This is a genomic window from Streptococcus sp. SG2, assembly GCF_030439925.1.
Lineage (GTDB): Bacteria > Bacillota > Bacilli > Lactobacillales > Streptococcaceae > Streptococcus > Streptococcus gordonii.
Genome location: NZ_JAQFJD010000002.1, coordinates 57,672 through 114,931, shown reverse-complemented (window position 1 = coordinate 114,931; position 57,260 = coordinate 57,672). Strand labels below are relative to the sequence as shown.

Here is a 57,260-nt window from a genome sequence, read left to right as displayed (position 1 = left end):
GTATTTTTCAATTTAAAAAAGCTTTTGCCAACCGCAAGCTTTTGTCTTGGTTCCAACTGATTTTTACTAGTCTTTTCTTAATTTCTTTGACCTTGATTCCTATGGCATTGCAGACAGCTGCCAAAGAGAGCTATCCATTAGATACCTTTATCGATCAAGTTTTTCAGCCTTTAGATGAGTCTGCTATGAAAGAGCTTAGCAATCATGTTCAGATCAAAGACGGCCAACTAACTTATGATAGTCATTTTGGTGTACAAAAAAATAAAGACGGCCAGGTTATTATCGGACATCACAAGGATACCAAACCAGGGGACAAGTTAACGCTTTATTTTGACAAGGATCATCTCCTGATCAGTAAAAGCAAGAAAGAATTGGCTGCCATTCGTTACCAGGCTATCAATCAGGAAGCTTTAAAGGATAAGAAAAGCTTGAGCGAGGCCATCTCCAAAGATTGGTTCCAACAAAACCGTTTGATTATAAGTCTCTTTTTACTCTTGGTATCCGGCCTGCTCTTAACCTTTAACTTCTTCATTGTGACCTTTGGAGCCAGTCTCTTCCTTTATCTGACTAAAAAATCTAAACTCTTTTCATTTAAAAAGTTCAAGGAATGTTATCATTTCACTCTAAACTGTCTTGGGCTTCCGACTCTCATTGCTGTCTTCTTTGGCATATTAGGTCAGCCTTTGACAACCATGATTATGATTCAAAATATTCTCTTTGTATTATTCCTTGTTATCACCTTTTATCGTACGCATTTCCGTGATGAAAATTAGGAGGTCATCATGCCTGTTACTATTAAAGATGTTGCCAAACTAGCTGAGGTTTCGCCCTCAACTGTAACCCGTGTTATCCAGAACAAGTCTACGATTAGTGATGAGACAAAAAAACGGGTTCGCAAGGCTATGAAAGAACTGAATTACCATCCAAATCTAAATGCCCGCAGTCTGGTCAGCAGTTATACTCAGGTCATCGGCCTCGTCTTACCAGATGATTCAGATGCTTTCTATCAAAATCCATTTTTTCCATCTGTTCTGAGAGGGATCTCACAAGTAGCTTCTCAGCACCAATACGCTATTCAGATTGCTACCGGTAAAGATGAGAAAGAACGGATGACAGCCATTTCTCAAATGGTACACGGCCGTCGGGTGGATGGACTTATTTTCCTTTACGCCGAAGAAAACGATCCTCTGGTTCGGATGGCCTACGAAGAGCAATTCCCCTTCCTTATCCTAGGAAAATCTCTTTCTCCTTTTATTCCTTTGGTCGACAATGATAATATCCAAGCGGGGTTCGATGCAACTGAATATTTCATAAAAAAAGGTTGCCGCCATATTGCTTTTATCGGAGGAACTAAAAAGCTCTTTGTAACCCAAGACCGTTATACCGGCTACGAAAATGCCTTAAAAGAGCATCAGCTGGAATTAGATCCTCAGAGCACTGCCTTTGTCACAGAATTTTTGGAAGAAAAAGGTTACCAGTTTACCAAGCGTTTGCTAGCAAAAAATCCAAATATTGATGCCATCATCACTACAGATAGCTTACTGGCATCTGGTGTTTGTGATTTTCTCTCTTCACAAAACTTAACTATCCCAGTCCTTTCTTTTGATTCGGTGGAGCCAAAGTTAGACTTGGCTGCCTATGTTGATATTAATACCCTAGAACTGGGTAGAGTGTCCTTCCAAACCATCCTACAGATCATCAATGATACCAAGGAAAATCGGAAAATCTGTTATCGTCAGCTGATTTCTCATAAAATTATCGAACGGTAAATTAGTATTCTCATCGGAACGTAAACCGAAATACTAAAAACACGAAAATGAGACCTCAATCCCAGATAAAAAATAACAACCGTAGTTACATTCAAGTTAAACTACGGTTGTCCTTCTCTTTGGCCTTACATTTTTATGTTTGTCAATTATTTATACTAACTATTTAATTAATTTTACTAATAGCCTCTGATAGTGCACGCGCTTTGAGAGCTATCTTATCTTGTATAAAGGAGATTTATGTCTTTTAGAACCTTTCAAGCTTATTTAGATAACACACGACTGATTAATCTTCAGTTACCCATCATTTATGATGCCAAGGACCTGTCCTTCACTTTGGAAACTGACGACCAGGTGATTCCTCTGACTATTCAAACTTGCAAATCTTCTACTGAACATTGCCTTTACAGCCTGACTTTAGAAGAAGATATCGATTTGGAACAGCATTATCTCGTCTACGACCAGGACCGTAATAAAACTGTTCTAGCATTCCGACATATTGTCCAAGAACCGATTTTTGACCAAACTTTTGACTACAATCAAGATGATCTTGGTGCAACTTATACCTCGAAGGCTACTTCTTTTGCCTTTTGGGCTCCTATCTCCGAACAAGTCCTTATCAAGTTGAAAAAAGATGGCAAAGAAACTGTCTGGCCTCTCCTTCGTCAGGAAAAAGGCGTTTGGAAAACAACGATTCCTGGTGATTGGGAGAGAGCTAGCTACACCTATCTCCACAAGGTCAATGGTCAGTGGCTGGAAGTACATGATCCTTATGCCCTCTCTTCTGAAGCCAATTCTGGTGCTAGCTTTATTATTGATCCAAAGAAACTACTCAATACAAGTGGAGTTAAGCGGGCCAAAACCCAGCTAAGCCCAACCAAGGCCGTCATTTACGAGATGAGTGTTCGCGACTTCTCTAGCCAAGAGGCTGCTGGTTTTAAAGAACCGAGCACATTCCGAGCGCTGACAGAGTCTCCCAAGCTAGGCAAACGTAAAATTGGTATGCAGCATTTGCTAGATCTGGGAATCACCCATATCCAGCTCATGCCTGTTTATGATTTTGGTAGTGTAGATGAGAAACACCCTGAACAAGTCTACAACTGGGGCTATGATCCGGTCCAGTATAACGTTCCAGAAGGTAGCTTTGCCAGTGACCCTGAGGACCCTTATGCACGCATTCTAGAATTGCAGGAAACTATCGCAGCCTACCATGAGGCGGATATGAGTTTGATTATGGACGTCGTATACAATCACGTTTATGATGCGGATAGCTTTGCTTTTGAAAAGATAGTTCCTGGTTATTTCTATCGCTTGAATGAACAAAAACAACGAACCGACGGAACTTTCTGTGGTAACGATGTTGCTAGTGAAAGAGCCATGGTCCGTCGCTTCATCAAGCATTCGGTCAAGCAATGGGTGAATCTCTATGGCTTTGACGGTTTCCGTTTTGACCTCATGGGTATCTTAGATATCCAAACTATGAATGAGCTAGCAGAAGAGCTAAAAGCGAGCTACCCAAATGTCTATCTCTACGGAGAAGGCTGGAAAATGGCGACTGGTTTGGAATCAGACCTCCTGGCCCACCAGTATAATGCGGCAGAATTGACTGATTATGGCTTTTTCAGCGATAATTTCCGTGATACCATCAAAGAAACCATCTTAAACAAACAAAGACTGACTGGATCCGAATGGACTTCCAGCATGGCTAATATCCTAACAGCTAATGTCGGCTTAGAAACAGCAAACCATTTCCAAAGTCCTCAACAGGCCATTAACTACACTGAGTGTCATGACAATGCGACTGTCTTTGACTACTTTAAAATGGAAGATTCAAACATCAGTCTAAAAGAACGCTTGGCTAGTGCTCGCTTGGCCTTACACTTGGTCTTGCTTGCTCAGGGGGTCCCTTTCCTCCATAGTGGTCAAGAATTCTTCCGCCACAAAGACTTGCTAGATAATAGCTACAACATCCCAGATACTATTAATCGTCTGGACTGGCAAAGCTTACTCAACTACGAAGAAGATGTTGACTTCATTCGTGAATTAATCAGCTTCCGAAAAGAACACCCTCTACTCAGTCTCGAAAGTCGAGAAGAAATCTTGGAAGCTTGCCAAGTTGAGTGGCTCAATGATTCACTGGTCAAGTATCAGATATCACAGCAAGATGAACAAATGACCATCTTGATCAACTTTGGTTCAAAAGATCAGACCTACCAAAACGAACTAGGTCAGGAAGTCTTTCTATCCTACCCAGCCATTAGTAGCCACAAGGCTATCGCTCCCTTGGCTGACAACTATGTCATTCCTGCTAAGCAAGTCTTGGTCTTGAAATAAATAAAAAGCACGCCTCTAGTAAGTGTACTGACCCCAAAAAGTTAGACAGATAAAATCTAACTTTTGGGGTGCAGTTCAATAAGAGACGTGCTTTGACTTTTCTGATATGAGCTAGTTTAAAGCTGATAGAGTTCTGCGATCTTGTCACCAACACGGCTGATATCATTTTGCAGACCACGAAGCTCAAAAGTATCTAGCAGAGGAAAGCCAAAACGTTGAGAATATTGCTTGGCCGTTAAACAATACTGATTGTTGAAATTACGGTTGCCACTGCCTACGATACCGAAACATTTTTTATAGTTTTCTTCAAATTCAATAAAGGCCGCTAAATCATTGGTTAAAATCTCAACATCACCAGAGTCAACTCCATTTCCACCCTCTAAATAAGTAGGCAAGAAGGCTACAAACTGATTGTCCATAGCAAAGAAATCTTGGCCCTCTTTGACCAAATCCTTAATATTGACCTGTTCTACTTCAAGATCCGCGTGGCCTTCTTGCAAATAGGCCGTCAGACGCTTGATAAAGCTTGCTGTATTCCCACTTAAACTAATATAAACTAAGGAAACCTTTGCCATTCTATCCTCCTAAAACTAAAAATAACATCTATCCTTTTCTTAAAATTGTAAGACGATAAATGTTATTTGTCAAATTTTAAATAGGCTCCTTTTTCACTTCCAAGTCCTTCTGCTGACGCCAGGTATAAAAGAGGACAATAGCTAAAAAGAGGATATTCAGTAAGAGTCCGACTATGGTTACAGCCTTAGGGATCATCATGACTGATTCACGAATCGCTGGATCACTAAAATAATGATAGAGTGGCTGAGAAGACAGATAATCATAAGCCATAACAAGAATGCTAAAGACCGAGTAGACAGAGTATAGGATGTTGGCTAGAAGTAGCTTCTTCTTGATCAGCAATACAAGTACTGTCGCCAATAAAAGAAGACCCACAAATAGAATCAGAACCTGACTCATACTATGATTCAAATCAAAAACCGCATCATAAAACCGATTATACTGCTGGGCTACCTCACCTTTTAGCTGCATAACTTCTGCGGGATTCTCTAGTCTTTTTCCTGCAAGAAGGTCCCAGAGACTAAGCAGTCCACCAAAGACAGAGATCAACCAACACACGTACAAATAAATTGCTTTCTTTTTCATATTAACCCTCTATTTATTTTTCTAAAATAATAGAATCCGAAGGCTATCGAAAGGGGAAACTGAATGAAGTTTAGAGATTGCATTTTCAGGAGACAGACATACTCTCAAAAAAGTTTGTGTAATGCTAAAAAGTTTTTCTTGCCTTCGGATTTCTATACATTCATTATAAATAACTTTAAAAAAAAGATGCGCTAAAGCTTCTAAAATGCCCCTGATTCTTCTTGAAAAGCCTCTTTTTCAAAAAATCACAGCCTCCTAGCTTGAAAAGAAAGGCTTTGTGATAGAATAAGGCTATGAAACAAGATTACCAAGAGATTCAATGGCTCTTTTTTGATATAGGTTCAACTCTAGTCGATGAAGACAAAGCTTATGAAGCTAGAATAAAAACCGCCATTACTGGAAAAGATATTTCTTATCAGGAATTCTATGATAAGATGCTCAGCTATTTTAAGGAAAATAAAAAAGGTGACTTAGAAGCACTCAGCTTCTATGGACTTGAACGCCCAGCTTGGAGAACGGACTTAGAGACTCTCTATCCGCAAACCAAGGAAATATTAGAGCAGCTGGGGCAAGAGTATAAATTGGGAATTATCGCTAATCAATTACCTGGCCTAGAACAGCGCTTGAAGGATTTCAGAATTTTAGACTACTTTGACGCTATCTTTTCTTCTGCGGAATTTGAGCTGGCCAAGCCCGACCCCGCTATTTTCAGGCTGGCCTTACAAAAGACTAACTGCTTGCCTCATCAAGCTATTATGATTGGTGACCGCTTGGATAATGATATCGTTCCTGCCAAAAGAATAGGGATGAAAACCATCTGGATCAAACAAGGCTTCAGTCGTTTAGCTCAAGTCAAAAATCTTGAAGAAAGAGCTGACTGGACTGTCGAAAAACTGACTGATTTACTTCCCATCCTCTTGTCCTAGCTAGCCTTGTCTTTTGAAACGTTCTATTGTATAATATAGTCATTTTAAACAGGAGGTCTTCTTATGAAAAAACTCACACCTGGTATGCACATTCGGGTCGTCAGCCCCTCGGCTTCAATCGAACACATCGGTGGCTTTGAAGCCAATCTAGCCGCCAAGGAGCGCTTGGAAAAGCTAGGATTTACCGTGTCTTTTTCGGAGCATTATCTGGAAAATGATATGTTAGGCTCTGCCTCCATCGAAAGCCGAGTGGCAGACATCCATGCTGCCTTCGCAGATGAGTCCGTTGATGCCATTCTGGCTACTATCGGCGGTTTCAACTGCAATGAGCTTTTGCCCTATCTGGACTTTGAGTTGATTGCTAGAAATCCTAAGATTTTCTGCGGCTACTCAGACACAACAGCCTTGCTCAACGCTATCTATAGTAAGACCGGCATGAAAACCTACATGGGACCGTCCTACTCCAGCTTTAAAATGGATGCTCTTCAGGACTATCAGACCGAGAGCTGGCTCAAGGCTGTCAGCCAGACTTCTTATGAATTGACTCCTAGTGAAAAATGGGGCAGTAATGCTTGGTATCTGCCAGATGCGCCACTGACCTTCCATGAGACAGAGTGGAAAGTCTACAACCATGGAAAAGCCCAAGCCACTGTTATTGGTGGCAATCTCTCCACCTTCTCACTCCTACGTGGTACGCCCTATGCTCCGACAGATGAAAACTATGTCCTCTTTGTTGAAGAGGCGGAGGAAGATGATTATGTGGAATTTGACCGCAATCTAGCAGCCCTCCTTCAGGCCTATCCTAACCCACAGGCCCTTCTCATCGGCCGCTTTCCAAAAGAATGCCAGATGACAGAGGAGCTGCTCCTTTATATCTTGGATAAACATCCGATTCTCAAACAAATTCCCGTCCTCTATGACTTGGACTTTGCCCATACTCAGCCACTTTTTACCATTACCATTGGCGCTCAAGTAACGGTAGATACGGAGACGATGTCTATCAGAATTGATGAATAGCAAGAACTCCTCATTCCAACTGGAATGAGGAGTTCTCTATTTCTATTTGAAACTTTTATAGTTGGCCTTAATGTCCACCAGGCCCGCCACCCTGATTACCTCCTGGGGCGCCACCTCCACCAGGGCCATCAGCTGTGATTTCAGATCGAGTTTCACCATTGACTGTAATGGTTCCACCAGTGTATGTAGCGGTTCCGTCAAAGTCAAAGGCAGAGACTGTAGAAGTAATGTCTAGATTGCCTCCTGTCATAATGATATCACCGTTAGAGTCAAGAGCATCAGTGTCACCTTGTCCCACTTCTACCTTGATGTCACCTCCCGTAATCTTGATAAGGATCTCTGCTCCTGTTACCTTACTAGAAGCATTGATACCATCATCAGAGGCAGAAAGATCTAATTTCCCTCCATTAATAGTCACATTGGTTCCTTCGAGTGCTTCAACACTTGACTCAACTGTAATCGTACCGCCGTCAATCACTGCTGCATTAGAAGCGTGCATTCCGTCGTCACCAGCATTAATGGTAATCGTACCGGACTGGATATAAAGATTTCCAAGTGTCGTATCTTCATCATTGTCAGCATGAAGAGCATCTTCAGTTGCCGTCAGATTCAAGGTCGCATCCTTGATATTCAACGAGTCATTGGCAGAAAGAGCATTTTTATAGCCTTTGACGGTATAGGTCCCACCTGTGATACGTAGATCATCGTTAGACTCAACTGCATTGCCGTAGTTGCCTTCAATCGTCAAACTACCAGAACCATTGAAGGTCAAGTCATCCTTACTGTAAATGGCTGCATCGTAGTCTGTATTTGTGTGGTTAGCAGAGTCAGCGATACTGTTTTTGCTTCCTTCAGCAAGGGTGATGAAGGTCTTATCCGCACTTTCTACCACAATCGCTGCGTCAGTCCCTTTCATAGTCACACCATTCAAGACGATTTGGACCTTGTCTTGGTCTCCTGCTTTCACCACGATTTGGACATTTTCGCTACTTCCAGACAAGACATAGGTACCAGCAGCTGTGATTGTTACAGTTGACCCAGATACTTTCGCACCGTCTCCAGACACCTTAGCTGTTGAGCCACTTAGACTCACCTTTGTAGCACTAGATTCGTCATATGAGGCGTCTTGGTCCCGATCAGTGAAATAACTCGTTGAAGCTGTTGAGGCTTTGCTTGAGGACGTTTTACTAGTGGTTGAACTAGTAGTTGTGCTAGTGCTAGCAGCGCTGGACTTACTAATCAAGCTACAGGCTCCCAAGCTGGCTGTCAACAGAACCAGTGGGACCATCAGCTTTACTTTTCGAAATATTGTTTTTTTACTTGTTTTCATGATAGGCCTCTTTCTATTTCTTTTATAATTCATTTTCTTTTGTGATGAATCGACTGATAGCAATCTCTAGATTTCCATTGCGGGTCCGCAGAGCATCCATCAACTCTTTCTCTGTCATTTTGCCGTTGAGTTGGATGATATACTTGAGTTTAAACAAGCTACCCATGTCTGATGTTTTCACTGAGGCTAATTCCAGATGATTGGTCGCTTTATCAAAAATATCATCAAAGATAGATTCATAATCTAAACTTTCAGGAATAACAATGGTCAACTGGCGGATAGAATGTTTCATTTGTCCAAAGTTGATGGTTTCAAGAAGGACAATCGCTACAGACATAATCAAGGTAAAGGCTCCTGCAAAGACTAGGTAACCCATACCAATCGCAATCCCGATAGTCATAGCTAGGAATATCGATACCAACTCCTTGGCGCCACCTGGAGCCGAACGGAAACGAATCAAGCTGAAGGCCCCCATGACGGCAACCCCAGCACCCAGACTACCATTTACCAAGAAGATGACAACGGCAATCAAGGCCGGCAATAGGGCTAGACTCATAACAAAGGACTTGCTGTAGACCGTTTTATACTGGTAGACCTTAGCCACAACCAAACCCAAGACTAAGGCAACTCCAATGGCTTCTAGCATGGTCAATGGCTTTACAGCCGTACTGGTAAAAACGTCATTAAATAATTGATTTAGCATGGTGTACAACTCCTTTGTAGTCTGTGGTTTTCTTATAGGCAACGCCATATTTCGAGAAGGATTTTGGAAAGACCTGATGATGGTCCAAAATCTCACTCAACCAGAGAGGATAAGCTCCTGGAACCTTGATTTCCATGATGACATAGCCTTCTGGTAAGAGCTTGTCCCCATGCTTGCCATCTAATAAACTTAAATCCTCTGATCGATAAGTCAAATCATAGTCAATGGTAATCCGAACATTTGGATCTTCTATGCCTTTCATGGAATAACGATTATAGTAGATATACATCATGGGCTGAACCTTTTGATAACGAGCCATCAGCCAGTCAATCTCCTCGCGGATCTGTGAATCATCTGTCTGACCTCGATTACCCGCTAGATAGGCCTCCGCCGCCAGCAAGTCTGTTGAAATCCGGCGCTTATAGACGATTTTTCGCACTTTCTTTTTGATTTCCAAGAAAACCTGGCTTTCTTCTGTTGGTGTTTCATCGTAAGTCCGTACCCGCAATTTTTCTTTAAAATAAGGTTTTTCTAGAGATTCACGAATCATTTGGAAGGTAGGAGTATCGTAGTAAAGATTGCTGATGGTTGAATATGCATGGTCGTCTTCTACCATATGTTCCTCAAACTCCGTCAGCAAATTTGCTAGAACCTCCTTTGAAATAACGTATTTTGTTTCAAATCGCTGGAATTTATCTTTAAATGTTTTTTTAGCCATAGGACATCTCCCTTTCTAGCTGCTTGATTATTTACTTGGTTATTTTAAGTAGCAAAGCTTAAAAGAAATCTAAAAAAAACTTAAAGAAAACAAAACATCTCCCTTTTCAGGAGATGTTGCTTAGATAAAAAGGAAAAGAAAGACAGATCTCTCTTTTCCTCTTAGGATTCAGTCAAAAGACTAGACTCTTTCTTTGTTATCTGTTCGATAGACCAAGACTCCAGCAGCCATAAATAGCACTAAGACAAACATCAAGAAGCCGACTTGTCCCCCAATCTGTCCCCCCATAGAAATGGTTTGACGAAGACCAGATACCGAGTAACTCATCGGTAGCCAAGGATTGATGGCTTGGAAAATCTTATTGGTCAGCTCAAGCGGATAGGTCCCTGCACTAGAAGCCAGCTGCAAGAGCAAGAGAATCAACGAAGCAAAGGCTCCGAGTTTGCTATCCCATGTTACCAAGGCAGTCACAAGAGCCATGAAGGTCATGCTGGTTAAGATAATCAAACCAAGAGTTGCCAATTCATGGTTGGCAGATAATCCTATCAAATGGACAGCAGCGTAAACCAACACCCCAGCTACAACTGAAATTACACCATTTACTTCTAGACGTGCTTTGAACCATTCCCATTTGGTCTTTGGTTCTTTTCCTGAAGGAAGTGTGCTAAAGATGATATTGGTTGAAATAGCAGCTACAAAGAGGGCTACAGAAATCATATAAGGAGCCATCCCTATTCCGTTTTTCTCAACCTTATCTCGGTCTGTCTTGTGAAGGCTGAGTGGATCTGCTAGAATCTTGGCATTATCCTCCTTAGTTGTGACTGTTGATAGCTTATCACCTGCTTCTGTCAGACCACTAGCCAAGCTCTCGCTCCCACTGGTTAAGGATGATAGTTTATCCGTCAACAGACTGCTACCATCGACCAGTTTTCCTGATCCATTAGCCAATTGACTTGCTCCGTCTACTAATTTCCCGAAATTAGCTGTCAGTTCAGGGGATTTAGAGGCCAATTGACTTGCTCCAGCTGATAGAGTTGCTGAATTTGTTAGTAAGTTAGAATTGTTAGCAGCTAAACCACTAGCTCCTTCCGAAAGTTTATTGACGGCATTTGTATAATCCGTCACTCCTTGAGCCAATTGACCGGCGCCACTTGATAATTTTTCATTTAAGCTATCTACACCAGAAGCAATTTGACTGGCTCCTCCACTAGCTGTTTCAAGCCCAGCGCTAACCGTTGACAAGCCACTATAGAGACCATTGATCATGTTGGCTGCTTGTGGCAATACCTGATTAGAGACAGCCCCCAGTTGAGCCAACTGTGTTTGGCTAGCAGTCTTTCCTGCTTCCAGGCTGGTCTTCATGGTCATCACTTCTGATAAAATAGCCTGAGCAGATTGATCACTACCCGCTTGACTACCACTAACCGCCGCATCAATCTCCGCCTTGGCCTCTTCAGAAAGACTCTGATATGCACTTGTTCCTTGGACATTGGCTAGGGCAGCTGTTTTAACAGCTTGATTGTCATTGATGATATTTTGAGCAGACGCTGCTATATTCGTCAAGGATGCCTCAATATTTTCTGTTGAAGCTGAAGTTCCTGAGAGAGACGCCTGAATGCTTGCATTTAACTGGTTCAGAGCAGCTGTCAGATTGCTGACGTTTTCCTGATTGCTAGTAAGACTCATATCTACCGATTCCTTTAGAGTAGTCAAACCAGTATTGAGCTTAGACGCTCCGCTAGCCAAAGCTTGGACACCAGCACTTGATTGAGTGAGTTGTTGGACACCTCCTACTAGATCAGCTGAACGCTCCGAAAGCTGATTGGCACCCGATGCAATAGTAGCTACCCCATTTGCATAAGTTGTTAACCCTTCTGACAAGCGATTAACTCCTGTTGATACTTGTGCAACAGCTCCTGTATAGGTTTCTAAACCTGAGTTTAATTGACCTGCTCCATCTGCTAAACTGATAGTGGCTTGATTCAGAGTTTTTAAGTTATCCGTAATGGTCTGGCTACCCGCACCCAACTGCTGGCTACCCAAAGCTAGTTGCTGAGCGCCATCTGAGGCCTTATCCATTCCCGTCTTTAGCTCTCCCATATTTTTAAATAAAGCACTTGTATAAGTATTGGTTACGTTTTGCGCTACCGTCTGCTTTAAAGAAGTCATGGCGGAGTCACTCATCTTACCAGCAATGAAACTCCGACCACTAGAGATCTGATAATCGATTTTCATTTGCTTAGGTTCGCCACTTAGGACGCTGGCCGCCCGCTCTGACAAATCACTCGGCAGAGTGACTACCATATAGTAGTCACCCTTCTTCAAACCATTTTTGGCATCCTCTTTACTGACAAAGTGGAAGTCCAGATTTTTATTCTCCTTGAGGCTGGAAACAAGATCCTCACCAATCGCTAGGGTCTTCCCTGAACTTGTCACAGCCTTATCCTGATTAACAACTGCCACCGGCAAGTTCTCTACCTGTCCGTAAGGATCCCACATAGAGCTTAAGAAAATTACATTGTACAAGGCTGGAATCAGAGAAACACCTAACATTACAATGATAAAGCTTGGTTTTTTTAAAATAGCTTTCCACTCTTTTAACATATTTACCTCCAAAAAATTATACATACTGTCTAAATTTTGATATACTAGATTATACACCAATCCAAAATTATTACAAGCTAAAGAATTCGAAAATTAGACATACTGTACAAATTTGTTCGAAAGGATGAAAAAAATGGAAAGTAATAAAAGAAAGAAAACCAAGATGACCATTGAACAAGCTATGGTCCAACTACTGAAAGAAAAAAGCTTTGAATATATTTCAACTGTTGAGCTTGCCAAAACTGCAGGTATCAGCCGGAGCAGTTTTTATACTCATTATAAGGATAAGTACGACTTGATCGAACGTTATCAGCAAGGGCTCTTTCAAAAACTTGAAACGATTTTTGAGGAATACTACAATGACCGACAGCAAGCCATCTTAAAGGTCCTCGACTTCCTGGAAAGCGAACCTCTTTTCTCAGCCCTCCTGTCGGAAAATGGAACAAAGGAAATCCAAACCTTTTTAAGACACAAGTTTCAAATGATGCTTCACCAAGAGTTGCAAGAACGCTTCAACAATAAGGAATTCAGTCAGATTGAAAAAGAATACAATTCCGTATATCTGACCAACGCCTTGTTTGGCGTCGTGCAAATGTGGATTGCTAGAGGAAAAAAAGAAAGCCCGCAGCAAATGACGGACTTCCTTCTTAAAATGCTAGGATAAGGAATTTCTTATTCGGCCAAAGACAGACTAAAGATCTCCATGCTTCTGGTGTTCGTCCATGCTTTCATCGCACTCGATAGTAGCACGAACTATACCAAAAGATTTGACCAGCTGGTGAATAGCCTGTCTGGTCTCTTGGCTTTTCTTCGACTCTTTTAAGCAAATATGAATCATGGCGTATTTATCAATACCGTCCGTCGTCCAAACATTGAGCTGGGCAATAGCTTGAACATTGTCTAGGCTCCTCAGTTCTTGATAGAGCTGACCCAGATCGATATCGCTTGGAACATGGTCCAGAAAGATCTTGATATTATCCCAAAACTTAGGCAGAGCTTGACTGAGGATAAAGACAGCAATCAACAGAGATAGCAAGGGATCTAGGAAATACCAATCCGTAAATCGTAAGACGATAGACACTAAAATAACCGCTAGCCAACCCAGAATATCCTCTAGAAAATGCAGACTGAGAATAGACTCATTGTGACTATGGCCGTGGCTGACCACCTTGCTGGCTGCCAAGTTAACCAAAATAGCCACAATTCCTAGGACCAGCATCCCGTTATAATCGACAGGTTCTGGGGCGAAGATCTTGGGAACATTTTCCCAGAGGACCAAGAGCGAACCTGTAATCAAAATAATGGAAGTCAAAATGGCACCCAGCAGACTATAGCGCTTATAGCCCAATGTATAACGACTGTCTTCTTTTTTATTGGAAATCTTTTCTAAAAGCGTTGACAGGCCAATTGCCAGTGCATCCCCTGTATCATGGACAGCGTCAGCCAAGACAGCACTGGAATTGAAGGCCAAACCGAAAATAACTTCAATAATGGCAAAAGACAAATTCAAAAGAAAAGCAATCATCATTTTTTGACTTGATTTCATGGCAACCCCCTGTTACATCTGACATTTTTATAGTATAATATATTCAAAAGCAAACACTTTGTTCGATTCTATTATCCATCTTTTTAGAAAAGGAAACAAGAAGCAAATCACTAGCTTTGTCAGATAAGAGACAAAAGACTGATTTTGTTCGGAAATACTATGGACAGACGAGTAAAAAAATCACGCGCGGCCATTTATCAGGCCTTTCTCAGCCTCTTGCATCGTAAGAGCTATGAAGCCATCACTGTTCAAGAAATCATCGACCTGGCCGATGTCGGACGGTCGACTTTTTATGCTCATTTCGAGACCAAAGAAGCCCTGCTAGAGGAGCTCTGTCAAGAACTATTCCAGCACACCTTTCTTGAGCGTCCTGATGGAAAGGACCTATTTGAAGCGACTGCCCATATTTTCTATCATTTTCGGAAAAATCAGGATCGAATCGCTACACTGCTTCTAGCAAAAAACACCTACTTTATCAATCGCCTGAAAATTGAACTGGAACATTACCTCTTCCCTCTAATTCAGGAAAAAGGCTTGATGAACAAGGCCCGTCTGCCACAAGATTTTTTGAAAAATCACGTAACAGCTACCTTTGTCGAGACTGTATCCTGGTGGTTGCAACAAAGAAATCCCATCGATGAGGCCACCATCAGCCAATATTTTTTAGACTTGATGAAGTAAGAACTGTGTATTAAACACTTAGAAAACTATCGTTTGAGGAGAATTTTATGAAAAAACATTCTGCATTTTTTGTCCCAGGCATTATCATGGTTGGGCTTGTTTTACGGACACCTTTTGCCGTTTTGCCGATTGTCCTATCGGATATCGCTGATGGCCTCCACGTTTCACTCAGCTCACTCGGGCTCTTGACCAGTTTACCTCTAGTCATGTTTGCCCTTTGTTCCTCTTTCTCCCCTCGCTTGGCACAAAAATTCGGGCTTGAAAAACTCTTTACAATGGTCCTAATCATCTTGACAATCGGATCTCTTATTCGGATCATTAATCTCCCCTTCCTTTATGTAGGAACTATTATCCTAGGGGCAGCCATTGCTTTACTAAACGTTTTGCTTCCTAGCATCATTCAAGCCAATCAGCCAGAACGCATCGGTCTTTTAACGACCTTTTATATTTCTGCTATGAGTCTATCGATTACAGTAGCTTCTGCTCTGGTTGTTCCTATTGTTAGTGCCACCTCTTGGCAAGGATTGATTTTGGCCTTAACTGCCATTTGTTTCGCAGCATTCTTGGTATGGCTCCCTAATACGAAACACAATCACTTCCTAGCAAGAAAAGGCAAAAATCATCCAATCGGTACCCTGCTGAAAAACAAAAAAGTCTTGGCACTCATCGTATTTTGTGGCTTGCAGTCCCTACTCTTTTACACAGCAGTGACCTGGCTACCAACCTTGGCCTTGCAAGCTGGTCTATCAAAAGATGCAACGGGTATCCTCGCTTCGATCTTCTCTTTGATTAGCCTGCCATTTTCTATGACAATTCCAAGTCTCACAGCTCGTTTATCGGCTCGTGGACGACTAATTATGATTTCTTGTGTTGCAGCTTCTGGACTTATTGGTGTCTCTATGCTCCTAATTCCGACCAGCAATTTCTTTTACTGGTTGATCCTCAATCTCCTTCTTGGAGCTGCAGTCAGCGCCCTATTTCCTTACCTTATGGTAACCTTCTCTCTTAAGACCAGCACTCCTGAACAAACAGCTCAATTATCTGGTTTGGCTCAAACAGGTGGTTATATCCTTGCAGCATTAGGACCTAGCCTTTTTGGTTTCAGCTTTGACCTCTTCCAATCTTGGACACCTGCCATTATCGGTCTTTTGATTCTAACGTTGATTATGACTGCTTCTCTTTTCTATATTGAGAAATTCGATAAGATTTTGTAACATCTAAAACCGCTTAGCGAACCTAGGCGGTTTTACAATTCGTAGACTAAGTTACCAGCCAACACTTATCTCTCAACGCTCCAAACAACTTTTTTACATTCTGATAAATATTTATATCTGTTACAAAAACATTACATAGACAAACAAAGAGCAAACAAGCCAAACCCTTGATAGCGATGTCTTTTCTCTGTTTTTCCTATGTATTTTACGTAACGAAACTATTAAGCGGGTATGATAATTCAATGTCATATCCATTTTTTTATTGCGTCAAAAGCTTGAATCATATACTATGTAAGTAGAAGGAGGGATATGATGAAAAAATCAACAATTTATTTATCTCTAATTACACTAGTTTCACTCTTCTTTTTGGCTGCCTGCGGAAATTCTGCAGACAAGAATACAAAAGAAAGCTCAAGCTCAAGCGTATCTTCTTCATCTAAGGCCAGCTCTTCAAGCAAAGAAGAAAGCTCAGCATCCTCTGAAAGCGGCAAAGCTAAAGTTAAGGTTAACGGAGGCCAAAACGGTGGTAGCGTTAACGTAGAAACTGATGACGCTAAAGTAGAAGCTGACGGCGATGGCTCAGCTACTGTTGAAGCTGGCAATGAAAATGCTAATAGCAATGGAAATGTTAACGTAAACGAAGACGGCGTTCATGTACAAGGTGGCGGTGTCGATGTTAAAGTTGGAAGCGACGGAACAGTTAACGTCCAAACTCCATAATCATAAAGCTATTTCGAACATTATAATATCAAAAAAGCCAAGCACTGCTTGGTTTTTTTGATTGTTCATTTTATACTCCGAGCCAAAAGACTTACAAAGCATTAAAGAAACTTGAAAACACTTAATCTCTGTGCTATACTCTTTTTAGACAAACAGGGAGGGACTAGTATGTACCAAGAACAACGCTTGGCTGAAATCTTAGAGCTCTTGGCTGAGAAAAAACAGCTATCAGCCAAGGATATGATTGAGCATTTTCAGGTTTCTAAAGATACCATCCGACGAGATTTTTCGATTTTGAGCGAGCGTAAGCTTGTGCAACGCACTCATGGAGGTATTATCCCGCTGGACACTAGCCGGCAAATCCCTTCCTTTAACGACCGTCTCAAGCAGCTGAGCCAAGAAAAAAAGGATATAGCGCGAAAAGCGCACGACTTTCTCAAGCCGGGGCAGATTGCCTTCTTTGATGTCTCAACCATCGTTCTCCATCTGGCACAGCGCATCAAGGAGCCTATGACAATCTACTCTCACTCGCTGGATAATGCGATCATGCTGAGTAGTCAGGACAAAGTGGACTTTCATCTCTTAGGTGGAAAATTCTATCCCAAAAACCGATTCTACTACGCGCTCAATGAAGCAGAGCTGTTAGAGCAAGTTTCCTTTGACATTGCCTTTATCGGGGCAGCTAGTGTTTCTGATGGCCTAGTCAGCTTTGAAGACGAGGCTGATGCTCACCTGAAAAGACTGGCTTTGAAGCATGCCAAGACTAAGATTCTGCTGGCTGAGCAAGACAAGTGGCAGAAAGAGTCTAAGTACATCCTGGGGCCTATCAGCGACTTTGACTACTGGATCACGGACCAAGAGCCCAGCCCTGAAGTTCAAGAACTGCTTGGAGACAAGGTTAAAATACTTTATTAAATCAATTCATTAGACACATAGGAGGACGCCTCATGACAAAACAAGCGATTCGCCTGATTATCAGCGACATTGACGGTACCATTTTGGACAACCAGCACCAAGTAGATCCTGAGCTCAAAGACATCATTCCCCTACTGAACCGAGAACAAATCCCCTTCGTACTGGCTTCTGCCCGCTCTCCTCTGGGTATGGAGCCCATTGCCCGTGAGCTGGGGCTGGGAGATAATCCACTGGCCTGCTACAACGGTGCTCTGGTCATCAAGGGTGATCCGCAAGCTTACGAGACCATTATCGAGCACCCTCTGGACAAGAAAGAGATCCGCACTTTTCTAGAACTGGTCAAGTCTGAATTTCCTAGTGTGTCCATCAATCTCTACTCTGGCAAGGATTGGATTGCTGACCGTCTGGATAAGTGGGTGCAGATAGAGGCTTCTATTACAGGTGAGCAGCCGATAATTCAGAATGTTCTAATGCCAGTGCTGGATGTTCTAATGCCTGCTCACAAGTTACTCCTCATTGATGAAGCGCCTGTCATCCAGAAACTCCATGACTACCTGCAGACCTTAGACTTTCCCAAGACAGCCTTCTATCTCTCTAAGGACAACTATATGGAAGTCACGGCCAAGCATGTCTCCAAGGAGCAAGCCTTGTACGAAATTGCCCAGCACTACCAAGTGCCACTAGAAGAGGTCATGACAATCGGAGACAACTTCAATGACCTTCCTATGCTACGACTGGCAGGACTCGGCGTCGCTATGGGTAATGCCCCTGAAGCAGTCAAAACCGAGGCAAAAGCCGTCACCAAAAGCAACAATGAGCACGGAGTCGCAGAAGCCATCAAAGAGTATGTCCTCGGATGAGTTTGCGAAATGACTCAGATATCCAACCCTAAAAATCAGCATAATAATTTGAATTAAGGATTTAGTTCTACATTGGCTAGGACTAAGTCCTTTTAGCTTGTTTTTTGTTTTAGGCTTAGTGCATCACCTGAAATTTTCTTTATGATACTATATGAAAAATAGGTGCTGGATAGAGCCTGAGATAAGGTAGGTAAAAGAAAACCACCTGAATTGATGTTCAGGTGGAATAGTAACCTCAAATAGAAATAGGCCTGAAGAAAAAGCCCCAGGCATACTATTTCTTAGATAGATTATCTTTTTCCGTTCTATGCATCTCGTGAAGAATGGCTGACTGCACAGCCAATAAGCGCTAGAGAAGAATCCCTCATCCTAAGAGAAATCATTCCTGTATCCTATTACGATATGAAAGATAAAATAGGATGAAAATATAATGATTACTTGCTCTTTTTCAATTGATTATAATAATCATTCGAGCGAATTTTATTCTTTTCTGCAATATTTTTATCTTCCATTGGGATAGATTCCAATCCATTATTTGCAGAAATTAATTTGGCCATTTTTGAATCAGCTTTCTCAAATTCTGCTGCTACAGAATTTAAGTAGTTATTAAGATTCTCTACCGTAGTATGAATATCTGCTGAAGCCTCATCCAATAAGGTATTGCAGTCTGAAAATAATTCTGTAGACTCATCATCAACCCACTCTGAAGCATCATTTTGACCTCCTGACGCTACTGCCGCATCTAAGCGAACTGATGTTTCGTAAATTTGATCTGTATTAATCTGTCTCTTTTTTCCCATTTGCTTTTATCCTTTCCTGTGCTTTTTGAGCTTCCGCTTTGGACCAATCAATGAATTCTTGGTAATTATTTAAAGGAGTTTCTTCGTTCGTCTCATAATCCTTTGCGATTATATCTAGCTTATCCTGACCAACTGGCGCAAACCAATGGCGAAGATCTTCATAGTAATCTGCAGGAGAAACCAAGCCTCTTCGATACAGAATTTCTGTAATTCTATTTTTCTTTAAACGCTTGACCAAGTCAGGAAACTCATGGCTAAAGTTAATATCCTGCCCAATCTTGTTCTCCTTTTTATCATTAATATAACCTAAATTGTTTAAAGCTGAAAATCCATTAAAATATAGAATATCATCGAGATTGGTTCTGGATAGGGAAGGGAAATTATTTTGTGCGAGAAGCACCTCTTCCATCGCTTCACTAAGCTCTGTCAATTTCCCATTTTCCAAATTTAGCACTAAGCCTTTTGTTTCTTCCAAATTTTTTCTTTTTGACACATAAATCCGTACATAATCTTTACCCTCAAAATAAAAGCTGAAACCAACTTCTTGGAGGGCCCCATCATCCCTCAAAACATAATCTGAATCATATTCTTCTACGGCCTTTTTGAGGTCTATGCGCTTTTCAACGAAATTTTTTTTACGTAAATCATAAGTGATAATATCAAATTTTACGAGTTTACCGGATGGTAAGGTATTCTTTTTTGCATAAAAGTGCTCATAAGTTATAAATGTTGAGACTACGTAGTTACGACTCATCCTTAAATCATTGGATTGCCAATTTACATCTTTAGGACTAACTAATACATAGCGCCCATCTTTTGTTAGAGTGATATCTTTCAGCGAAGAATCATATACAAGCGTTTCCTTTCTGGACTCCTCCTTTGGCTTGGAAGGAGAAAAGAATTGTTTTTTTAGATAAACAAAGCTACAGAAAGCTACTAGTAAGATAGCTATCACTAAAATAATTTGTTTTCTTTTATTCATTTATTGTCCTTATTACCCGTTTCAGTCCAAGCCTGTTGATAACCGATGTTTCGCAAATTTGTGGCATATTAATTTGCCTCTTTTTTCCTATTTGCGTTTATGCTTTCCTGTGCTTTTTGAGCTTCCGCTTTGGACCAATCAATGAATTCTTGGTAATTATTTAAAGGAGTTTCTTCGTTCGTTTCATAATCCTTTGCGACTATATCTAGCTTATCCTGACCAACTGGCGCAAACCAATGGCGAAGATCTTCATAGTAATCTGCAGGAGAAACCAAGCCTCTTCGATACAGAATTTTTGTAACTCTATTTTTCTTTAAACGCTTGACCAAGTCAGGAAACTCATGGCTAAAGTTAATATCCTGCCCAATCTTGTTCTCCTTTTTATCATTAATATAACCTAAATTGTTTGAAGCTGAAAATCCATTAAAATATAGAATATCATCGAGATTGGTTCTGGATAGGGAAGGGAAACTATTTTGTGCGAGAAGCACCTCTTCCATCGCTTCACTAAGCTCTGTCAATTTCCCATTTTCCAGATTTAGCACTAAGCCTTTTGTTTCTTCCAAATTTTTTCTTTTTGATACATAAATCCGTACATAATCTTTACCCTCAAAATAGAAACTAAAACCAACTTCTTGGATGGCCCCATTATCTCTCAAGCCGTAATCTGAATCGTATTCTTCTACGGCCTTTTTGAGGTCTATGCGCTTTTCAACGAAATTTTTTTTACGTAAATCATAAGTGATAATATCAAATTTTTTGAGTTTACCGGATGGTAGGGTATTCTTTTTTTCATAAAAGTGCTCATAAGTTATAAATGTTGAGACTACGTAGTTCTGACTAATTCTTAAATTATTAGAATGCCACTTTGAAGTATTAGGACTAACTAAGACATAGCGCCCATCTTTTGTTAGAGTAATATCTTTCAGCGAAGAATCAAATACAAGCGTTTCCTTTCTGGACTCTTCCTTTGGCTTGGAAGGAGAAAAGAATTGTTTTTTTAGATAAACAAAGCTACAGAAAGCTACTAATAAGACAGCTATCACTAAAATAAATTGTTTTCTTTTATTCATTTATTGTCCTCCTGAACCAACTAAACGATCAAACAGCTGATTATGTTGGATTCGGATATCCTCTCCTGTACGGTACTTTATTTTATCATTAGTTTTACCCTTTAAATTTAATTCCTGATACTCATTCCAATATTCTTTCGAAGGAATAATCTGTTCATCTTGAATTTGACTAAACGCATTTAAAAGCTCAGACGGCTTAGGTGTAATAATGTTATCCCCTTTAATAAAGTTTGTCACCGTACTATTATAAATTTTGGCGTCTTTCATCTTTTCATCAAAGGCTTTTAAACTGTCTAGTGCTTGTTTCTTATTACCCGTTTCAGCCAAAGCCTGTTGATAAACGATGTTTCGCAAGCCATTTTCTTGATAGTCTGCATAAGATAGAGCAGACTGCAAATCAAAAGCTGAAGAAAAACGTGTCGAGATTACCTTTTGGTTTCCTTCAAGTCCAGTTGACACACTTCCTCCTCCAACGTCGTTAAACGAATTGAATGCTTTTTGTTCGGAATTTTTCTTATCTTCGTCAATTTGTTCTAAAGCAGAATGATAGGTAGCAAATGCCTTGACAAGACCTGCGCCAGAACGAACTGGAGCTTGATATTTTTTAGGTAATAAACCAGTAGAACCAGCTACAGCATCTCTAGCATTAGAAGGGCCATCAGAGTTTGCAGCGGTATCTAAAACTGCCCCTATAGCTTGAGTAACCGCTACAGTCTCAGGTCCACCTAAGTATCCACCTGTCTTTATTACATCACTAACAAATTTCAGATTGGCTTTTAGACGTTTCTCTTCTATTTTCTCCAATTCGGCAGCCATTTTACGTCCTTCACCTTCTCCATAAGTATCAAAGACCCCTACAGTAACTGTTTCACGCTTATCAGGAAATGTTCTCCATTCTGTTTGGCTTTTCTTAATTTCATCAAAAGTGATATTTCCATTCCCCATTTTTAGATTATCAATGGAACTTTTTTCTTCATAAGTCCCCCCATGCGGCATCTTATTAGGAACATGTCCCATCTTTCTGACATAGATTGCCGAATACAGATTTGTCAAAGCATTCGCTTTTTCAACATCCTTTTGTATTTTTCTTAATTCAGGCGTCATTTTTTCCTGAGTAGCTATAAAATCATCTATCCGTTTTTGATAAGAGTCATCTGATTCGTTCTCCTTTCTTTTAGGAAAACCAGGCATCTTACTTACACCAACAGCTGTTAATGATATGCCAAATCGATCTCCTGCTTCCATTAATTTATCCATATAACTTTGAACATCTTCTACTGAATTATTTTTCAATAAAGTATTTACGAAAGATTTTATATCATTTAATTCTTCGGGAGTTGTTTGATCTAAGTCTCCTTTCATCGTACCAAACAGGGTTCTATTAACGATTGTCATCATAGATACACTGACACCTTTAGATGGTACTTTTGCCATTTCGTTAAAGGGGTCTTTAGAATATGCAGCTGCAAGCATTTTCCCATCATTTTCATCCTGGATTGCTTCAAGATCTCCCATGTTTTCAGCAGTCAATTTTTTAAGTTCCATATAGCCAGCAATCTCATCAACACTAACTACATGAATATGCTTCGCATTTGCCATCGCATCTCTCAATCTCGTGAAAATACCCGCTAACTCTTGAAGCGCCTTAATCGCAGTATCTTGAGCACCAGATAGTGCGACATGAGTTTGATTTCTATTACTTGCTAAACTATTCAGCGATGTAGTTAACCCATCTTCAAATCCCTTAAAATCACTCTTAGGTTCATTCAGCAAATCTAACGCAGCATCTAATTTAGCTTGTAAATCTTTTTTGACTGTTTCTGCTTCGTCATATTGTTCTTTTTTCAATTTAGCTTGAACGCTATCATTATCTCCCTTGATAGACTGGATTAATTCATCATCATTAAATCCAGCAGATTCAAGACTTGATACATAGTTACTTAAAACTTTAGCATATTTTTTAACAGTTTGCGGATAAACTTCATAAACCATTTCTTGTAGCTCATTTAGTAGATTTAAGAAAGCCGTGACAGCATCAGCTTCTGAATCTTCTATCTTCAACATGAATTCTTGATAGCCCTTCTTTACTGCCGCCTCATACTCTGTCGCAAATAGTTCTTTGCGTTCTGAACTCTCTGACATGTACTTTTTGCCCTTAACCTTAATTTTATCTGTCATGACATTTCCCTCCGTTTTCTTAAAATGGATTTATTTTTGCTAATGTATATTCGAATGATACGCAAGTCTTGTCCCATTCTAATGTGCTGATTTTAGTAGTTAGTTTTGCATCGACCTCACTCTTTTTTGCTGAAAAGTCTTTTTCTAGCCCTTCTAAATAATCTTTCTCATCTGCAGTTTCTTCTTTATATTTTTTCCCTTTTAAATTATCCACATTCGTCTTGTCAGGTTTATAACTTACTTTAGTATTCGTATCATTTAAAGCTTTTTGGGCTGCTTTTAGAGCTTCGATTTCTCCATCAAGAGCATCTAATTTTGCTTTAATACTTGCTACCCTATCTTCTTTACTTGTCATTTTTTTCTCCTTCTATTCCATTAATACTTTAATTTTATTTGCCTGTCCATGTGATACAAAATAGTGAATCTGCTCATCTAATGCCACCTCTCTAAGAGGTTTAGATAAAACGTCTATGACATACTGATCATTTAGTCTCAATCCAACTAAACCTTGTTTTATGCGAAGAACCGTTTTGGATGCATAATCAATTTTTTTACTTAATTGATTATCGGTTTCAACAAATACCGGATAGCCCACTTTATGACCATTTTTAATAATATTAGCTAGACTATCTTGTAGCTGGTGATTTAAATCTCCTACTAAAGTAGACATATCATATATAACTATGATTGTATGTAAATCTTTTTCTTGATCCTCCATACGTTCAGAAATTAATAACTCAACTGCCTCTATAAAATCTTTCACATTTTCGGGGTCAGATACAATTGTGTAACCATCAAGATCAGGTATTAAGTTATACTTTGGAGCGATAATATAAACATTAGAATTAATTTTTGATGAAACAATAGAAAATTGTTTCGTCATTGTTCTCATTTGCTCCTCAATATTGGCTACATATACAAAAGACCCTTGCTTTAGATTCCAACCCATTGGTTTGACAGTTTCTATATCTAACCCTAAAGGAATAATTTCTTGAGATAGAAGCTTCAAAACATCTGCCCGACTATAGAAGTCCTTCTCTGTCAACTCCTCAGGTACCATCGGGATAGCCTGTGGTGTTTCGCCTGTCCAGGCTTCTTGGATTCGAGCGACTTCTGTACGTAGGTTATTGATGACTTGTGCGTCACTGATACCTGCGACTGGCAAGGCGAGCTGGACGACATCAACTTCATCCCGTTTCATGAGGATACGTCCTTTGATGTCTTCCATGGTCGCCGCAAGCGGTGTGCTCCCTAGAATGGTACGAACTTCACCAACATCATTTTGCTTAAGAGTCATCTGATGCTTGAAGTTGGCATAGAGGGTAGCTCTCAGGTTGGACTGACGACCAGCTGTCATGATTAAGTGGACACCAATGCTGAGACCTTCGCGAGATATCCGCATCAAGATCTTGAAGAGCTCTGCTTCAAATGGCTCTTCCTTCATCGCTTCATAGCTATCTAAGAGAATGACAATTGTCGGCTCCTCTTGGCCACTAGCCTGACGGTAGAGGTCTATGGTCCCTACACCGTAGTCAGACAAGAGTTTCTTCCGTCGATTGAGCTCTCGCTCCATGATTCGGACAAACTTAGCCACTTTCTCCGTCTGGTCTAAAAGTAAGGTATCTGCTACGTGAGGTAGATGGCTCAAAGGCGCCAGCCCATTCGTTCCAAAGTCCATCAAGTAAAGTGTGACATCCTTTGGACTGTACTTTCTAGCCAGATCCATCGCTGCACTTTGCAGGAAGGTCGTCTTCCCTGTCCCTGGACTACCATACAAGAGGATATTTCCATCCTTAGATAGATTGATAGAGACTGGCTCTTGCTTTTGTGCTTGCGGGATATCCGCCATCCCGATGAGAAGCTCGAGATCACTTGGCTTCTTATTCCATTCCTTATGGAAATCAACCGCTTCAAGCTCATCTAGTGTCATGCGCTCACGGAGCGGTGGTAGCCACGGCTGTGGTAGGGGAGCGATCTCTTGGTTCTCTGCCAAGAGCTGGATATTTTCGACGATGGCATCAAGCTCTGTCGGTACTTCCTTGATTTCATCGGCTAGATCCAGTCCAGAGAGGTCTTGATTGAGGACTTCATACTGGCCTAGGTCGTTGATACGATAGATTGTGTGATCTTCGATTCCCAGTTCATCCTTGTCCGGCTGGTAATCTGCTCCTGACCAGGCTGATTGGAAGAGTTCATAGACTTCGTTGTTGCCGACTTGCAGGTAAGCACGACCAGCCTGTGTGATTTCTGCTGCATCTGGTGTATGGAGCATTTCCATGGAGTCACTCCGGTCTGCTACCTTGAGGGCTAGCTTGAAACGAGAGTTGGACCAGATTTGGTCATCCACGACCCCAGATGGTTTTTGAGTGGCAAGGATCAAGTGAACACCGAGGGAACGCCCGACCCGAGCCGTAGAAACCAGCTCCTTCATAAAGTCTGGCTGGTTGACCTTAAGCTCTGCAAATTCATCTGAGATGAGGAAAAGGTGGGGCAGAGGTTCTTTAGCTTCGCCATTTTTAAATTTCTTCTGGTATTGGTTAATGTGGTTTACTTCATAACGGTTAAAGAGACGCTGTCTGCGTTTTAGCTCCGCATTGATCGAAACCAAGGCCCGCATAGACTGGGCCCCATCTAGGTTGGTGATGGTCCCTAGCAGGTGAGGCAGTTTCTTAAAGAGATGGGCCATTCCTCCACCCTTATAGTCAATGAGTAGGAAGCCCACATCGTGCGGGTGGAAATTGACGGCTAGACTCAGGATATAAGACTGGATAGTCTCAGACTTACCAGAACCAGTCGTCCCCGCAATCAAACCGTGCGGTCCATGAGCCTTCTCGTGGAGGTTGAGTTGCACTAGGTCATCCTTGCCTCGAAGGCCGATTGGCACGGCTAAGCTCTTGTAAGGAGCATGGCTCTTCCATCTGTCTAAGACCTTCAAGTCCGCAAAGCTTTCAGCCCCATACATCTCCATAAAGGTAACTGTATCAGGGATAGAAGACTTGAGATTTTGCAAGTGGTTGAGCGGTGCCAAGGTCCGTGCAATTTGTTCCTTATCATAGCCGTCTGGGAAGTGATCCAAGCGGAAGTTGGTCTCCTTGAGAATCCCTTCCTCCATAACCAACTGTCCGATATTGCGGTCCTTGATATTGATGACGGTTTTGACATTTTCAGATAGGGAGCTCATCACATCTTCGACAAAGAGAAGTGAGCAGCCTAGGTCTGTCGGGTCTTCTGTGAAAAACTCCATGATGACGTGATCCAAAATCAGCTTTTCATCAGTAATTAAGACCACATAGTGAGGGCTGAAGAGAGTCGTCTCTTGGCGACTTGCCTCATCTCTTTGAGTCTTACGGAGTTTCAGGATTTGATTGAGACTGTTGAGTACTTGGTCACGAGTACGCTGATTGTATACGAAGCCTCGCACATTCATTTCCTGCAAGCTTGCATGTGGTAACCAACGCATCCAGTTCCATTGGTCCCGTTCCTCCTCTGGCATGATGGTAATAAACTGCACATCATGATACGAATGAAAGACACTCAACTGCATAACCAAGAGCTGGAGCTGTTCAAGGACTAGATTGCGAGGTCCGACATAACCAACTGGCCCGTGGCTAAGATTTGCTACAATCGGCAAATCAGGGATTTTTTTATGCTTGGTATAAAGAGCGAAGCCCTCCTCTTCAAGCGCATCTTTCTTCCCACTTCTCTCCTGCTGTCCATAGGTCAACTGATAAGAAGTCGGAACCTGCCCCAAGCCTAGACGATAAGTCAAAAAGTCAAAGTGGAGCGGTGTTTTTTCATAGATACGGTGACTGTAACCTTGAGTTAACTCAGTCAGCTCTTCCACCTTAGGGAAGTGATAAAGCATGCCCTGACGCTGTTTGCGTTCCAAGTCAGTCAGCTCAATAGCCTTGTCTTTTAGATAGAGACGGTAAAGATCCACGCGCTCTTTCTTGTCTGCCTTGTATTTTTTCCGATTTTTAAAGAAGGTCCTGACAGAAAAGACGATACTAGCTGCAGACATGGCCATCGTCGCGAGGATATAAATCCCCCGAGGCTGGATAAGGGTAATCAGGATTACAACCCCAATCATCAGCAAGGGCGGTACAATGAGCTTAAGCAATTCATCATTTGGTTTGCCGGGCTCTTTACCTGGAGGATTAATGACCATCTTATCTTCAGATCCACGATAGATAATCCGTGGCGAACGATGATAGTCTGGATAGTCCGGGTAAAAGCCGTAGCGAGATGCTCCTCGCAGAGATAGAACCTTGGCTGCTTGGACGGGACCACTCAGCCAGACTTCATCTGGATAGATTTTGATTGTTACAGCGCCAAAGCTGAGCTCATCTCCAAAAGAAAGCTGCAACTGGTCTTGTTTTTCTAAAATGTTATTTCGATAAAAGGTTCCTTTGAACTTGGTTAAATGCCAGTTTTCTCCGTTTTTTTGCAAGAGCAATTCTGAATCATCAGAGACTTGAAGGCTAGAGCCACTCTGAGCACCGATCCGTAGCTCTTGTTGGTCCAAAAGATCATAAACTGTCGGAGTTTTATCTCTAAGGCAAAAACGGATTTGATTCAGTACCAGTCCATCTGTCAAGAGGCCTGTCTCCTCCCCAAACTGGTAGAAAACCTCGTCTCCATCAGCCTTGAGTCGAATGTCCTCCTCCTGCTGAGGCAGATAGACCTGAGCCTTTTCGCTGGCCCCAAGAAGAAGCTGGCGTCCTTCTGTGGGTTCAACCTCATAACGCAGGCCCTGGGTATAGAAAATTACTTGTTTTGTCATCTTTTACTCCTTGACCTGCTTAGTGACTGCTAGATGCACTGGTTTCAGTTGAACTTGAAGCTTCTGTAGATGAAGCCTCCTTTTCACTAGAGTCGCTTGAGCTTGAATCGCTTGTCAGTAGTTCGCTCCGACTATCCCAGTACTTCTTGTATTCACCTTCCAGCGAGCTAAGCTTGCTTTCTCGATCCTTACCTGATAGCTTGTCATCTTCTCGTACTTGCTTGATTTCCTGTGCCAAAGCATAAAGGATGAGGTCATTATCATTAATCCGCTTGGCTGTATCCAAAGCATCCTCAAATGTGTTGCGACCGATTTGGATCCAGTAAATCAGGTAGAGCTCATCCGATTTAAGACTCACATTATTCAAGATGACCTTCTTTTGATCAGATGAAAATTCTAGTCCTTGAATATAAGAGTAAGCCAATTCGTACTTTTGAGTCGTTGGAAGACTAGAAGGGGCAATACCTTCTAACTCAGTGATAACACCACTATAATCGACCTTGATAAAGGCAGTATCTGCCTGCAGAAGCTTTTCTTTAAAAGGATTTTGCAGGAAAATGAGATAAATCAAGGGAATGATCAAAAGGACAACAGCTACTGACAGCCAGATAGATGCCAACTTGAAAACCCGATGCCATCTGCTAGACACCTGAATCAGAGTCGCTTTTTCTTCCTTGGTCTTATCTAGATAAGCCTTTTCTAGAACTGCCACTGCAGCGGTCTGGTCTTCTGCTTCACGGAGTTCAACCAAAAAGTCTGGTAAGGTTTCCAACTCCAAAGATCCATTGTAGAGTTCCATAAAGTCCACATCCGCAAACAAAGTCGCAGCAAAACACTTGGCCTGGCGCAAGAAATCTTCAGCAGTCAGTGCCTCCGGTGTCATAATACCTGGAACCGCACGATAGGCAATCTTAGCCTGAGCATCCTTGGTAATCATGAGGTTGCTCGGATGAAGAAGAAAAGTCACTGGTAGCTCCAAAGCAGCTTCAAGAGCAAAGACATTGAGAGCCAAGCGGATTCTTTCTGAGATTGGACGAGATTTAACCTCTTCATAGCTGAGACTATGTGGCTCTAGCTGGTAGGTAAAAGTTAAGCCATCTTCATCCGCATCCATGGTCTGCTCCAAAAAGAGCGGATGGTGTAAATCCAAAATCAGTAACTCTCGTAAGTCTTGCGTAGCCACATCTGAACGGCGTAAACTTAATTTCCATTCCTTGTCACTTTTCTCATAGGTAAAGGTTTGTTCTCCGTATACAAATTTTTCCTCAGTCACCTGATGCCTCCTCTATCTCTACTAAATCTCCTGTTGTAATTGGATAATCTGATAGGTACTTGCCCTCATCAAGTAGCAAGCCTTTATTAATAATTCTCAACTGGTATTTTGGCCTTTTTACTTCTGGCCCAAAAATGCTATCTATTTCTCGAATCAGCCGACGTACTTCAATCCGTCGAGGAATTCGAATATCGACATCCCTATCTGATAGGCGTAGGGTTATATTGATATGTTGCTTCATTCTCTCAATTCTCCTAATTTACAATCTCATATCTGGTCATGAGTTTTAGTTTTTAAAGGTCCACTTATGAAAGTCAGTCCGTAGCCACCTTATAGCTGATAAAGGCTGTAATCCCAACCAACAGGACGACTAGGCCAATATAGACAACCCCTGGCAAAAAATCTCCCCAGCTAGTGGTTCCATCTTCTCTCTGGCTAATTTCTAACTTCGAAACCGCTTGGCTTCTTGACTGAAATAACTGCTTTTCTTTGGCTTCCTTAACTGGCCCCTGTATAGCAGAAAACAGTTGTCCCCCTTCTGTGGCCAACTGTTTATTCTGATCATGCTGTATCTCCTGCAGTTTCTTTTGATCTGCGGCATTAAAAAGCGCCTTAATCCGTTCCGACTGCGCACCAAAATTTAACTCCTCTTCTCTCTCAAGTCTGGAGTTATCGATTTGCAAACTATTATCTTGGAGGTCGTCCGCAGCAGCCACTGAGACTGCTGCACACACCCCTACGGTAAAAAGCAAGAGAATTAATTTTTTCATATCCTATTATACTTTCTGGGTTTGACTGATTGTTCCTTGAAAACTTCTGGGTTTGACAAAGATATTAGCTGCTGCTAATAAGCCCAAAACAATTAAGAGAGCAAAGAAGACAAAGAAGCCTGCTGCTTGCCCGTCAAAGTAAGCTGAGAGTAGATTTTCCAAAACAGACAGTGCATTCAAGTCCTTGATGAAGGCTGGGAAGCCTGTCAGACTAGCCGTTGTTCCAATAGCATTGGATAGATAAACAAAACTAATCATCATAAAGAAGGCAAGACCCATACCGACAACACGGAGATGTTTCAATAAGAAATACTGCCCTTGGACAAGAATTTGACTGGCAAATACTAGCAAGAGTACCCAAGATGGCACATATTCACGACCAACTGAGAGCTGAATGCTTGAGATAATCCCAATTGCTAAACCAATGGTCAAGGCTAAGCTGGATAGGACACCAACTGTCGTAATATCTGTATCGTGCAATTTGTCTAGCTTGAACTTGTCTTTGACTTTGCGAACGATATTCTGTGTCGCAAAAAGATAAGCTGTAAAGAGACTCACAATTTCTAGGAGCAATATCCAAGTGAATGGACGATAGACATTGACTGTTGCTTTCACTGATGAAGAACGTTGCGCTACTGGACTAGATAAGAATTTAAGAAGAACCTCATTTGGCACGCCATTTTCATAAGCGTTATTGAGTACCTTGATAAAGGATTCTACAAAGTTCCCATTCGCTGCTAATTCTTCATTAAACTCTGCCATCAAAGTTTCTGCATCGCTAGACAATTTTTCTGTGTTACCCTGAGCATTCGCCAATTCCCGATGGAAATTACTGAAAATCTGATTCGCAGATTCAGCCGCCTGAACATTGCTTTGAGATGAAGCCTTAACGCCTGAAGTCGTACTTAACAAAGATCTGAATTCAGAATTAAGTGAAGACAGTTCAGAGTCCGTTTTGGCCAAAGCTGCTGTACTAGCAGTCTGAGATGTAGCAATTTCAGACAAGCTTTCTCTTAGCTTTTCATATTGTTTTAGCTGACCATCGATGGCTGTTCCTAATTCCTTATTGCTAAGTGCAATTTTTTCTAGGTTTTCCTTCAATTCAGGAGCTGTTTCTTTCAAATCTTTCAAGGTCTCGTCTAATTTTTGACGAACACCTGTTTCTTTATGATCCTTGTCATCTGAGGAACTGTTCGCTTGAGAAAGACTATCGTTGTAATCTTTCAAGTTAGCATTGATCGCTTCTGATAGAAGTTGAGTCAAGGCATCTGCCATGTCCCCTTTTTTCAATTGTTCTATTGTAGAATAAACCTTAAGAAGAGAATCTACCTGCTGATAGGCTGAGGCAATTCTCTGAGACTGCATACCATAACTAGCCGCCGCCTGCTGAACTCCTTGAATATCAATTGCTGCAGTAGCCGACTGTACACCATTGAGGGTGATTGAGATCTGAGTATTTGTCGCAGAAGTGGCATCGCTATCACTTGTATCAGATGATGCACTTTTGACGCTATAACGAATATCAAACTTAGCGTTTTCTACAAGATTAATTTCTTGGCCATCTGTTACAGTGCTACCATTGTAGGACACTGAATCTACTGTCACACCATCTGGCGCTTGCCAAGAAACCTTAGCCTTGGCTACAGCGCCATCAACTGCGTCAGTGCTTGTCACTGCTTTAGCTGCCAATTGGTTGAGAGTGTCAGAACTTGTCCCGTCACTAGGAGTCCCGTACTCCTTAAGCTCAGCATAGTTAATACTTGGCACAGTAATAGACAAGCCAAAAGCATTAAATGTCTTTCCACTGAAATCTTCTGCTGGCAAAGCAGCGATAGCATTGGCTAGTTCAGCCTTGATTGAGCTCTCAGAGTTCTCTAAATCCTTTAAGCCCCCTTTTTCGAAGACTTGATTTAGAGTGACTTTGTCCCCAGATTCAACCCCATAGTAGCTCGCCAATTTTTTCGTGATAAAGTCCTTTATGTTATCTTGGTGTTCTTTGAATTTATCACGTTCAGCTTTGAGATCTTTTTCTAAATCTTCAATTTTCTGAGAAACACTTGTTGCCAGACCTGTATAGGTTTTCGCATCTGCTGCATCCTTGCTCTCTGACGAGCCAATCTGCTTACCAAGTGTTTCCTGTTGCTTTTGCAAGTCATCATAAAGCTTCTTTGTTTCTGAGCTCAATGAATCACGGCTCATAGACATCAGCTGATCCATAAAGGCCGCATAGCTAATCTGATCTTCACCTCTTTGCTTGAGCAAGCTACTAAAATTATTGTCATAAGCTGTCTGGGACGTTCCAAGAGTATCAAATGACTGTGTGAAATTCTCCAAATTTGATTTCAGCATGTTATTAGCATCTACTGATGAATTGGTCATGCTGTAAAGCGTCGGAAAAATATTTTTTGAATTAATAGCTGTATCCAATAGATTGGTCTTATACTTGCCAATATTGGTCGCTTGAACTTGTGAACTTGCTTGAACATTTTTCTGGGCAGTATAAAGGTTACTTAAAATGCTAGCCATATACATATCAACCAACTGGCTGTTCAAATCTGCCACAATATCTTTCGCTAGCTTGTTTGCCTCATTTTCCACCTGCAGATTTCCAGCCGCATTAACCTTATAGGTCACGGTTGTTTTATCCGCATTAATACTGTTCACATCCAGTACTTTTTCTGAAAAATCGCTCGGAATGGTCAAGACTAGCTGATAAGTTCCTTTTTCCAAACCTGCATCGGCTGCCCCGCGTGTCACGACAAACCAATTTTGGGAATTATCTCGTTCAATATTTTTTACATAGCTAGCCCCAAGATTGTACTCTTTCTTATCCACACGTACAGCTTGGTCTTCATTGACAATGGCTACGTTTAATTTAGTTTGTTGACTCGTTTTTTGTTTTGTTTTATCGCTGCTTGTCGTATTATTCTGTACAGATATATTTAAAATTGTAACGATCGTAAACAGCAAAACCACTAAGAGACTATTGCCGATATATTTAAAGATTTTTTTATTCTTCATTCTTTCGCTTTTTAATTTTCTTTCTGATACTAAAAAGAGGAAGGCCCTCGCCTTCCTACTAAAGCCACTTATTCAAAATTAATGAATTTGTGCTGCAATATCTTGGTCAGTTTGTTCCACGATATCAGCAACTTTCACCAACTGAGCGTTAATGTCTTGAAGCAATTGTGCAAATTCTTTAATCTTTGGAGACAGTTCATTGAATTGTTCTTCAAAGCTTTGGAAAGCTGAACCTTCCCAGTTTTCAGAAATGATCGCTTGTTCATTCGTAAGAGATGAAAGAACTTGATTCACATTTTCTGCACCATCTGTGTAACGTTGCGCTGAAGCACGCAATTCTTCTGGAGTTAATTTAATCCGAGCCATAACGTTCTCCTTTTTATTTGTTTTGTATATTCTATCATAAGAAATTGTAGCTTGCAACATTTTTCTGTGAATTTTATACATTTTTTTTGAAAATATACTTTTCATCCGTATTATTTCCGAATTTTCTCTACCTTTTTTCCTATTTTCTTTCTTAAAATAACATCATTTTCTCGCCCTATCTTCAAATAAGTCGGCAAATTTTTAAAAATAGGTAAGACAAAAGAGCACCCGAAAACCAGTATGAAAAAATTTGAGAGGCAGAAGGCTAGTAATATCGCCAAGTCCTTTTCTTGAAAAAACACCTGCTCCTCAGCAGATGCCTTCATTTACCGATAGTAATCATAAGCTAACCGAGGGCTTCCGTCTGCTACATAAATGACACCACACTCAATAAATCCATAAGATAAGATAGCTGCTTGCATGGGCTTATTATCTGCATGAGTATCGATACGTAGATGGGGGATCTCCTGATAGCAAAAATCAAAAACCTGATGAGCTATACCTTTGACTTGGCCGTTTGAAGCGATACGATGGATCGTTCCATAAGACGCTGTCGAACGCCAAGCTCCCTTTTCAATGACTTGATAAGTTGGATCCTCTCCTATGATAAAAGCGAAAGTCCCAACTATCTTTCCATCCTCCTCTACAACAAAGGACTGATGAGAGCTTATATCTGCTTCTATTAAAAGTTTGCTAGGATAATCCTCTCCCCACTGAGTTGGATTTCCTTGCTCTTTCATAAACTTGCGAGCCAGATCATAAATCTCCATGATAGCTTTTAAATCTTCTTCTTTGGATAGACGTATCTTCATCTTTTCCTCCTTTATTGAATGATGGCTAGCTTCTTGATCCTTTCCAATCATTACATTATAAGAAAGGAGACTGAAACATTCTTGTCCCAGTCCCCATCTTGAAAGAATACTATTTAAATTCTTCTGGTTCACCAGTATATTGGGCCCATTCCGGACTAAAGAAACGGTCATTGAGCTTGTAAGCCGGCGCAGGCTGTGGATTTGCCACAAATGGATCCACGACCTTATCAAAAGCAAGCCAACCTAGCCAACCCATATGGATGGTGTCCTGCATAAAGTAAGACTTATCGCCATCCTTCGAAAAATCAGCAATGTTATTAAAACCTTGTTCGGTCAGCTGATATTTGATTTTCTCAACAGCCTGCTGATACTTTTCTTGACTCAGCCCCGTATATTCCATCCATTTGGCATTGACCGGAGGAATCACAAAGAGAACATTGGTCTTAGATTTAGCAAACTGATCCAGAGCCAATTGCAAATCATTGTATTCAGGAGATTGCACATAGGATAGATTCCGCTGAGAACCCTTGAGACGTTTCAAGGCTCTTTTTAGACGATTCTTATAGAATTTGTTTTCAATTCCAAGATCATTGCTACTAGTGTTTTTCTTAGCTTCTTCTGTTCCGACCTCTTCCAAGGCATCATAAGAAAATTTGTCTGGCAGATTCTTCAGCTTAGACAATACAAATTTTTCATAATTGTCGTTATTAGCTGCGACAAAATTGCTGAAAAAAGCATCCTCTCGCCGATTGATCCGTGCCATAAAACGGATAAAAGAACGATCAAAACTCGTCAATTTTTGCCTATTGGCCAATTTTTGAACATTATCTTTCATAGCAATGTTAGGATAAAGCTGCAGTAGACGCTGCGCTGCGTATTGGGCGGCACGATCCCCGCTCTGTTGCCTCAAAAAGCTGGTCAGCTGATCACTATTAAAGTATTGCTGGAAAGCCGAAGCATCATATCCCTTCTTGGTAAACCACTGGGGGGATACCACATAGACAGCTGTTTTATTTTCCAGTTGTGGCAGGATCTGCTGCATACCAAAGTACTGATTGAGAGAGGCCGCTCCACGTTGACCTAAGAAATAAGGTCGGTAAGAACGGTCATATTTTTCTGCTAAAACAGCCGGGTGCAGACTGTCAAAGCGTAGCCATTCACTCGAACCAAAGAAAGGGACAAAACGATGTTCTTCATCAGTCAAAGCCTTACTCTTTTGGGTTCGATTTTTGAAATTTTCTGCCGTTAAAGTGACGGCTGAACGCTTTTCACTCTCATAATTATGATTGTAGTTTATCGGATAGAAAAATAGCAAGGCAACTACCAACAGTAGCGCACAAAAAACTGGCCCCAAAATCAGCCATAATCGTTTAAGCATTACGAAGCTCCGTTACACCCTCAACGATTTTATTGGCTGTATTCCAGTCATCGCGACCAAATTCAGAGACTGGCACACGAATATCAAAACGGTTTTCCAATTCTACAATCAATTCAACTGTTCCCATGCTATCTAGGACACCTGCATCGAACAAATCTTCATCCATCATGTCAGAGACATCTTCCATAAATAATTCATCGATAATTTCAATTACTTCTGCTTTTACATCCATTGTATTTTCCTCATTTATTTTTATTTTTTAAACCAAAGATCATTCAAAAATCCTGAGAAGATTAAGAATGACAGCATAACAACATGGAAGGTAATAACCATACCAAGAGCTTGAGTCCATTTGTTATCCGGTAAAGGTGCTAAGCCTTTGACCTTTCGTTCTTTATTGATGGTCTTTTTCTTGCGAATCCAAGCATCATTAATAATCAGACCAAAGCCATGGAAAACTCCATAAGCCACATAGTACCAAGTCACTCCATGCCAAAAGCCCATGATGGTCATGTTGATCAAATAAGCCACTCCCGAGGTAACGTTTCGGTTTTTAAAGACCTTGTTGCGCATCAGGACCATGACTATTCGCATAAAGACGAAGTCACGGAACCAGAAGGACAGACTCATATGCCAACGATTCCAAAATTCCTTTAAATCCCGAGAGAGAAATGGTTTGTCAAAGTTAATCGGACTCTTAATCCCCATTAGATAGGAAATGGCCACCGCAAACATAGAATAGCCTGCAAAGTCGAAAAAGAGATCCAAACCAAAGACATACATAACACCCAAAGTTCCTAGGTTAAAGAAACCACCAATATAAAGTGCATAGGTCTTGACATGTCCCAAAAGCAAATGTCCAAAGATATGAGCCAGGACAAACTTATACAAGAAACCTAGCATGATATAGTGCACGGCTTTCTCAAGCATATTAAGAAGTTCTTCTCGGTCAGGAATCTGAACATAATCTTCATTGAAACGTTTAAAGCGATCAATCGGCCCACTAGAGAAGGTGGGCATAAAGAGCATGAAGCGCAAAAACTCCCAAAGACTAAAGTCTGTCAGAGCCCCATCTCGTAGCTCCATCATCATACCAACAGAGCGGAAGGTCAGATAGGAGATCCCTAGAAAACCTAGCAAGGACTGATGGTGATCTTGAATAGCTGGTGTGACTTTCACAATCGTTAAGGGCAAAATTGCCAGGAAAACATGCAGATAGAAGACCCACTTATTATCCCATCTTTTCCGATAAAACTTGTAAAGAAAGAGCCAAAAGGTCTGCCAAACTACGTAAAAGATAAAGGCAAGAAACTGAGTCAGATCGGGTCCAACCAACATAAAGATGATGAAGGCTAGGCTTACCAAGACTTCATAAAGCGGAAATCTTTTTTTAAAGAAGAGCCCGATGAAGATAGGTAGAACTGCTAAGATAATATATACAAAATATTGGGGATCGCCATAAGGTTCCAGGTGAGGAAGTTGTTTTAAAATTTCCATCATCGGTTATTGACCTCGCTGATTAAGCCCTTGATATCGATCTTACCATTAGGTGTCAGAGGTAAGGATTCACGATAAAGGAATTTAGATGGCATCATATAAGACATCATGATATCTTCCAAGTCTTCCTTAATAGCTTTTGTAATATCAATCTCACGCTCAAACTGTTCTGCCACCCCATCTTTTAAGATAACATAGGCCAAAAGATTTTGTACCTTGTGGTCCTTGTTATAGCGAGGCACAGCCACTGCGGAATCAATGTATTTTGATTTATTAAGATTTTGTGAAACATCCTCCAGCTCGATGCGGTAGCCATTAAATTTAATCTGGAAATCCATCCGTCCGCCGTAAAGCAAGAGTCCTTCATCAGTCATAGAACCCACATCTCCAGTATGATAAGCAGGCAAGCCCTCAAATTCAAAGAAAGCCTCTGCTGTTTTTTCTGGATTGTTCATATAACCCTTGGACACAGCTGGACCAGAAACGATAATTTCTCCTTGCTCACCATTCGGAAGTTTCTGGCCGTTTTCATCAATGATAAAGGTTGGAGAATCTTCCTTAGTATAGCCTATTGGCAGACGTTTCATGGTTGCTAACATCTCATCAGTAACTGCTACAGCTGATAAAGCCACTGTTGCTTCCGTCGGTCCATAAGCATTGATGATACGAGCATTTGGGAAACGGTCGCGCAATTTTTGAGCTGTCTTGACCGTCAACTCTTCTCCATCAAAATAGAAATGAGTCAGTCCTGGCATCTTTTGGCTATTGAAATCATCTGAAAGCATGGCCATATCAGCAAAAGATGGTGTTGAGGTCCAGATAGCAATTGGCAAGCTCAAAATAGTTTCAAAGAGTTGCTTAAAGTCTTGCGTAATAGCACTTGGAAGGGCGAACAGCGTTCCTCCCAAAGCCAGAGTTGGCGCCCAGTACATCACAGACAAGTCAAAAGAGTACGGAGGCTGCGCCAACATTTGCGGTTGCGCAGGTGTTGCGAACTCTTTATCCGTAATCATCCAGTTGGTAAAGCTCAGCAAATTGTCGTGGGAAATTTGAACCCCTTTGGGCTTTCCTGTTGTTCCAGAGGTAAAGATGATGTAGTAATTATCATCTCCCTTGACAGAATGAGTGATTTCATAAGCTGTCTTTTGAGCAAAGCTTGCCTGTAATTCTGTTAAACTCAGGCTTGGAACAGTTACTTCCATAGGAAAGTCTGCAATTGCAATGATCAAGCTTGGCTCAGCAACTTCTACAATTGCTGCCACGCGCTCCAAAGCTGAATGACTATCAATCGGAATATAAGCATGACCTGACTTGGTCAAGGCTACAAAGGTCGCAAGCATCTCATACTCTTGGCCCCCATAGACCACGACAGGAGATTTAGCAGGTAGACCTAGACTGTCAATCTTAGCTGCTAGCGAATCTGAATCAGCCTTCAAGTCAGCGTATGTATGAACCTCCCCCAATACATTGTATACAGGGAAGTCTGGTTGTGTCTGAGCATAGTGCTCAATTGTTTCGATCATATCGTTAATGGTCGTATTCGTCACGAAAGGATACCTCTTTTAATCTTAAAATTCATTGTAAATAAAGCCACCCTGGCCTTGGCCCAGGTAACTAAAGAAATAGAGAAGTGCTAAAAAGATAACAAAATAAAGCAGGGTTCTCCACAAAAAAGTGTAAATTGTTTGATGTTTTTTCATTCGTCATTCCAAATCATTCAATAAATATACTCTATTTTACCATTTTATTCACCCAGTTTTCAATCCTAAATCTATTTTGTTTCTAAGTGAAAAAATTTATATATAAAATTTTTATATATTTTCTTGACAAGTCATTTTATTATGTATATAATTTATATATAAAATAATTATATATAAATATTTTTTATATTGATAAAGGAGGAAAAAAATGTGTATTACTTCCCAACCTCATCAGCCCTAATTGAGTTTCTCATTTTGGCCCTCGTAGAAAAAGAAGATTCCTATGGTTATGAAATCAGCCAGACCATTAAATTGTTAGCCAATATCAAAGAGTCCACTCTTTACCCAATTCTGAAAAAATTAGAAAAGAATAGCTACCTAACCACCTACTCACAAGAGTTTCAAGGTCGTAAAAGAAAATATTATTCTCTCACAGGTGCGGGGCTCGACCAGCTCAATAAGCTCAGAGAAGAATGGAATCAGTATATTAGTACAATCAACAATATTATAGAAGGGAACATCCATCATGACAAGAACTGAATATCTCGCTCAGTTAGATAAATATCTGAAGAAACTCCCCAGACACGATTACCAAGAAGCTATGGACTACTTTATTGAATATTTTGATGAAGCAGGCCCTGAAAACGAAGCCCAAGTCATAGCCGAACTTGGTAGTCCTCGTGAAGCTGCACATGAAATCATGGTCAACCTCTTAGATAAGATCATAGAAGAAGACGAGCCAAAGAATACTAAGAATGTTATCCAAATTGCTATCCTATCTATTCTAGCAGCACCTCTAGCTATTCCGCTAGCTCTGGTCGTCGCTATTTTAGTCTTCGTCTTCTTCTTCTTGATTGGAGTCTTTGCTTTTGTCCTGGCTGTCGGCTCCTTCGCCTTTTTTGTCTTTGGTATCAGCTCGATCTGGGACAGCCTGACCATCTCACTAGGAGTTTCTATTCCTAGCTTCCTACTTACTATTGGAATCAGCCTTCTAGGTTTTGGACTATCCGCTTTCTGCGCTTTAGGTGTTTCACCTCTCATACAGTTCACCAAAAACAACTTTATCAAGCTAGCGAAACGACTTTCAAAGAAAGGAGCACGCCATGCCTAACTGGAAAAAAACATTACTAACTGTCGGAATCTCAGCATGCCTACTAGGAGGTGCACTGATTGCTACAGGAACTGCAACTGGTGGCATAAACCACTTGTTGCAAGCCAATCATACCAAATACAGTAAAAAGACAGAGGACTTCTCCGATATTTCTGCTCTGGATATCGATCTCGGAAATCGAAACCTAGTCATTGAAGAATCAGAAGATGATAAAACACATTTGACCTATTATCAAGGCAAGGAAGCTTCTGAGCGAATTGTTACCTCAGCCAATCAAGGAACTCTAAAGATTCAGCAACCAAAGCCCCTGATAACTTTCGGCTGGAGCAGTGGCATCCGTTCTATCTTGAACTTTTTTGACAACGAAGGAGGGCGTTCAACGGTTACCCTCAGCCTACCTAAGGGAACAAAACTTTCAACCCTTAAAGGCAACAGCAGTCTAGGTGACGTTTCCCTATCTGGCTTGTCCGTTCAAAAATTAGACCTTAGTCTTTCAGCAGGCAGCCTAACCGTCAAAAACAGTACGATTTCCACGGGAGACTTATCGAATTCTCTTGGAGACGTTTCCTTATCTGATCTGGCCATCCAAAAATTGGATCTTAAGCTCTCATCAGGCAGTGTGACTATCGATAACACTACTGTTGAAAAAGGGTATCTAACAAATTCTCTAGGGGATATCAACCTAAATAAAAGTAAACTATCAGATAGCACAATTAAGCTTTCATCAGGTAGCATTAACTCTCAGCAACTCACTCTGTCAGGTGATATCAATATTGACAATAGCTTAGGTGATATTGAGCTAAACTTAGTCAAAGAAAGCCTTGAAACTCTTTCATTTGATATAGAAACAAGCATGGGTAGCATCACTGTCCCCCGCAATTTTCAATCTATCACAGGTGAAAATGACGAGGTTGGTTCTAAACTGAAACGCCAACTGGATAAGAGTAGCGGAAAAGTTTTTGTAAGAGATAGCGCCGGAAGTATCGAGCTGTCTGTTGCTGAGTAAAATTATTTTAACACTTCCACCAAAAACTGCATCCGTCTGTGGATGGATATGAATACATAAAAAAATAGACCGGGATATCTATCCCTGCCTATTTTTTATTTAGCAATTGCATGATAAGTGGTTGTGCTGGTAAACTCCTGACCAGCCCTAACAATGACCTGGTCTTTCTGATGGCTATGTATAGCATCAGGAAGAGCCTGCATTTCAAGGGTTCTTAATTTTTATATAATCTTATCATATTCATCTGTTTTTTCCTGTGTCACTTGCTCAATCTTCTTTCTCACTTGCCCTTTTATGGCCGTATCCATCTGCGATTTTATTTTCCCAATAGCAACTTTTGTCTCCTCTGCACTTTGTCTTACTTTTTCTTTATAATCTTTTTGCAAAGAATTTTTTTCATTTAAGATTACTGTTGCCATAGTATAGATTCTATTCCTCTCCATCATTCGATACATCTGACGTAAAGCAAATTCATATTCTTCATCTGTGTAATATTCATTTAATGGCGCGAGCATATGACCTCCTTAAATCTCCGATTGTCTGTTCTAACTCATCTTGCTTTTTACGATAATCTCTATCTAACACCTCTTCATGGTACTGCAATTCATCTTCTCTACGCCTACACGCAAACTGAGAATCCTCCATCAATTGTTGTAAACTCCTATAAAACTGTTCCCCATCTTGGTAACTGTGTTGTCCCTTTTGAAGAAAAACATCCATTTTACCAGCTTCGTCTTCGACGATTCTGGCAAGGCGGTCTCGACGTTCATAGAGTTCATTACGTTGATTCATCAAAGTTGCCTTCCGCTTTAGATACTCATCTTCCAAATCATGATACTCTTTTTCTTTTGCTTTTAGCTTTTGGAAGACTAAATCCGACTGTTCCATTTTCTAAATTCTCCTGCCAATTCCTTATCTGTAGCTAGTTTATTCTCAATGACTTGGATGATCTGTTGGTTAAGGGTATCAAACTCTGTAGCTAGTTTTTCAGCCTTTTGATTCATTTGCTCAAAATCTTGCTCAACTGAACTGACAATTGTATCCTGAGTCACACCCGCAGACGCAAAAGTCGATAGAACTTCGTCATAACTCAGGTATCGGAAACTACTAAAATCAAGCTGATCCCATAGGTCTTGTACTTTTGACACCACCTCTTCTTGAAGGTGCTTGATGTCGTCTGCACCAGCTCGAGCCGCATTAGCCATTCCTTCCCCTAGAGCCATTCCCTGCAAACTATCCAAGTATATCTCTTCCCTACTTGACAAACCATCTGCTGAGAGGTAGTTTTTGATTTTTTGGTAGCGGTACATACCTGCTGTTGCTTCTGCTAGCGCCGTTACTTTGAGATTCGTGACACGTTTTCCGTTCAAATCAACTAACCGGCCATTCTCATCAAATTGCCACTGGGACAAGTTATGATATGCTAACTTGTCACCCCAGTTATCTTTTGCAGGATAGATATAGGGATAGATAGCTGTTTGAGTCGTATTTCCCGTAACATTACCAATAACATCATACTTATGACGATAATTACTAAATTGTTCTGGATGTTCTTGCATGTACTTGATTTCTTCTTTCGAAATCAAGTTATGAATATCTGGCCCATTAAAACCAATATTGGGATAACCTCGCTTTAAAGCGACATACATAGCCAGTGACTCACCTAATGAATGCCCTGCTGTTGTAATTTTGGCAGTGGGATGTTTTTGCCTGACCTCTTCCTCCACCTCCTTGGCATAATTCAAGGCTGTTACAAACTGAGAATCTACTACTTTCGCAGAATTTAGACCGGAACGAAGTTGTAGTTTATCCCGCCCAAGCCCTAAAGACTGTAAATCCGTTTCAATGTCCTTCATATCCGAACTATTCGTCCCTGCATAGGCAATCACTACATGACTATAATCCACATTCCCTTTTTTATCCACAGGAGCAACTGCCATAGCCTGCATACCGTTGGAGGTATTGTCAACAGGAGCTGTTATAATTTTAAATTTCCCCTGTGCCACTACTGCCCCTTTTTTTAAAGGAACTTTCACTTTATGAGAATCTACAGCATAAACATCATCAACAATATATCTATAATCTCTCTCAGTCGTCATCCTTAGTTTCCCCCAGATAGCTAATCTTTATATTATCAATTGTCTTTGTATAAGGAGCATCCGTCTCGTCAACAGACATGTCTTCTAAATAATATCCAGATGTCCGTATAACATCCCCAAAAGCATCCTCTGATAGGGATATTGTTGCCGCTCCATTGATTACAAGTGTTATTCGCCAGGTCCCTGTTGTTTCATTTTTTCTGAATTCTATGAATTCTATAGTTTCAATCGGATTCTGTGTTTTTAATTTTACTCTATTAACTACAAATAGTGCTATCCTATCCTGTTCGATTCTCATTTTCTCTTCCAATGTTTTTTCTTTTTGGTGATTCAAACTAAACATTATAATCCCTCCTATAATACAAATGATCAAAGCAATAATACCCCATTTTTTATGCTTATTCATTAACATACCTCCTTATACCATTCTATAAAGTAAATAGTCCCAATTACCTTATAGTATAACATAAATAGCTGTTTTAACTAACATTGGTGTAACCTAGTGCCGTCACAAACTGAGAATCTACTACTTTCGCAGAATTCAGACCGGAAAGAAGTTGTAGTTTATCCCTCCCAAGCCCTAAAGACTGTAAATCCGTTTCAATATCCTTTATATCCGAACTATTCGTCTCTGCATAGGCAATCACTACATGACTATAATCCACATTCCCTTTTTTTATCCACAGGAGCAACCACCATCGCCTGCATGCTATTGGAGGGGTTGCCTACGGGACTGGAAATTACTTTAAACCGATCATTTGCAACAAAACCATCATTACTATAAGATCTACTCACTTTTAGAGTATCCACTTTATAAACATAATCAACAATATATCTATAATCTTTATCTGTTATCGTCATTATTCTCTCCTAAATATATAATTTTAATACCATTAGTCGTTTTTGTAACAGCAATGTCTCTTTCCCAAACTAGCATCTCTTTAGGATCATAACCAGATGTCCGTACGACGTCTCCTAAAATTAACATCATCAATTTTTAATCTAACTCAAATTACGCCATTCAAAGCCGTCTGTTCTTTTTTTTGAAAACTAAATATCATAACCCCTCCTATTATTAATCCAACTATAGTCACAAGGCTCCATTTGATTTGCTTTTTTATAACAAGTCCTTATCTAAATCATCTTTTTTAGGTAATTCTAAAATAAAATTTTTATAAAAGCCTAGGGTGGCAACGAACAAAAATATACTATCAAATAGAGTGATTGCAAGAGATAGCCAAGGTACCAAAGAGATAATGTTCCCTGCCGTATCTGTAATTCTCAATAATTGAAAATCTTTAAAAATTGGCAAAAGATAAAAAACGTTTAATAAGCTAGCAAGATAGCCTACTAAAACTAAAGACTTTAATCTTGTAAAAATCCATATACCCAACCAAGGGATACTTATTAAAAGCAATGGCAACCCCCAAAAAATTACACACAGAAATACAAAATTCGAACCATACCATATCCAAAGACAAACAAGAAGACCTAGATAAGAAAATGTAAAAATGAACCCTAATATTTCATTACTTATTTTAGCCATTATGCCCTCCCCAAAAATTTCTTCATTACGAATGTCATTGTAAAATGTCTTACTCAATGCTATTGTTCCTATTTTAGCATATTTATCATGAAAAAAAGCGTCAAATTCTTTTGACGCTCCTTACATTGTATACAAATCAAATCTATATTTTTATTTAAAATTCTTCCAACCTGTATTTAGTTATCTATTTAAATATCCTTCGATTTTATTTAGCAATTGCATGATAAGTGGTTGTGCTAGTAAACTCCTGACCAGCCCTAACAATGACCTGGTCTTTCTGATGGCTATGTATAGCATCAGGAAGAGCCTGCATTTCAAGAGCTACTCCATTGTGTTGTTTCATTGTTTGACCAGCAAAGCGAATTTCTTCATCTACACAATTTGCGGTGTAGACCACCAAACATGGTGCTTCTGTCTTAAAGGTCAAGAAACGCCCAGATTCCTGATGATAGAGGAAGCCTGCCGTTTCATGTCCTGGTTTTAGTGCAAAAGGATGATCTAGGCCTGACACCAATCGAACCTGCTCATCCTTTTCAGCAAAGAGGTCCTTCAGAAGCATCGCTTGCTGCAGATGCTTTACAAAATCACTTGTTTCTACCTCTTTAGCTGGTACTCCATCCGCCGCAATTGGATAAACCCCCAGGCTATCTACCTGAAAGACATGGTCATCAATGGTCTGAGCAAAATCAGCTGAAAGATTAAAATAGCTATGGTTGGTTGGATTGATAAGAGTATCTCGGTCAGTTTGTACCTGATAAGAAATTTCCAGCTCCCCTTTTTCAGAAAGTGTATAAGAAATCCAAACCTTGAGATGACCTGGAAAACCTCCAGTCCCATCTGCTCTTTCTGTAAAAAGAACTAGGCCTTCGTCAGTGACTTCTTCCACTTGAAAAACAGCACTGTCCCAACCAGTAGACCCACTGTGATTGCAATTTTGACCATTATTGGTTTCTAGATGATAGGTTTCTCCCCCCAATTCAAAACTTGCCCCGGCAATACGACCAGCTACAGGTCCAATACTGGCTCCATGTTTAGGGCTATTGCCAATATAATCTTTAAATTGATCAAATCCTAAAATAACATTAGCAAACTGGCCTTTTTTATCTGGTGTTTGGTATTCCAGTATTGTCGCCCCATAGTTCATAACACTGAGACGATAGCCCAGATCGTTTTCAAAGGTGAAGCGAAAAATGTTTTGCCCTTGAAACTCTCCAAATATAGTTTTTTGATACGATTTCATAATAACTCCTTGTGATGAAAATGTAAAAGAGGGAAATCCGAATCTTCTTTAGCAATTCCTATCCCATACTTCTTTTACTATAACACAGTACCCATTCTAAAAACACCTACTTATTAAAGAGTTTCTTCTACTTTATCAAACCAGCTGTGGGCACTTTTGGAAAGAATCTTGTTCGCTTAAATCCTATTGAGTAAAGCCAAGCACTGCAATTAATCCTCTTTTTTCCTATTTAGCAAAGGGATGAATAACAACTCCCTGCACAACACGGTTAACTGTACCAGTTGGCGAAGGTGTATCTGGTCGATTTTTAACTTTCAAAGAAGTAAGCAAAGCAAAAAGCTGGCCATAAATGATATAAGGGAAGGTCCGATAGACATCGTCCAGTAATTCACTTGCCATTTCTACTTCTTCTACTTTTGCCAATCCTTCTGCCTTGTCTGTCAGCAAAATAACCTTGCGGGCAATCTCATCCCCAGCAACTTCTCTGACTAAATCTAGATCGTATTGCTTGGTATATGGATCTTTTGATCCAAAGATCAGGACAATTGTCTGCTCGTTGACCAAGGATTTTGGTCCATGTCGGAAGCCAACTGGACTTTCATACATTGTTGCCACTTGGCCGGCCGTCAATTCTAGAATCTTCAATTGAGCTTCATGGGCTAGACCAAAGAAGGAGCCTGCTCCAAGATAGATTACACGATTAAAGTCTAAGTTTACCAAATTTTGAATCTCATCTACTCGGTCTAAAGTTTGCTGGCTTAAAGCAATCAAAGACGCAACTTTTTCCTCTTTTACTGCAAGTTCGGATTTATCAAAGACTAGTAAAGCCGTTAGCATCATAGAAGTAAAGCTCGATGTCATAGCAAAACCAGCATCGTTGGATGGAGATGGTTGGAGCAAGAGCAGGTTTCTCTCGTCTCCATGAGCCTGCTGGGCTAATTTCCCTTCTGCTGCACAGGTAATTGTTACCTGATAAAGCTCATCTACCAACTGTTTAGCTAAATCGACTGTTGCTACACTCTCAGGAGAATTACCACTACGAGCAAAGGAAACCAAGACTGTCGGAACATGCTTACGCAAATGAGTCAAAGGATTGGCTACAATATCCGTTGTCGCAACCGAGTTGAAATTCCATTTTCGCTCATCGTAAATACTTCTGAGATAGGGAATCAAAGTATCCCCCACATAGGCTGAAGTACCCGCCCCAGTAAAGATAACCTTGATATAGTCATGCTTACCATCAATCGAGTCTAAGAATGCCTCAATTTCGGTTTGGTGAGCTTTATAAGCATCGAAGGCTGTCTGCCAAACTTGTGGTTGTTGGTGGATTTCGCGCGTGGTGATTTCAGCTCCTAAGTCTACTAATTGCTCTCTTGAATAATTAAGCATTTTCTTTTTTGTTTCCTTTCTATTTTATTCGAATGTTTTCAAACATTTATTTTTAAAAAAGAGGAGAGGAAAAGCTCCCTCTCCCCTCATTTGTAGTCTATAAATCCCTAAATAGTGACTGGTGTCTACAAGACTTTTTTCGACACCTGCCTACTCGTCTTCATCATCGTCAGCAAATCCTGCTAAGAGGTCGTTGACTTTAACAATGCTTTCGGCCGCTTTTTCTTGATAGTTGCTGTCGGCGCCGATCAAGGAAGAATTGATAAACTCAATGACCATTGGTAAATTCATACCAGCATAGAGTTCAATTTCTTTACCTTCCATAATCAAGCGACTAACAACATTACATGGTGTGCCTCCCAAGAGATCTGCAAATACCAGATAGTCATCAAAATCTTTGATAGTATCTAAAAATTTTGCCAAAAAATCATCTGGTCCTTCTTCTGGAAGCAAGGCAACACTATGGATGGACTCTTGTGGGCCCATTATCATCTCTGTACTGTGTTTTAACTCTTCACAGAAACGACCGTGGCTAATTAATACTAATTGCTTACTCATAAATTACTCCATTACGCCATTCCAAAGAAGAAGTGACCGAATGCTGAGAATGCAACTGCTGCAAGAATGATGAGCAAGATAGCTTTTGTAGAGTTCATACCCTTACGTCCAAGCAACCAATAGATTACACCTGTGATGATAGCTGGTACCAAACGTGGGAAGATGAGGTTTAGCATATCTTGAATTTCAATCGCTTTGTCCCCAATGTGTGGAGCCCAAGAAACTTCAACACCAATCATGCTGGCGATCAAGGCACCAACCATGAAAACACCAAGTACAGATGCAGCATCTATCAAAGCTGTCAAAGTACTTTGCATGTTGTTGACGAGGTTAACCCCTTCTTTATAGGCAAATTCCAATTGTTTCCAACGGAAAATGTCATAAGCAACTGCCACAGCGATCCACAAGAAGATACCTGCTGGGTTTCCTGCAACAGCCAAAGTTGCTGCAATTGAACCCATAATCGCTGGTACCAATGATCCAAAGATTGAGTCTCCAAGGGGAGCGAATGGTCCCATGAGACCTGTCTTGATACCATTGACCGCATCTTTTGATTTGACGCCATCTTTTTCTTCCAAAGCAAGGTCAAAACCAGTGATAATAGTGTGGAAGAATGGTGAAGTATTGAAGAATTGCGTATGCAATTTCATCATTTCTTTCAGTTCAGGTGTACCGTCTCCATACATTTTACGTAATTGTGGCAAAATCATGTAAAGGTAACCAGAAGCCTGCATACGCTCATAGTTCCAACCCAATTGGAAGGTAAACAAGCTACGTTTATTAATCTGTTTAAAATCTTCTTTTGTTAGTTTGTAATTAGAATTCGTCATCTTCAATTTCCCCGCTTTCTGATTCAGTTACTGGAGCAGCTACGACTGTACGTTGGCTGTTTTTGAAGTGTTGTACTGCAAGGAAGACACCAATGATAGCAATACCAATCATAGATACACTCTTGAAGTTGTTAACAAAAGTAATGGCTTGTTCTTTTGGAAGTTTAGAGAACACTTCAGAACCAACAATACTAGATACTGCAGTACCAAGACTTTGAACATTGCTATAAAGCACTGTCAACATAGCTGTCAAACCAAATCCAAGTGCCAAATAGTGAAGGTTACGTTTAACTGGAAGATAACGAAGCAAGATTGCAAATCCAAGGCCTGGAAGCATTTGACCCGCCAGTTTTAGACCGTTCGCCAACCATTGTACATTAGCGAGACCTGTAACGATAGTTGTTACAAAGGCTCCACCATAGGCAAGGGCAAAGAAGACCGGGAGGGCACGAGAAAGAGCCCAAGGAATCGCACCAAGGAGATAGTTGCGTTCGATGCCTTTGTAGTCAAAGCGTTCAATCGCGGCATCCACACGGTGAGCGAAGTAAGTTGTAGTCATACGACCAAGAATATCGAAGTATGTCAACAAAGTTGCTACCGGCACAGCAATTGTAGCAATAGCAAGTTCTGGATCAAGCCCTTGAGATACAGAGAAGGCAGTCGCAAGAACCGCACCAGAAGTGGCGTCAATACGAGATGCACCACCGAATGTACCAACACCGAGTACTACCAATTGAAGAGAAGCACCGATGAACAGACCTGTACCCATATCTCCCATAATGAGCCCTGTGATAAATCCAGCAAATACAGGTGAACCTGCTGAAGAAACGATCGTCAACTCATCGCAGATTTGATAAGCTGAGTACAGAGTGAGTAGTAAAATTTGCCACCATTGTATCATGACAAAGACCTCCTAAAAATTTTTCCTTATTTTAACAAATTCATAAAATCCGCAACCGGATCATTTGGAACCATCTGAGCTGTCAGCTTCACGCCTTTTTCATGCAGTTTGTGGAAAGCTTCCACGTCTGCATCAACTACATTGATGGAGCGAGTGATTGGACGAGTTTCGTCTGATTGAGACATATTTCCGACATTAAGTGTTTCTAGTGGCACACCAGCCTCTACCAAACGAAGGAAACGGTCTGGTTTACGAGCAACGATAAAGAGTCGTTGTGAGTCATATTTACCAGCCAAGATGTTTTCTGCTGCTTTAGCGATTGGCAAAATGCTGAGCTTCACTCCTGGTGGCGTTGCCAACTTGAGTCCGCTCTTTTCAATATCGTTTTGTGCCACTTCGTCATCAATTACCATGATGCGTGTCACATTAAGCTTAGTAGTCCAAAGGTTGGCTACTTGTCCATGAATCAGACGTCCGTCGATTCGATTCCCTACGATTGTCATAAATTTTCCCCCTTTATATTTTTAAATGTAGGTTGGTTAACAAGATGAATAGAATCTTTAAATTCCCCTTCCGTCTCAAAAATAATGATACGGTTTGCTCCTTCCTTTAGAAGGCCATGAGGAATATAAAGAGATAAGGTTGGCCCGACATTCCAGAAACGTCCAATATTGACTCCATTGACAAAAGCGACGCCTTTCCCAAAATCTGTCAAATCAAGATATGTATCTTTAAGCGCTTTCATTTCTAGGTTAAAATCAAAGGCATAGAAAGCTGGATGCCCCGGGTACCATTCTTTTGAAAAGTCAATCTTTTCAGGTTGATCGAGAGTAAGGCAGTAGTGTTGCCAATCTAGCATGAAGTGTAGGTCCTTGCAGATCCCTGTTCGGATGCCTTTTCTTTGAGTATCTGCCAAGAGTTTATGGCCGTAGTTGACTCGACCCATATTTTCTACGAGGATGTCAATACTATGCTTTCTTTTGACCTGTCTATCGACAAAGATATCTGCACCAATTTCAGTTTGATATTGGGTAGCAATATGCTCTTGGTCAATAAAAAGTTGCATCCGATCGCGACCGTCAATAATACGAATCTTTTCTTGATCTGCATCCCAGTCAGCTTCTGTATGATAGAGTAGATAACCGTAGTTCTGTCCTAGTTCCTCCATCTTTTTAGGATAGAGACTTTGAACAGGCTCTGCCAAATCCGCCAAAGTTTCAAACAAACTAACCTTGTCGCTCAAGGAAATATTTTTTTGTTCAAAGCTGCCTTTCACCAGAGGTTCCATTTGTGGAAATTCTGGGTAATAAGTCTTTAACATCTTTTGAACTGCAAAATACTTAGGTGTTGGATTTCCAGCTTCATTTAGCAAGGCATCGTAGTCATAGGAAGTGACTTGCGGGAGATCAATTGTTCCACGCGCTGAACAACCATTCATGAAACCAAAGTTGGTTCCCCCATGAAACATATAAAGATTGATCGAACCTTGCTTGAGAACCTCATGAACGGCTTCTGCCAACTCTTCAGGATCCCTTGTAATAATAGGTTCCTTCCAGCGATTAAACCAGCCGTCCCAAAATTCCATACACATGAGTGGCCACTTCTTGTCGTGCTCTTGGAAAAATTTTTTCATCGAAGCAAAATTTTCATCTGCTCGAGAGCCAAAGTTTCCAGTAACCAACAAATCCTCATCAATCAGTGTACCTGCTTCTAAAGTTGCTCGCCAGGGGCCATCTGAGGTAAAGAGTGGACAGGTTATGCCTCGCTCTATCATTAGGTCTCTGACAGCTCTGAGATAAGCTTTATCCTCACCATAGGAACCATACTCATTCTCAACCTGCATCATGAGAATATTGCCACCCCGATTCAATAATCTAGGTGTTAAGCGAGGAAGCAGTTCATCGTAGTAAGCCGCTACGGCCTCAATAAATCTGGGATCAGATGAACGAATTCTCATGTCTTCTGTCAAGAGCCAAGCTGGTAAGCCACCAAACTCCCACTCTGCACAGATGAAAGGCGACGGTCGAACAATAGCATAAAGTCCTAAGTCTTGAGCTGTCTGCAAGAACTTTTCTAAATCCAACTGTCCTTGAAAATTAAAACATCCCTTCTCAGGCTCATGTACATTCCAAGGAATATAAGTCTCAACCGTATTAAATCCTAAAGCTTTTAAGTTGTAAAGCGAGTGATACCAGTCATCTGGATGCACTCGGAAGTAGTGGATTGCACCTGATAACACCTTAAATGGCTTCTGATCTAGTAGAAAATTATTAGACACTTCAAACCTTGCCAAACGCTCACCCTCTTTCAAAGAAAACTCTTTCATTAATTAATATAATAATATTTTGAAAAAAAGTCAATAGTTTTGAACTATTTTTTAGAAAATATGGTAAAATTCTAGTAAGAGGGAATAGAAGTGAGGTGAAAAAATAATGGCAATCCCTAAATACCAATACATAAAAGATGAACTAAAACAAAAAATCATTTCTGGTCAATTTGAAAATGGTGATAAGTTTTACACTGAGGCTGAATTGATACAGATGTATGATGTTAGTTCTATCACTGTCGTCAGAGCACTAAACGATCTTGCCAACGACGGATATATTATCCGCCAGCAAGGAAAAGGCACCTTCGTATCTAGAGCCCGTAAGCATAAACTAGTCGAATTTTCTGATGTAGAGGTTTTTCCATCCCAAAGTGACCATGTCACTGTCTTATCCATTGAGCGTGGAAACGATGGAGCCATTCTAGACAAACTCGGTCTAAAGAGCAACCAATTCTATTATAGGATCGAACGGGTCAGAGAAACCAATGGTGTGACCTATATTTATCAGCAATCCTATATCCCAGAACAATATGTAAATGCGAACTATCCAAACTTAGAGTACTATAGTTCTATTTATGGTCGCTTCAAAGCAGATTATCATATTCATATGAACGATGAACCCTTTGAAGAAATCAACGAAATTGTTTTCCCAACACCTAAGCATGTAGCTGAAAAACTAGGAATCGATCCTCAATTTCCTTCTGTACATCAAGTGAAAACTACTCAGCTTGAAAGTACTGGACAAATCCTGGAATATGTTGAGAGTTACAAACGCGGAGACTTTTATAAGATTAAGTTTATTGCCTCTGATAAAAGTCGTTAATAGTAGTAAAAAACGAACTCTATCAAGCATTTACACCCTTTTGTAAAAGCGCTTTCATTGATGTTTATATTATATCGTGTTTTACCTAAAATGAAAAGTTATTTTGTTAGATACCTTTAATTTGTTTGCTAAAATATATAATATGAACACTTATTTAAACAAAAAGCTATCGATTAACTGAATCGATAGCTTTTTTAGCTTTTGTTTTATGGAAGGTTTGTTGACTCACTTTAGTCAAACAAACAAATTTTCTGACTAACTAAGCCATTTCTTCCTTTACCCGGAGTCTTTAAAAGGAAAAATATACAGAAAATGGACAGGTCGGTTATCAATGTCTAAAATGTCTCACGCCTGTGAAGACCATGGTCAAGCCATATTTGTCCGCTGCTTCGATGGATTCTTGGTCGCGGACGGAGCCACCTGGTTGGATGATGGCCTTGATACCGGCTTTGGCGATTTCTTCCACGTTATCGGCAAATGGGAAAAAGGCGTCGGAAGCAAGTACAGCACCATCAAGACGATCTTTGGCTTGGTCAATGGCAATACGGACTGAAGCCACACGGTTAGTCTGACCTGGGCCAACACCAAGTGTCATGTGGTCGTTGGTCACGATGATTCCGTTTGATTTGACGTACTTGATAGCCTTCCATGCGAACTCAAGAGCTGTCGCTTCTGTCTCGGTTGGCTGGCGTTTGGTCACCACTTGCCATTCAGCTGGGCTCTCTTTCACCACGTCTTGGTTTTGCACAAGAAGTCCACCGACAACACCTGTGTATTCTGCTTCCACTTCACTGGCATCTTGAGCATCAAATGGCAAGACAAGGATACGCAAGTTTTTCTTTTTGTTGGTCAAAATGGCTAGCGCTTCATCCGTATAGCTCGGTGCAATGATGATTTCAAGGAAGACGCCATGCATCTTCTCAGCTGTCGCAGCATCCACCTCACGGTTAAGGACGACAATCCCACCAAAGATTGAGACAGGATCAGACTCATAAGCATAATCCCAAGCAGTCTCGATGTCATCTGCTTGACCGATACCACATGGATTCATGTGTTTCAAAGCCACAACGGTTGGACGGTCTTTGAAATCACGAATGATACGGATAGCTGCATCCGCATCGCGGATATTGTTAAAGGACAATTCCTTACCGTTGAGCTGTTTCGCTGAAGCAATTGAGTAGTCTGTCGGCAAGGCTTTTTGGTAGAAGTCCGCATCCTGTTGAGGGTTTTCACCATAACGCATAACTTGCTTGAGATCATAAGTCAAGGTCAATTTTTCAGGCTTGCTTTCTCCGACTTGAGTAGTAAAATACTCTGCAATCAAGGCGTCATAAGCCGCTGTGTGGCGGAAAACTTTTGCTGCTAAACGTTGGCGAGTTTCGTAAGTAGTTTCGCCATTGGCTGACAATTCTTCAAGAACTACAGCATAATCAGCAGGGTCTACCACAACTGTTACACTGGCATGGTTTTTAGCTGCTGAACGAAGCATAGACGGCCCGCCGATATCGATATTCTCCACCGCATCAGCGTATGTCACATCTGGTTTGAGAATTGTTTCCTTGAAAGGATAGAGATTGACCACCACAAGGTCAATAAGCTCAATATTATTATCTTTAGCCGCCTCTAAATGGCTATCGAGATCACGACGAGCGAGGAGCCCACCGTGGATATTCGGGTGCAGGGTCTTGACACGACCATCCATCATTTCTGGGAAGCCAGTCACGTCGTCAATAGCAATGGTCTCTACCCCAGCACTATCGAGGGCAACCTTTGTTCCACCTGTCGAGATGATCTCCCAACCGAGTTTTTTGAGTTCTTGGGCAAATTCAACAATGCCTGCTTTGTCTGAGACGCTGATTAAGGCGCGTTTAGTCATTTTCTTTCCTTTCCTTGTATCTTTCACATCATTTAAACTAAAGACTGGCGATCATAGTCTGTAATCTGATTCGCAAGTTCTTGCAATAATCTTCTTACCTCAAGCTTACTTGTTTCACTTTCATACACGCTTCGCAGTTCTGCATCTGTCGCACCAATCAGGGTTACAAATTCTACTTTTCCATGCGGAGTGTCTAGGGGCTTAGCTAGATTATCGCGAGCAGTCAGAAAACCTGTCAACTTTGATTTTTGCTGGGCATCAATTCCTACCGTTTGCTTGGTATAAATGTATTCTTCTGGTAAAACAACTTTACCCGTTTTAAAAATATATCTTGCCACATATTGCAATAAACCGCAACCATTTTTGATTTCTTCTTCGTCATTATCTGATTTCTTCAACTTAAAAGTCAATTCAATCCCATAACCACTGTATTCTGGATCTGAGCTTTCCTTTGTATATAATTCTGACAAGCCATAGCCAACAAAATGCCAAAATTCTCCCGCATCATAAACACTGATACCATCAAGAGGATCTGGACCACCAAACATATATTTAATAAGTGTTCCATAATGCCGGGGATTGGGCTGATCAGGATAGAGACGGTCAAACTCTGCATCAATGGCTTCCCATCCTGGAGCGCTATCATCTGTATTATCAGATTGAATAACAGTCTTGTCTCCATCTTCAATCGGCGTTTCTTCACTAGAAGGTTTCTTCTTAAAAAAATCAAATAAACCCATAAATTCTCCTTAGCTAATACCCTTACTTATGGTTTACGAACTTGTCTTTACCTTCTCTCCACTCCCAAACTATCCAAGACTTCTGGATACAACTTGTACTCAGCCTCATGAATGCGAGCTTCAAAACTGTCGATGGTATCATCAGCTAGCCTTGGCACACGCACTTGTCTGATAACCTTGCCTGTGTCCACACCAGAATCCACCCAGTGAATGGTCACGCCGCTCTCAGCAACCCCAGCATTCCAAGCGTCCTCAATCCCATGAGCTCCTGGAAATTCGGGCAGGTAGGCTGGATGAATGTTGATAATTCGACCTTCATAAGCTGCCAACAAGGTTGGCCCAACGATTTTCATGTAGCCGGCGAGGCAAACCAAGTCAATCTGGTGTTCTTCCAAGAGTTCGACAAGGGCTGCTTCATAGTCTGCCTTGTTCTCAAACTCCTTTAGTTCAAAAGCATAGGACAGAATGCCAAGCTTGTCTGCACGCTCGAGCACATAGGCGTCACGATGGTCTGAAAAGACAAACTCTACCGGAAATTCTTCGGCAATCACCTGAAAATTTGAGCCATTACCAGAGGCAAAAACCGCTATTTTTTTCATTTGATGATGACACTTTCGTTTTCTTTCTTGACGATGCGACCAATTTCATAGACTGGTTCATCCAGCAATTCTTTGACACGGCCTACATTTTCAGGGCTAACTGCCAACATGAGTCCAACACCCATATTGAAGATTTCAAACATTTCTTCATGCTTGATTTCACCGTATTTTTCAAGAGCTTTGAAAATCGGAAGCACTGGAACCTTGCTTTCCTCAATCTCTGCAGCCAAGTCATCTGCAAACATACGTGGGACATTCTCGATAAAACCACCACCTGTGATGTGGGCAATACCGTTGACCAGCTCTTCCTTGATGAGAGGCAAGACAGCCTTGACATAGATACGAGTCGGCTCAAGAAGGACTTCCTTAAGTTTCTTGCCTTCCAATTCTGGCAAGACTTCCTCACCTGTATAGTCGGCAAAGACGCGACGCACGAGTGAGTAACCATTGGAGTGAATCCCACTTGAAGCAAGCCCGAGAAGAACATCTCCTTCCGTCACTTTTGAACCATCAATAATTTGAGATTTTTCAGCCACACCGACTGCAAAACCAGCCAAGTCATAATCATCTTCACCGTACATACCAGGCATTTCAGCCGTTTCTCCACCGATAAGAGCGGCGCCTGCCTGCACACAACCTTCTGCTACACCAGCAACCACTTGTTCTAGCTTGGCTGGTTCATTCTTGCCAGTCGCGACATAGTCAAGGAAATAGAGGGGCTCCGCACCTGCAGCGATGATGTCATTGACACACATGGCCACACAGTCCTGACCAATGGTATCGTGCTTGTCATACTTGATAGCTAGCATCAACTTGGTACCAACACCATCTGTACCTGAGATCAAAACAGGCTCTTTGACACCTGTTTTTGAAAGGTCAAACATACCACCGAAGCCACCCAAAGCTCCCATAACCCCTGCACGCTCCGTACGAGCCACATGTTTTTTGATTCGTTCAACTACTTCATACCCCGCTTCAACATCCACACCAGATTGAGCGTATGCATTCTTATTTGTCATTTAGTCTCCTCTTCCTTTTGTATAATGGAAAATCTCATCCGTCTATTTGTAAAAACTCGTCTTTTCTTC

General features: G+C 40.9%; 58 protein-coding genes and 1 pseudogene (2 of these 59 cut by a window edge). 15 read left to right on the top strand and 44 right to left on the bottom strand.

What is annotated here, in order from left to right; all coding sequences use genetic code 11:
- The 3 genes from PCY09_RS04455 to pulA all read left to right on the top strand — a co-directional run.
- Positions 1-773, top strand: the 3' portion of a protein-coding gene (locus tag PCY09_RS04455) for a DUF1189 family protein (RefSeq protein ID WP_125396770.1). Its footprint begins 31 nt before the window's first position; the window shows 773 of its 804 coding nt (coding positions 32-804); the start codon falls outside the window, past its left edge; the stop codon is at positions 771-773.
- 9 nt (positions 774-782) lie between these two features.
- The gene (locus PCY09_RS04450; protein WP_061582617.1) at positions 783-1,769 is read left to right on the top strand and encodes a LacI family DNA-binding transcriptional regulator; all 987 of its coding nucleotides are present in this window, start codon (positions 783-785) and stop codon (positions 1,767-1,769) included.
- Positions 1,770-2,006: 237 nt separating this feature from the next.
- On the top strand, positions 2,007-4,100 hold the full coding sequence (gene pulA, locus PCY09_RS04445) for a type I pullulanase (RefSeq protein WP_125396769.1): 2,094 nt from the start codon (positions 2,007-2,009) through the stop codon (positions 4,098-4,100).
- Positions 4,101-4,216: 116 nt separating this feature from the next.
- Here pulA and nrdI read toward each other — a convergent pair whose 3' ends face one another.
- Positions 4,217-4,675, bottom strand: a complete 459-nt coding sequence (gene nrdI / locus PCY09_RS04440) for a class Ib ribonucleoside-diphosphate reductase assembly flavoprotein NrdI (RefSeq protein WP_048779193.1) — start codon at positions 4,673-4,675, stop codon at positions 4,217-4,219.
- Positions 4,676-4,751: 76 nt separating this feature from the next.
- Entirely contained in the window at positions 4,752-5,261 is a 510-nt protein-coding gene (locus PCY09_RS04435; RefSeq protein ID WP_125396768.1) for a hypothetical protein, read from the bottom strand.
- Positions 5,262-5,554: 293 nt separating this feature from the next.
- Between PCY09_RS04435 and PCY09_RS04430 the strand changes: the two genes are divergently transcribed.
- Positions 5,555-6,187, top strand: a complete 633-nt coding sequence (locus PCY09_RS04430) for an HAD family hydrolase (RefSeq protein WP_125396767.1) — start codon at positions 5,555-5,557, stop codon at positions 6,185-6,187.
- A gap of 63 nt (positions 6,188-6,250) precedes the next feature.
- On the top strand, positions 6,251-7,204 hold the full coding sequence (locus PCY09_RS04425) for a S66 peptidase family protein (RefSeq protein ID WP_061601688.1): 954 nt from the start codon (positions 6,251-6,253) through the stop codon (positions 7,202-7,204).
- 67 nt (positions 7,205-7,271) lie between these two features.
- On the opposite strand, the gene PCY09_RS04420 is transcribed toward PCY09_RS04425, so the two are convergent.
- From PCY09_RS04420 to PCY09_RS04405, 4 genes are all read right to left on the bottom strand, one after another.
- Complete coding sequence (locus PCY09_RS04420) at positions 7,272-8,534, bottom strand: carbohydrate-binding domain-containing protein (RefSeq protein ID WP_125396766.1); 1,263 nt, start codon at positions 8,532-8,534, stop codon at positions 7,272-7,274.
- Positions 8,535-8,556: 22 nt separating this feature from the next.
- A complete protein-coding gene (locus PCY09_RS04415; protein WP_061601690.1) occupies positions 8,557-9,237 on the bottom strand; it encodes a DUF4956 domain-containing protein in 681 nt (226 codons plus the stop codon).
- Complete coding sequence (locus tag PCY09_RS04410; protein WP_125396765.1) at positions 9,218-9,955, bottom strand: polyphosphate polymerase domain-containing protein; 738 nt, start codon at positions 9,953-9,955, stop codon at positions 9,218-9,220. The genes PCY09_RS04415 and PCY09_RS04410 overlap by 20 nt, the downstream gene beginning before the upstream one ends.
- Before the next feature lie 180 nt (positions 9,956-10,135).
- Positions 10,136-12,559 carry a YhgE/Pip domain-containing protein gene (locus PCY09_RS04405; protein ID WP_125396764.1) on the bottom strand — a complete coding sequence of 808 codons (2,424 nt, stop codon included), beginning with the start codon at positions 12,557-12,559 and terminating at the stop codon, positions 10,136-10,138.
- A 133-nt stretch (positions 12,560-12,692) separates the two neighbouring features.
- Between PCY09_RS04405 and PCY09_RS04400 the strand changes: the two genes are divergently transcribed.
- A complete protein-coding gene (locus tag PCY09_RS04400; RefSeq protein WP_045772633.1) occupies positions 12,693-13,223 on the top strand; it encodes a TetR/AcrR family transcriptional regulator in 531 nt (176 codons plus the stop codon).
- A 27-nt stretch (positions 13,224-13,250) separates the two neighbouring features.
- Here PCY09_RS04400 and PCY09_RS04395 read toward each other — a convergent pair whose 3' ends face one another.
- Positions 13,251-14,105: a cation diffusion facilitator family transporter gene (locus PCY09_RS04395; RefSeq protein ID WP_125396763.1), complete on the bottom strand. Its 855-nt coding sequence runs from the start codon at positions 14,103-14,105 to the stop codon at positions 13,251-13,253.
- 159 nt (positions 14,106-14,264) lie between these two features.
- On the opposite strand from PCY09_RS04395, the gene PCY09_RS04390 reads away from it, so the two are divergent.
- From PCY09_RS04390 to PCY09_RS04370, 5 genes are all read left to right on the top strand, one after another.
- Positions 14,265-14,786 carry a TetR/AcrR family transcriptional regulator gene (locus tag PCY09_RS04390; RefSeq protein ID WP_011999637.1) on the top strand — a complete coding sequence of 174 codons (522 nt, stop codon included), beginning with the start codon at positions 14,265-14,267 and terminating at the stop codon, positions 14,784-14,786.
- Between the two features lie 47 nt (positions 14,787-14,833).
- Positions 14,834-16,000 carry an MFS transporter gene (locus PCY09_RS04385; RefSeq protein ID WP_125396762.1) on the top strand — a complete coding sequence of 389 codons (1,167 nt, stop codon included), beginning with the start codon at positions 14,834-14,836 and terminating at the stop codon, positions 15,998-16,000.
- A 309-nt stretch (positions 16,001-16,309) separates the two neighbouring features.
- On the top strand, positions 16,310-16,720 hold the full coding sequence (locus PCY09_RS04380) for a hypothetical protein (protein ID WP_082307297.1): 411 nt from the start codon (positions 16,310-16,312) through the stop codon (positions 16,718-16,720).
- Between the two features lie 168 nt (positions 16,721-16,888).
- Positions 16,889-17,635 carry a DeoR/GlpR family DNA-binding transcription regulator gene (locus tag PCY09_RS04375; protein WP_061582607.1) on the top strand — a complete coding sequence of 249 codons (747 nt, stop codon included), beginning with the start codon at positions 16,889-16,891 and terminating at the stop codon, positions 17,633-17,635.
- A gap of 32 nt (positions 17,636-17,667) precedes the next feature.
- Positions 17,668-18,495: a Cof-type HAD-IIB family hydrolase gene (locus PCY09_RS04370; protein WP_082307298.1), complete on the top strand. Its 828-nt coding sequence runs from the start codon at positions 17,668-17,670 to the stop codon at positions 18,493-18,495.
- A 434-nt stretch (positions 18,496-18,929) separates the two neighbouring features.
- Here the strand turns inward: PCY09_RS04370 and PCY09_RS04365 are convergent, their stop codons facing one another.
- From PCY09_RS04365 to PCY09_RS04285, 17 genes are all read right to left on the bottom strand, one after another.
- The gene (locus PCY09_RS04365; protein ID WP_061594266.1) at positions 18,930-19,295 is read right to left on the bottom strand and encodes a hypothetical protein; all 366 of its coding nucleotides are present in this window, start codon (positions 19,293-19,295) and stop codon (positions 18,930-18,932) included.
- Positions 19,273-20,277 carry a hypothetical protein gene (locus tag PCY09_RS04360; protein WP_125396761.1) on the bottom strand — a complete coding sequence of 335 codons (1,005 nt, stop codon included), beginning with the start codon at positions 20,275-20,277 and terminating at the stop codon, positions 19,273-19,275. The genes PCY09_RS04365 and PCY09_RS04360 overlap by 23 nt, the downstream gene beginning before the upstream one ends.
- A 68-nt stretch (positions 20,278-20,345) precedes the next feature.
- On the bottom strand, positions 20,346-21,350 hold the full coding sequence (locus tag PCY09_RS04355) for a hypothetical protein (protein ID WP_125396760.1): 1,005 nt from the start codon (positions 21,348-21,350) through the stop codon (positions 20,346-20,348).
- Positions 21,351-23,528 (bottom strand): hypothetical protein, encoded by a 2,178-nt coding sequence (locus PCY09_RS04350; protein ID WP_125396759.1) that lies wholly within the window; start codon positions 23,526-23,528, stop codon positions 21,351-21,353.
- 19 nt (positions 23,529-23,547) lie between these two features.
- The gene (locus PCY09_RS04345) at positions 23,548-23,883 is read right to left on the bottom strand and encodes a hypothetical protein (RefSeq protein WP_061582603.1); all 336 of its coding nucleotides are present in this window, start codon (positions 23,881-23,883) and stop codon (positions 23,548-23,550) included.
- Positions 23,884-23,895: 12 nt separating this feature from the next.
- Positions 23,896-28,311 carry a type VII secretion protein EssC gene (gene essC / locus PCY09_RS04340; RefSeq protein ID WP_125396758.1) on the bottom strand — a complete coding sequence of 1,472 codons (4,416 nt, stop codon included), beginning with the start codon at positions 28,309-28,311 and terminating at the stop codon, positions 23,896-23,898.
- Positions 28,312-28,330: 19 nt separating this feature from the next.
- Positions 28,331-29,584, bottom strand: coding sequence for a type VII secretion protein EssB (gene essB / locus PCY09_RS04335; RefSeq protein ID WP_061596325.1), 1,254 nt, complete (start codon positions 29,582-29,584; stop codon positions 28,331-28,333).
- Complete coding sequence (locus tag PCY09_RS04330; protein ID WP_011999611.1) at positions 29,577-29,825, bottom strand: EsaB/YukD family protein; 249 nt, start codon at positions 29,823-29,825, stop codon at positions 29,577-29,579. The genes essB and PCY09_RS04330 overlap by 8 nt, the downstream gene beginning before the upstream one ends.
- Positions 29,826-29,898: 73 nt before the next feature.
- On the bottom strand, positions 29,899-30,354 hold the full coding sequence (essA, locus tag PCY09_RS04325; RefSeq protein WP_061596327.1) for a type VII secretion protein EssA: 456 nt from the start codon (positions 30,352-30,354) through the stop codon (positions 29,899-29,901).
- A gap of 6 nt (positions 30,355-30,360) precedes the next feature.
- Positions 30,361-33,375 (bottom strand): type VII secretion protein EsaA, encoded by a 3,015-nt coding sequence (gene esaA, locus PCY09_RS04320; protein ID WP_061596328.1) that lies wholly within the window; start codon positions 33,373-33,375, stop codon positions 30,361-30,363.
- Between the two features lie 78 nt (positions 33,376-33,453).
- A complete protein-coding gene (locus tag PCY09_RS04315; protein WP_011999608.1) occupies positions 33,454-33,741 on the bottom strand; it encodes a WXG100 family type VII secretion target in 288 nt (95 codons plus the stop codon).
- Positions 33,742-34,067: 326 nt separating this feature from the next.
- Entirely contained in the window at positions 34,068-34,553 is a 486-nt protein-coding gene (locus tag PCY09_RS04310) for a GNAT family N-acetyltransferase (RefSeq protein ID WP_061596331.1), read from the bottom strand.
- A 109-nt stretch (positions 34,554-34,662) separates the two neighbouring features.
- A complete protein-coding gene (gene dltD, locus PCY09_RS04305; protein ID WP_125396757.1) occupies positions 34,663-35,931 on the bottom strand; it encodes a D-alanyl-lipoteichoic acid biosynthesis protein DltD in 1,269 nt (422 codons plus the stop codon).
- Complete coding sequence (gene dltC, locus PCY09_RS04300) at positions 35,924-36,163, bottom strand: D-alanine--poly(phosphoribitol) ligase subunit DltC (protein WP_005591431.1); 240 nt, start codon at positions 36,161-36,163, stop codon at positions 35,924-35,926. The genes dltD and dltC overlap by 8 nt, the downstream gene beginning before the upstream one ends.
- Before the next feature lie 20 nt (positions 36,164-36,183).
- The gene (dltB, locus tag PCY09_RS04295) at positions 36,184-37,431 is read right to left on the bottom strand and encodes a D-alanyl-lipoteichoic acid biosynthesis protein DltB (protein ID WP_125396756.1); all 1,248 of its coding nucleotides are present in this window, start codon (positions 37,429-37,431) and stop codon (positions 36,184-36,186) included.
- Positions 37,428-38,975: a D-alanine--poly(phosphoribitol) ligase subunit DltA gene (dltA, locus tag PCY09_RS04290; RefSeq protein WP_045634522.1), complete on the bottom strand. Its 1,548-nt coding sequence runs from the start codon at positions 38,973-38,975 to the stop codon at positions 37,428-37,430. The genes dltB and dltA overlap by 4 nt, the downstream gene beginning before the upstream one ends.
- Before the next feature lie 21 nt (positions 38,976-38,996).
- Positions 38,997-39,128: a teichoic acid D-Ala incorporation-associated protein DltX gene (locus tag PCY09_RS04285; protein ID WP_011999604.1), complete on the bottom strand. Its 132-nt coding sequence runs from the start codon at positions 39,126-39,128 to the stop codon at positions 38,997-38,999.
- A gap of 210 nt (positions 39,129-39,338) precedes the next feature.
- Between PCY09_RS04285 and PCY09_RS04280 the strand changes: the two genes are divergently transcribed.
- Genes PCY09_RS04280 through PCY09_RS04270 form a run of 3 tightly spaced genes read left to right on the top strand, consistent with a single transcriptional unit; the run spans position 39,339 to position 41,245 of the window.
- Positions 39,339-39,668, top strand: a complete 330-nt coding sequence (locus tag PCY09_RS04280) for a PadR family transcriptional regulator (RefSeq protein WP_011999603.1) — start codon at positions 39,339-39,341, stop codon at positions 39,666-39,668.
- Positions 39,655-40,239 carry a DUF1700 domain-containing protein gene (locus PCY09_RS04275; protein ID WP_045634523.1) on the top strand — a complete coding sequence of 195 codons (585 nt, stop codon included), beginning with the start codon at positions 39,655-39,657 and terminating at the stop codon, positions 40,237-40,239. The genes PCY09_RS04280 and PCY09_RS04275 overlap by 14 nt, the downstream gene beginning before the upstream one ends.
- On the top strand, positions 40,232-41,245 hold the full coding sequence (locus tag PCY09_RS04270; RefSeq protein ID WP_045634524.1) for a DUF4097 family beta strand repeat-containing protein: 1,014 nt from the start codon (positions 40,232-40,234) through the stop codon (positions 41,243-41,245). Before PCY09_RS04275 ends, PCY09_RS04270 begins: the two co-directional genes overlap by 8 nt.
- A 95-nt stretch (positions 41,246-41,340) precedes the next feature.
- On the opposite strand, the pseudogene PCY09_RS04265 reads toward PCY09_RS04270, so the two are convergent.
- The 15 genes and pseudogenes from PCY09_RS04265 to PCY09_RS04195 all read right to left on the bottom strand — a co-directional run.
- Positions 41,341-41,454, bottom strand: a pseudogene (locus tag PCY09_RS04265) (galactose mutarotase); the annotation flags it as partial.
- 12 nt (positions 41,455-41,466) lie between these two features.
- The gene (locus PCY09_RS04260) at positions 41,467-41,760 is read right to left on the bottom strand and encodes a hypothetical protein (protein WP_061602239.1); all 294 of its coding nucleotides are present in this window, start codon (positions 41,758-41,760) and stop codon (positions 41,467-41,469) included.
- A complete protein-coding gene (locus PCY09_RS04255) occupies positions 41,741-42,133 on the bottom strand; it encodes a hypothetical protein (protein ID WP_082245471.1) in 393 nt (130 codons plus the stop codon). Before PCY09_RS04255 ends, PCY09_RS04260 begins: the two co-directional genes overlap by 20 nt.
- The gene (locus PCY09_RS04250; protein ID WP_125396755.1) at positions 42,115-43,344 is read right to left on the bottom strand and encodes a triacylglycerol lipase; all 1,230 of its coding nucleotides are present in this window, start codon (positions 43,342-43,344) and stop codon (positions 42,115-42,117) included. Before PCY09_RS04250 ends, PCY09_RS04255 begins: the two co-directional genes overlap by 19 nt.
- Positions 43,334-43,750, bottom strand: coding sequence for a hypothetical protein (locus tag PCY09_RS04245; RefSeq protein WP_061582595.1), 417 nt, complete (start codon positions 43,748-43,750; stop codon positions 43,334-43,336). The genes PCY09_RS04250 and PCY09_RS04245 overlap by 11 nt, the downstream gene beginning before the upstream one ends.
- Positions 43,751-43,823: 73 nt before the next feature.
- Positions 43,824-44,036 carry a hypothetical protein gene (locus PCY09_RS04240; RefSeq protein ID WP_125396754.1) on the bottom strand — a complete coding sequence of 71 codons (213 nt, stop codon included), beginning with the start codon at positions 44,034-44,036 and terminating at the stop codon, positions 43,824-43,826.
- Entirely contained in the window at positions 43,999-44,205 is a 207-nt protein-coding gene (locus PCY09_RS04235; RefSeq protein WP_061602236.1) for a hypothetical protein, read from the bottom strand. The genes PCY09_RS04240 and PCY09_RS04235 overlap by 38 nt, the downstream gene beginning before the upstream one ends.
- Before the next feature lie 256 nt (positions 44,206-44,461).
- A complete protein-coding gene (locus PCY09_RS04230) occupies positions 44,462-44,890 on the bottom strand; it encodes a hypothetical protein (RefSeq protein ID WP_061602235.1) in 429 nt (142 codons plus the stop codon).
- 205 nt (positions 44,891-45,095) lie between these two features.
- Positions 45,096-46,130: an aldose epimerase family protein gene (locus PCY09_RS04225; protein WP_061602234.1), complete on the bottom strand. Its 1,035-nt coding sequence runs from the start codon at positions 46,128-46,130 to the stop codon at positions 45,096-45,098.
- A 225-nt stretch (positions 46,131-46,355) separates the two neighbouring features.
- Positions 46,356-47,519 carry an SIS domain-containing protein gene (locus tag PCY09_RS04220; RefSeq protein ID WP_045772612.1) on the bottom strand — a complete coding sequence of 388 codons (1,164 nt, stop codon included), beginning with the start codon at positions 47,517-47,519 and terminating at the stop codon, positions 46,356-46,358.
- A gap of 150 nt (positions 47,520-47,669) precedes the next feature.
- Positions 47,670-48,077, bottom strand: a complete 408-nt coding sequence (locus PCY09_RS04215; protein ID WP_061602233.1) for a PTS sugar transporter subunit IIA — start codon at positions 48,075-48,077, stop codon at positions 47,670-47,672.
- A gap of 11 nt (positions 48,078-48,088) precedes the next feature.
- The gene (locus PCY09_RS04210; RefSeq protein ID WP_061602232.1) at positions 48,089-48,907 is read right to left on the bottom strand and encodes a PTS system mannose/fructose/sorbose family transporter subunit IID; all 819 of its coding nucleotides are present in this window, start codon (positions 48,905-48,907) and stop codon (positions 48,089-48,091) included.
- On the bottom strand, positions 48,894-49,808 hold the full coding sequence (locus tag PCY09_RS04205) for a PTS mannose/fructose/sorbose/N-acetylgalactosamine transporter subunit IIC (protein WP_061582592.1): 915 nt from the start codon (positions 49,806-49,808) through the stop codon (positions 48,894-48,896). The genes PCY09_RS04210 and PCY09_RS04205 overlap by 14 nt, the downstream gene beginning before the upstream one ends.
- Before the next feature lie 26 nt (positions 49,809-49,834).
- Complete coding sequence (locus PCY09_RS04200) at positions 49,835-50,311, bottom strand: PTS system mannose/fructose/N-acetylgalactosamine-transporter subunit IIB (RefSeq protein WP_008808079.1); 477 nt, start codon at positions 50,309-50,311, stop codon at positions 49,835-49,837.
- A complete protein-coding gene (locus tag PCY09_RS04195) occupies positions 50,308-52,134 on the bottom strand; it encodes a beta-galactosidase (protein ID WP_082245470.1) in 1,827 nt (608 codons plus the stop codon). The genes PCY09_RS04200 and PCY09_RS04195 overlap by 4 nt, the downstream gene beginning before the upstream one ends.
- 106 nt (positions 52,135-52,240) lie before the next feature.
- Here PCY09_RS04195 and PCY09_RS04190 point away from each other — a divergent pair, with 106 nt between their 5' ends.
- Complete coding sequence (locus PCY09_RS04190; RefSeq protein ID WP_008808077.1) at positions 52,241-52,957, top strand: GntR family transcriptional regulator; 717 nt, start codon at positions 52,241-52,243, stop codon at positions 52,955-52,957.
- 328 nt (positions 52,958-53,285) lie between these two features.
- Here PCY09_RS04190 and purH read toward each other — a convergent pair whose 3' ends face one another.
- The 5 genes in view from purH to purF are tightly spaced (at most 47 nt apart) and all read right to left on the bottom strand, a layout consistent with a single transcriptional unit that may run on beyond the window.
- Positions 53,286-54,833, bottom strand: a complete 1,548-nt coding sequence (gene purH, locus PCY09_RS04185) for a bifunctional phosphoribosylaminoimidazolecarboxamide formyltransferase/IMP cyclohydrolase (RefSeq protein WP_061602231.1) — start codon at positions 54,831-54,833, stop codon at positions 53,286-53,288.
- 32 nt (positions 54,834-54,865) lie between these two features.
- Positions 54,866-55,573, bottom strand: coding sequence for a suppressor of fused domain protein (locus PCY09_RS04180; protein WP_061602230.1), 708 nt, complete (start codon positions 55,571-55,573; stop codon positions 54,866-54,868).
- A gap of 47 nt (positions 55,574-55,620) precedes the next feature.
- A complete protein-coding gene (purN, locus tag PCY09_RS04175) occupies positions 55,621-56,172 on the bottom strand; it encodes a phosphoribosylglycinamide formyltransferase (protein ID WP_061602229.1) in 552 nt (183 codons plus the stop codon).
- The gene (purM, locus tag PCY09_RS04170; RefSeq protein WP_048777305.1) at positions 56,169-57,191 is read right to left on the bottom strand and encodes a phosphoribosylformylglycinamidine cyclo-ligase; all 1,023 of its coding nucleotides are present in this window, start codon (positions 57,189-57,191) and stop codon (positions 56,169-56,171) included. Before purM ends, purN begins: the two co-directional genes overlap by 4 nt.
- 42 nt (positions 57,192-57,233) lie before the next feature.
- Positions 57,234-57,260, bottom strand: the 3' portion of a protein-coding gene (purF, locus tag PCY09_RS04165; protein ID WP_048777304.1) for an amidophosphoribosyltransferase. Its footprint extends 1,416 nt past the window's final position; 27 of the gene's 1,443 nt are visible here — the last part of the coding sequence; its start codon lies beyond the right edge, outside the window; its stop codon occupies positions 57,234-57,236.

What these genes read in the sequence shown, in the direction of transcription:
- PCY09_RS04450 (WP_061582617.1), top strand. Translation starts at nt 783, where the DNA reads ATGCCTGTTACTATTAAAGATGTTGCCAAACTAGCTGAGGTTTCGCCC.
- pulA (WP_125396769.1), top strand. Translation starts at nt 2,007, where the DNA reads ATGTCTTTTAGAACCTTTCAAGCTTATTTAGATAACACACGACTGATT.
- nrdI (WP_048779193.1), bottom strand. Translation starts at nt 4,675, where the DNA reads ATGGCAAAGGTTTCCTTAGTTTATATTAGTTTAAGTGGGAATACAGCA.
- PCY09_RS04435 (WP_125396768.1), bottom strand. Translation starts at nt 5,261, where the DNA reads ATGAAAAAGAAAGCAATTTATTTGTACGTGTGTTGGTTGATCTCTGTC.
- PCY09_RS04430 (WP_125396767.1), top strand. Translation starts at nt 5,555, where the DNA reads ATGAAACAAGATTACCAAGAGATTCAATGGCTCTTTTTTGATATAGGT.
- PCY09_RS04425 (WP_061601688.1), top strand. Translation starts at nt 6,251, where the DNA reads ATGAAAAAACTCACACCTGGTATGCACATTCGGGTCGTCAGCCCCTCG.
- PCY09_RS04420 (WP_125396766.1), bottom strand. Translation starts at nt 8,534, where the DNA reads ATGAAAACAAGTAAAAAAACAATATTTCGAAAAGTAAAGCTGATGGTC.
- PCY09_RS04415 (WP_061601690.1), bottom strand. Translation starts at nt 9,237, where the DNA reads ATGCTAAATCAATTATTTAATGACGTTTTTACCAGTACGGCTGTAAAG.
- PCY09_RS04410 (WP_125396765.1), bottom strand. Translation starts at nt 9,955, where the DNA reads ATGGCTAAAAAAACATTTAAAGATAAATTCCAGCGATTTGAAACAAAA.
- PCY09_RS04405 (WP_125396764.1), bottom strand. Translation starts at nt 12,559, where the DNA reads ATGTTAAAAGAGTGGAAAGCTATTTTAAAAAAACCAAGCTTTATCATT.
- PCY09_RS04400 (WP_045772633.1), top strand. Translation starts at nt 12,693, where the DNA reads ATGGAAAGTAATAAAAGAAAGAAAACCAAGATGACCATTGAACAAGCT.
- PCY09_RS04395 (WP_125396763.1), bottom strand. Translation starts at nt 14,105, where the DNA reads ATGAAATCAAGTCAAAAAATGATGATTGCTTTTCTTTTGAATTTGTCT.
- PCY09_RS04390 (WP_011999637.1), top strand. Translation starts at nt 14,265, where the DNA reads ATGGACAGACGAGTAAAAAAATCACGCGCGGCCATTTATCAGGCCTTT.
- PCY09_RS04385 (WP_125396762.1), top strand. Translation starts at nt 14,834, where the DNA reads ATGAAAAAACATTCTGCATTTTTTGTCCCAGGCATTATCATGGTTGGG.
- PCY09_RS04380 (WP_082307297.1), top strand. Translation starts at nt 16,310, where the DNA reads ATGATGAAAAAATCAACAATTTATTTATCTCTAATTACACTAGTTTCA.
- PCY09_RS04375 (WP_061582607.1), top strand. Translation starts at nt 16,889, where the DNA reads ATGTACCAAGAACAACGCTTGGCTGAAATCTTAGAGCTCTTGGCTGAG.
- PCY09_RS04370 (WP_082307298.1), top strand. Translation starts at nt 17,668, where the DNA reads ATGACAAAACAAGCGATTCGCCTGATTATCAGCGACATTGACGGTACC.
- PCY09_RS04365 (WP_061594266.1), bottom strand. Translation starts at nt 19,295, where the DNA reads ATGGGAAAAAAGAGACAGATTAATACAGATCAAATTTACGAAACATCA.
- PCY09_RS04360 (WP_125396761.1), bottom strand. Translation starts at nt 20,277, where the DNA reads ATGAATAAAAGAAAACAAATTATTTTAGTGATAGCTATCTTACTAGTA.
- PCY09_RS04355 (WP_125396760.1), bottom strand. Translation starts at nt 21,350, where the DNA reads ATGAATAAAAGAAAACAATTTATTTTAGTGATAGCTGTCTTATTAGTA.
- PCY09_RS04350 (WP_125396759.1), bottom strand. Translation starts at nt 23,528, where the DNA reads ATGACAGATAAAATTAAGGTTAAGGGCAAAAAGTACATGTCAGAGAGT.
- PCY09_RS04345 (WP_061582603.1), bottom strand. Translation starts at nt 23,883, where the DNA reads ATGACAAGTAAAGAAGATAGGGTAGCAAGTATTAAAGCAAAATTAGAT.
- essC (WP_125396758.1), bottom strand. Translation starts at nt 28,311, where the DNA reads ATGACAAAACAAGTAATTTTCTATACCCAGGGCCTGCGTTATGAGGTT.
- PCY09_RS04330 (WP_011999611.1), bottom strand. Translation starts at nt 29,825, where the DNA reads ATGAAGCAACATATCAATATAACCCTACGCCTATCAGATAGGGATGTC.
- essA (WP_061596327.1), bottom strand. Translation starts at nt 30,354, where the DNA reads ATGAAAAAATTAATTCTCTTGCTTTTTACCGTAGGGGTGTGTGCAGCA.
- esaA (WP_061596328.1), bottom strand. Translation starts at nt 33,375, where the DNA reads ATGAAGAATAAAAAAATCTTTAAATATATCGGCAATAGTCTCTTAGTG.
- PCY09_RS04315 (WP_011999608.1), bottom strand. Translation starts at nt 33,741, where the DNA reads ATGGCTCGGATTAAATTAACTCCAGAAGAATTGCGTGCTTCAGCGCAA.
- PCY09_RS04310 (WP_061596331.1), bottom strand. Translation starts at nt 34,553, where the DNA reads ATGAAGATACGTCTATCCAAAGAAGAAGATTTAAAAGCTATCATGGAG.
- dltD (WP_125396757.1), bottom strand. Translation starts at nt 35,931, where the DNA reads ATGCTTAAACGATTATGGCTGATTTTGGGGCCAGTTTTTTGTGCGCTA.
- dltC (WP_005591431.1), bottom strand. Translation starts at nt 36,163, where the DNA reads ATGGATGTAAAAGCAGAAGTAATTGAAATTATCGATGAATTATTTATG.
- dltB (WP_125396756.1), bottom strand. Translation starts at nt 37,431, where the DNA reads ATGATGGAAATTTTAAAACAACTTCCTCACCTGGAACCTTATGGCGAT.
- PCY09_RS04285 (WP_011999604.1), bottom strand. Translation starts at nt 39,128, where the DNA reads ATGAAAAAACATCAAACAATTTACACTTTTTTGTGGAGAACCCTGCTT.
- PCY09_RS04275 (WP_045634523.1), top strand. Translation starts at nt 39,655, where the DNA reads ATGACAAGAACTGAATATCTCGCTCAGTTAGATAAATATCTGAAGAAA.
- PCY09_RS04270 (WP_045634524.1), top strand. Translation starts at nt 40,232, where the DNA reads ATGCCTAACTGGAAAAAAACATTACTAACTGTCGGAATCTCAGCATGC.
- PCY09_RS04260 (WP_061602239.1), bottom strand. Translation starts at nt 41,760, where the DNA reads ATGCTCGCGCCATTAAATGAATATTACACAGATGAAGAATATGAATTT.
- PCY09_RS04255 (WP_082245471.1), bottom strand. Translation starts at nt 42,133, where the DNA reads ATGGAACAGTCGGATTTAGTCTTCCAAAAGCTAAAAGCAAAAGAAAAA.
- PCY09_RS04250 (WP_125396755.1), bottom strand. Translation starts at nt 43,344, where the DNA reads ATGACGACTGAGAGAGATTATAGATATATTGTTGATGATGTTTATGCT.
- PCY09_RS04245 (WP_061582595.1), bottom strand. Translation starts at nt 43,750, where the DNA reads ATGAATAAGCATAAAAAATGGGGTATTATTGCTTTGATCATTTGTATT.
- PCY09_RS04235 (WP_061602236.1), bottom strand. Translation starts at nt 44,205, where the DNA reads ATGACGATAACAGATAAAGATTATAGATATATTGTTGATTATGTTTAT.
- PCY09_RS04230 (WP_061602235.1), bottom strand. Translation starts at nt 44,890, where the DNA reads ATGGCTAAAATAAGTAATGAAATATTAGGGTTCATTTTTACATTTTCT.
- PCY09_RS04225 (WP_061602234.1), bottom strand. Translation starts at nt 46,130, where the DNA reads ATGAAATCGTATCAAAAAACTATATTTGGAGAGTTTCAAGGGCAAAAC.
- PCY09_RS04220 (WP_045772612.1), bottom strand. Translation starts at nt 47,519, where the DNA reads ATGCTTAATTATTCAAGAGAGCAATTAGTAGACTTAGGAGCTGAAATC.
- PCY09_RS04215 (WP_061602233.1), bottom strand. Translation starts at nt 48,077, where the DNA reads ATGAGTAAGCAATTAGTATTAATTAGCCACGGTCGTTTCTGTGAAGAG.
- PCY09_RS04210 (WP_061602232.1), bottom strand. Translation starts at nt 48,907, where the DNA reads ATGACGAATTCTAATTACAAACTAACAAAAGAAGATTTTAAACAGATT.
- PCY09_RS04205 (WP_061582592.1), bottom strand. Translation starts at nt 49,808, where the DNA reads ATGATACAATGGTGGCAAATTTTACTACTCACTCTGTACTCAGCTTAT.
- PCY09_RS04200 (WP_008808079.1), bottom strand. Translation starts at nt 50,311, where the DNA reads ATGACAATCGTAGGGAATCGAATCGACGGACGTCTGATTCATGGACAA.
- PCY09_RS04195 (WP_082245470.1), bottom strand. Translation starts at nt 52,134, where the DNA reads ATGAAAGAGTTTTCTTTGAAAGAGGGTGAGCGTTTGGCAAGGTTTGAA.
- PCY09_RS04190 (WP_008808077.1), top strand. Translation starts at nt 52,241, where the DNA reads ATGGCAATCCCTAAATACCAATACATAAAAGATGAACTAAAACAAAAA.
- purH (WP_061602231.1), bottom strand. Translation starts at nt 54,833, where the DNA reads ATGACTAAACGCGCCTTAATCAGCGTCTCAGACAAAGCAGGCATTGTT.
- PCY09_RS04180 (WP_061602230.1), bottom strand. Translation starts at nt 55,573, where the DNA reads ATGGGTTTATTTGATTTTTTTAAGAAGAAACCTTCTAGTGAAGAAACG.
- purN (WP_061602229.1), bottom strand. Translation starts at nt 56,172, where the DNA reads ATGAAAAAAATAGCGGTTTTTGCCTCTGGTAATGGCTCAAATTTTCAG.
- purM (WP_048777305.1), bottom strand. Translation starts at nt 57,191, where the DNA reads ATGACAAATAAGAATGCATACGCTCAATCTGGTGTGGATGTTGAAGCG.